At 64.6% G+C, this 56,245-nt stretch carries 55 protein-coding genes and 1 pseudogene (1 of these 56 cut by a window edge); 34 read left to right on the forward strand and 22 right to left on the reverse strand.

Annotated features, from left to right (window positions below; genetic code table 11):
• Window positions 1–198, forward strand: a 198-nt coding sequence (locus tag QJT78_RS09510) for a transposase (protein WP_281460221.1), incomplete at its 5' end; no start/stop codon positions are given.
• Window positions 199–324: 126 nt separating this feature from the next.
• Here QJT78_RS09510 and QJT78_RS09515 read toward each other — a convergent pair.
• The 6 genes from QJT78_RS09515 to QJT78_RS09540 form a co-directional block, all read right to left on the reverse strand.
• Window positions 325–1,098 (reverse strand): SDR family oxidoreductase, encoded by a 774-nt coding sequence (locus QJT78_RS09515; protein ID WP_028151931.1) that lies wholly within the window; start codon window positions 1,096–1,098, stop codon window positions 325–327.
• 155 nt (window positions 1,099–1,253) lie between these two features.
• Window positions 1,254–2,396 (reverse strand): pimeloyl-CoA dehydrogenase small subunit, encoded by a 1,143-nt coding sequence (pimD, locus tag QJT78_RS09520; protein WP_028151932.1) that lies wholly within the window; start codon window positions 2,394–2,396, stop codon window positions 1,254–1,256.
• A 132-nt stretch (window positions 2,397–2,528) separates the two neighbouring features.
• On the reverse strand, window positions 2,529–3,719 hold the full coding sequence (pimC, locus tag QJT78_RS09525; protein ID WP_028151933.1) for a pimeloyl-CoA dehydrogenase large subunit: 1,191 nt from the start codon (window positions 3,717–3,719) through the stop codon (window positions 2,529–2,531).
• Between the two features lie 52 nt (window positions 3,720–3,771).
• Window positions 3,772–4,959: an acetyl-CoA C-acyltransferase gene (locus tag QJT78_RS09530; RefSeq protein WP_028151934.1), complete on the reverse strand. Its 1,188-nt coding sequence runs from the start codon at window positions 4,957–4,959 to the stop codon at window positions 3,772–3,774.
• Complete coding sequence (pimA, locus tag QJT78_RS09535) at window positions 4,956–6,638, reverse strand: dicarboxylate--CoA ligase PimA (RefSeq protein ID WP_028151935.1); 1,683 nt, start codon at window positions 6,636–6,638, stop codon at window positions 4,956–4,958. Before pimA ends, QJT78_RS09530 begins: the two co-directional genes overlap by 4 nt.
• Window positions 6,639–6,797: 159 nt before the next feature.
• Window positions 6,798–8,894, reverse strand: coding sequence for a 3-hydroxyacyl-CoA dehydrogenase NAD-binding domain-containing protein (locus tag QJT78_RS09540; protein WP_028151936.1), 2,097 nt, complete (start codon window positions 8,892–8,894; stop codon window positions 6,798–6,800).
• 130 nt (window positions 8,895–9,024) lie between these two features.
• On the opposite strand from QJT78_RS09540, the gene QJT78_RS09545 reads away from it, so the two are divergent.
• From QJT78_RS09545 to QJT78_RS09585, 9 genes are all read left to right on the forward strand, one after another.
• Complete coding sequence (locus tag QJT78_RS09545) at window positions 9,025–9,891, forward strand: IclR family transcriptional regulator (protein ID WP_028151937.1); 867 nt, start codon at window positions 9,025–9,027, stop codon at window positions 9,889–9,891.
• A gap of 66 nt (window positions 9,892–9,957) precedes the next feature.
• Window positions 9,958–10,755, forward strand: a complete 798-nt coding sequence (locus QJT78_RS09550) for an ABC transporter ATP-binding protein (RefSeq protein WP_028151938.1) — start codon at window positions 9,958–9,960, stop codon at window positions 10,753–10,755.
• On the forward strand, window positions 10,752–11,465 hold the full coding sequence (locus QJT78_RS09555) for an ABC transporter ATP-binding protein (protein WP_014498266.1): 714 nt from the start codon (window positions 10,752–10,754) through the stop codon (window positions 11,463–11,465). Before QJT78_RS09550 ends, QJT78_RS09555 begins: the two co-directional genes overlap by 4 nt.
• A 12-nt stretch (window positions 11,466–11,477) precedes the next feature.
• Window positions 11,478–12,356: a branched-chain amino acid ABC transporter permease gene (locus QJT78_RS09560; protein ID WP_014498267.1), complete on the forward strand. Its 879-nt coding sequence runs from the start codon at window positions 11,478–11,480 to the stop codon at window positions 12,354–12,356.
• Window positions 12,357–12,358: 2 nt separating this feature from the next.
• On the forward strand, window positions 12,359–13,378 hold the full coding sequence (locus QJT78_RS09565; RefSeq protein ID WP_038942467.1) for a branched-chain amino acid ABC transporter permease: 1,020 nt from the start codon (window positions 12,359–12,361) through the stop codon (window positions 13,376–13,378).
• Window positions 13,379–13,418: 40 nt separating this feature from the next.
• Complete coding sequence (locus tag QJT78_RS09570; protein WP_038942468.1) at window positions 13,419–14,648, forward strand: ABC transporter substrate-binding protein; 1,230 nt, start codon at window positions 13,419–13,421, stop codon at window positions 14,646–14,648.
• Window positions 14,649–14,790: 142 nt separating this feature from the next.
• On the forward strand, window positions 14,791–16,017 hold the full coding sequence (locus tag QJT78_RS09575) for an ABC transporter substrate-binding protein (protein ID WP_038942469.1): 1,227 nt from the start codon (window positions 14,791–14,793) through the stop codon (window positions 16,015–16,017).
• Window positions 16,018–16,257: 240 nt separating this feature from the next.
• Window positions 16,258–17,487, forward strand: a complete 1,230-nt coding sequence (locus tag QJT78_RS09580) for an ABC transporter substrate-binding protein (RefSeq protein ID WP_028151942.1) — start codon at window positions 16,258–16,260, stop codon at window positions 17,485–17,487.
• A gap of 183 nt (window positions 17,488–17,670) precedes the next feature.
• Window positions 17,671–18,954, forward strand: a complete 1,284-nt coding sequence (locus tag QJT78_RS09585) for a glycerate kinase (protein WP_028151943.1) — start codon at window positions 17,671–17,673, stop codon at window positions 18,952–18,954.
• Window positions 18,955–19,150: 196 nt separating this feature from the next.
• Here the strand turns inward: QJT78_RS09585 and QJT78_RS09590 are convergent, their stop codons facing one another.
• Window positions 19,151–19,672 (reverse strand): MarR family transcriptional regulator, encoded by a 522-nt coding sequence (locus tag QJT78_RS09590; protein WP_028151944.1) that lies wholly within the window; start codon window positions 19,670–19,672, stop codon window positions 19,151–19,153.
• 176 nt (window positions 19,673–19,848) lie between these two features.
• Between QJT78_RS09590 and QJT78_RS09595 the strand changes: the two genes are divergently transcribed.
• Genes QJT78_RS09595 through QJT78_RS09605 form a run of 3 tightly spaced genes read left to right on the forward strand, consistent with a single transcriptional unit; the run spans window position 19,849 to window position 23,392 of the window.
• Window positions 19,849–20,889, forward strand: a complete 1,041-nt coding sequence (locus tag QJT78_RS09595) for a branched-chain amino acid ABC transporter permease (RefSeq protein ID WP_028151945.1) — start codon at window positions 19,849–19,851, stop codon at window positions 20,887–20,889.
• A 5-nt stretch (window positions 20,890–20,894) separates the two neighbouring features.
• Window positions 20,895–22,664 (forward strand): branched-chain amino acid ABC transporter ATP-binding protein/permease, encoded by a 1,770-nt coding sequence (locus QJT78_RS09600; protein WP_049807489.1) that lies wholly within the window; start codon window positions 20,895–20,897, stop codon window positions 22,662–22,664.
• Window positions 22,661–23,392, forward strand: coding sequence for an ABC transporter ATP-binding protein (locus QJT78_RS09605; RefSeq protein ID WP_028151946.1), 732 nt, complete (start codon window positions 22,661–22,663; stop codon window positions 23,390–23,392). Before QJT78_RS09600 ends, QJT78_RS09605 begins: the two co-directional genes overlap by 4 nt.
• Window positions 23,393–23,628: 236 nt before the next feature.
• On the opposite strand, the gene QJT78_RS09610 is transcribed toward QJT78_RS09605, so the two are convergent.
• Window positions 23,629–24,264, reverse strand: a complete 636-nt coding sequence (locus tag QJT78_RS09610) for a pyridoxamine 5'-phosphate oxidase family protein (RefSeq protein WP_028151947.1) — start codon at window positions 24,262–24,264, stop codon at window positions 23,629–23,631.
• Window positions 24,265–24,385: 121 nt separating this feature from the next.
• Between QJT78_RS09610 and QJT78_RS09615 the strand changes: the two genes are divergently transcribed.
• A complete protein-coding gene (locus tag QJT78_RS09615; RefSeq protein ID WP_038942471.1) occupies window positions 24,386–25,270 on the forward strand; it encodes a LysR family transcriptional regulator in 885 nt (294 codons plus the stop codon).
• A 145-nt stretch (window positions 25,271–25,415) separates the two neighbouring features.
• On the opposite strand, the gene QJT78_RS09620 is transcribed toward QJT78_RS09615, so the two are convergent.
• Window positions 25,416–25,835 carry a PaaI family thioesterase gene (locus tag QJT78_RS09620; protein ID WP_028151949.1) on the reverse strand — a complete coding sequence of 140 codons (420 nt, stop codon included), beginning with the start codon at window positions 25,833–25,835 and terminating at the stop codon, window positions 25,416–25,418.
• Between the two features lie 235 nt (window positions 25,836–26,070).
• Window positions 26,071–27,240 (reverse strand): 4-hydroxybenzoate 3-monooxygenase, encoded by a 1,170-nt coding sequence (pobA, locus tag QJT78_RS09625; RefSeq protein WP_028151950.1) that lies wholly within the window; start codon window positions 27,238–27,240, stop codon window positions 26,071–26,073.
• Between the two features lie 260 nt (window positions 27,241–27,500).
• Here pobA and QJT78_RS09630 point away from each other — a divergent pair, with 260 nt between their 5' ends.
• The 10 genes from QJT78_RS09630 to QJT78_RS09675 all read left to right on the forward strand — a co-directional run bounded on the left by QJT78_RS09630 (window position 27,501) and on the right by QJT78_RS09675 (window position 37,307).
• Window positions 27,501–28,517 carry a TRAP transporter substrate-binding protein gene (locus QJT78_RS09630; protein WP_038942472.1) on the forward strand — a complete coding sequence of 339 codons (1,017 nt, stop codon included), beginning with the start codon at window positions 27,501–27,503 and terminating at the stop codon, window positions 28,515–28,517.
• A 233-nt stretch (window positions 28,518–28,750) separates the two neighbouring features.
• Complete coding sequence (locus QJT78_RS09635; RefSeq protein WP_281460222.1) at window positions 28,751–29,260, forward strand: TRAP transporter small permease; 510 nt, start codon at window positions 28,751–28,753, stop codon at window positions 29,258–29,260.
• A gap of 2 nt (window positions 29,261–29,262) precedes the next feature.
• On the forward strand, window positions 29,263–30,582 hold the full coding sequence (locus QJT78_RS09640) for a TRAP transporter permease (RefSeq protein ID WP_028151951.1): 1,320 nt from the start codon (window positions 29,263–29,265) through the stop codon (window positions 30,580–30,582).
• A gap of 211 nt (window positions 30,583–30,793) precedes the next feature.
• Entirely contained in the window at window positions 30,794–31,255 is a 462-nt protein-coding gene (locus QJT78_RS09645) for a DUF3237 domain-containing protein (RefSeq protein ID WP_028151952.1), read from the forward strand.
• 79 nt (window positions 31,256–31,334) lie between these two features.
• Window positions 31,335–32,015, forward strand: a complete 681-nt coding sequence (locus tag QJT78_RS09650) for a DUF2270 domain-containing protein (RefSeq protein WP_028151953.1) — start codon at window positions 31,335–31,337, stop codon at window positions 32,013–32,015.
• Window positions 32,016–32,143: 128 nt separating this feature from the next.
• Complete coding sequence (locus QJT78_RS09655; protein ID WP_028151954.1) at window positions 32,144–32,953, forward strand: crotonase/enoyl-CoA hydratase family protein; 810 nt, start codon at window positions 32,144–32,146, stop codon at window positions 32,951–32,953.
• Window positions 32,950–34,833 (forward strand): feruloyl-CoA synthase, encoded by a 1,884-nt coding sequence (locus tag QJT78_RS09660; protein WP_028151955.1) that lies wholly within the window; start codon window positions 32,950–32,952, stop codon window positions 34,831–34,833. Before QJT78_RS09655 ends, QJT78_RS09660 begins: the two co-directional genes overlap by 4 nt.
• Before the next feature lie 25 nt (window positions 34,834–34,858).
• A complete protein-coding gene (locus QJT78_RS09665; protein ID WP_028151956.1) occupies window positions 34,859–35,620 on the forward strand; it encodes an SDR family NAD(P)-dependent oxidoreductase in 762 nt (253 codons plus the stop codon).
• A 25-nt stretch (window positions 35,621–35,645) separates the two neighbouring features.
• A complete protein-coding gene (locus QJT78_RS09670; RefSeq protein WP_028151957.1) occupies window positions 35,646–36,065 on the forward strand; it encodes a thioesterase family protein in 420 nt (139 codons plus the stop codon).
• Window positions 36,066–36,155: 90 nt separating this feature from the next.
• On the forward strand, window positions 36,156–37,307 hold the full coding sequence (locus QJT78_RS09675) for an ABC transporter substrate-binding protein (protein WP_028151958.1): 1,152 nt from the start codon (window positions 36,156–36,158) through the stop codon (window positions 37,305–37,307).
• Between the two features lie 255 nt (window positions 37,308–37,562).
• Here QJT78_RS09675 and QJT78_RS09680 read toward each other — a convergent pair whose 3' ends face one another.
• The gene (locus QJT78_RS09680) at window positions 37,563–38,291 is read right to left on the reverse strand and encodes a glutathione S-transferase family protein (protein WP_028151959.1); all 729 of its coding nucleotides are present in this window, start codon (window positions 38,289–38,291) and stop codon (window positions 37,563–37,565) included.
• 68 nt (window positions 38,292–38,359) lie between these two features.
• Window positions 38,360–38,620, reverse strand: a complete 261-nt coding sequence (locus tag QJT78_RS09685) for a hypothetical protein (RefSeq protein ID WP_038933544.1) — start codon at window positions 38,618–38,620, stop codon at window positions 38,360–38,362.
• A gap of 113 nt (window positions 38,621–38,733) precedes the next feature.
• Here QJT78_RS09685 and QJT78_RS09690 point away from each other — a divergent pair, with 113 nt between their 5' ends.
• Window positions 38,734–39,432 carry a YafY family protein gene (locus QJT78_RS09690; RefSeq protein ID WP_014498294.1) on the forward strand — a complete coding sequence of 233 codons (699 nt, stop codon included), beginning with the start codon at window positions 38,734–38,736 and terminating at the stop codon, window positions 39,430–39,432.
• Window positions 39,433–39,437: 5 nt separating this feature from the next.
• On the forward strand, window positions 39,438–39,761 hold the full coding sequence (locus QJT78_RS09695) for a YkgJ family cysteine cluster protein (protein ID WP_028148856.1): 324 nt from the start codon (window positions 39,438–39,440) through the stop codon (window positions 39,759–39,761).
• Here QJT78_RS09695 and QJT78_RS09700 read toward each other — a convergent pair.
• Both QJT78_RS09700 and QJT78_RS09705 read right to left on the reverse strand, forming a co-directional pair.
• On the reverse strand, window positions 39,758–40,171 hold the full coding sequence (locus tag QJT78_RS09700) for a hypothetical protein (protein WP_028148857.1): 414 nt from the start codon (window positions 40,169–40,171) through the stop codon (window positions 39,758–39,760). The two genes, QJT78_RS09695 and QJT78_RS09700, sit on opposite strands and share 4 nt — an antisense overlap.
• Before the next feature lie 299 nt (window positions 40,172–40,470).
• Complete coding sequence (locus QJT78_RS09705) at window positions 40,471–40,818, reverse strand: DUF3307 domain-containing protein (protein WP_038942474.1); 348 nt, start codon at window positions 40,816–40,818, stop codon at window positions 40,471–40,473.
• Between the two features lie 401 nt (window positions 40,819–41,219).
• On the opposite strand from QJT78_RS09705, the gene QJT78_RS09710 reads away from it, so the two are divergent.
• The 4 genes from QJT78_RS09710 to QJT78_RS09725 all read left to right on the forward strand — a co-directional run bounded on the left by QJT78_RS09710 (window position 41,220) and on the right by QJT78_RS09725 (window position 45,074).
• A complete protein-coding gene (locus tag QJT78_RS09710) occupies window positions 41,220–42,665 on the forward strand; it encodes a TAXI family TRAP transporter solute-binding subunit (RefSeq protein ID WP_038942475.1) in 1,446 nt (481 codons plus the stop codon).
• Window positions 42,666–42,788: 123 nt separating this feature from the next.
• Window positions 42,789–43,007, forward strand: coding sequence for a hypothetical protein (locus tag QJT78_RS09715; protein WP_038942476.1), 219 nt, complete (start codon window positions 42,789–42,791; stop codon window positions 43,005–43,007).
• 159 nt (window positions 43,008–43,166) lie between these two features.
• Complete coding sequence (locus tag QJT78_RS09720; protein WP_028148861.1) at window positions 43,167–44,276, forward strand: cyclic nucleotide-gated ion channel; 1,110 nt, start codon at window positions 43,167–43,169, stop codon at window positions 44,274–44,276.
• Between the two features lie 12 nt (window positions 44,277–44,288).
• Window positions 44,289–45,074 (forward strand): enoyl-CoA hydratase/isomerase family protein, encoded by a 786-nt coding sequence (locus QJT78_RS09725; protein ID WP_028148862.1) that lies wholly within the window; start codon window positions 44,289–44,291, stop codon window positions 45,072–45,074.
• On the opposite strand, the gene QJT78_RS09730 is transcribed toward QJT78_RS09725, so the two are convergent.
• Both QJT78_RS09730 and QJT78_RS09735 read right to left on the reverse strand, forming a co-directional pair.
• Complete coding sequence (locus QJT78_RS09730; RefSeq protein WP_244433168.1) at window positions 45,075–45,497, reverse strand: DUF6157 family protein; 423 nt, start codon at window positions 45,495–45,497, stop codon at window positions 45,075–45,077. It lies immediately after the preceding gene.
• Between the two features lie 29 nt (window positions 45,498–45,526).
• Window positions 45,527–46,171 (reverse strand): glutathione S-transferase family protein, encoded by a 645-nt coding sequence (locus QJT78_RS09735; RefSeq protein WP_028148863.1) that lies wholly within the window; start codon window positions 46,169–46,171, stop codon window positions 45,527–45,529.
• Between the two features lie 84 nt (window positions 46,172–46,255).
• On the opposite strand from QJT78_RS09735, the gene QJT78_RS09740 reads away from it, so the two are divergent.
• A complete protein-coding gene (locus QJT78_RS09740; RefSeq protein ID WP_028148864.1) occupies window positions 46,256–47,239 on the forward strand; it encodes a YafY family protein in 984 nt (327 codons plus the stop codon).
• Window positions 47,240–47,377: 138 nt separating this feature from the next.
• A pseudogene (locus QJT78_RS09745) lies at window positions 47,378–47,610 on the forward strand (hypothetical protein).
• A 56-nt stretch (window positions 47,611–47,666) separates the two neighbouring features.
• Here QJT78_RS09745 and QJT78_RS09750 read toward each other — a convergent pair.
• The 3 genes from QJT78_RS09750 to QJT78_RS09760 all read right to left on the reverse strand — a co-directional run bounded on the left by QJT78_RS09750 (window position 47,667) and on the right by QJT78_RS09760 (window position 50,610).
• Window positions 47,667–48,614 (reverse strand): fatty acid desaturase, encoded by a 948-nt coding sequence (locus QJT78_RS09750; RefSeq protein ID WP_028148865.1) that lies wholly within the window; start codon window positions 48,612–48,614, stop codon window positions 47,667–47,669.
• A gap of 15 nt (window positions 48,615–48,629) precedes the next feature.
• On the reverse strand, window positions 48,630–49,649 hold the full coding sequence (locus tag QJT78_RS09755) for an alpha/beta fold hydrolase (RefSeq protein ID WP_028148866.1): 1,020 nt from the start codon (window positions 49,647–49,649) through the stop codon (window positions 48,630–48,632).
• Window positions 49,650–49,806: 157 nt separating this feature from the next.
• A complete protein-coding gene (locus tag QJT78_RS09760) occupies window positions 49,807–50,610 on the reverse strand; it encodes an MBL fold metallo-hydrolase (protein ID WP_028148867.1) in 804 nt (267 codons plus the stop codon).
• Between the two features lie 130 nt (window positions 50,611–50,740).
• Between QJT78_RS09760 and QJT78_RS09765 the strand changes: the two genes are divergently transcribed.
• Window positions 50,741–52,165 (forward strand): AraC family transcriptional regulator, encoded by a 1,425-nt coding sequence (locus tag QJT78_RS09765; RefSeq protein WP_240537515.1) that lies wholly within the window; start codon window positions 50,741–50,743, stop codon window positions 52,163–52,165.
• Here the strand turns inward: QJT78_RS09765 and QJT78_RS09770 are convergent.
• The 3 genes from QJT78_RS09770 to QJT78_RS09780 form a co-directional block, all read right to left on the reverse strand.
• Window positions 52,162–53,169, reverse strand: a complete 1,008-nt coding sequence (locus QJT78_RS09770; RefSeq protein WP_038942478.1) for an NAD(P)-dependent alcohol dehydrogenase — start codon at window positions 53,167–53,169, stop codon at window positions 52,162–52,164. The genes QJT78_RS09765 and QJT78_RS09770 overlap by 4 nt on opposite strands.
• Before the next feature lie 16 nt (window positions 53,170–53,185).
• Complete coding sequence (locus QJT78_RS09775; protein WP_028148870.1) at window positions 53,186–54,799, reverse strand: acyl-CoA synthetase; 1,614 nt, start codon at window positions 54,797–54,799, stop codon at window positions 53,186–53,188.
• 67 nt (window positions 54,800–54,866) lie between these two features.
• Window positions 54,867–55,634: an FCD domain-containing protein gene (locus QJT78_RS09780; protein ID WP_049807490.1), complete on the reverse strand. Its 768-nt coding sequence runs from the start codon at window positions 55,632–55,634 to the stop codon at window positions 54,867–54,869.
• Between the two features lie 165 nt (window positions 55,635–55,799).
• Here QJT78_RS09780 and QJT78_RS09785 point away from each other — a divergent pair, with 165 nt between their 5' ends.
• Window positions 55,800–56,245, forward strand: partial view of an ABC transporter substrate-binding protein gene (locus QJT78_RS09785; RefSeq protein ID WP_038942479.1) — the 5' portion only. The gene runs 760 nt beyond the window's last position; only the first 446 of its 1,206 coding nucleotides appear in the window; its start codon is at window positions 55,800–55,802; the stop codon falls past the right edge of the window.

Below are 56,245 nucleotides of genomic sequence, written 5' to 3' on the forward strand. Positions count from 1 at the left end.
GAGCTGCCGGCCCGGCTCAAACGCTACAACCTCCTCATCGCGCGCCGCCGAGCCCAGGTCGAGACCACCTTCGCTACTCTCAAACGCCGCATGCGGCTGACCTGCATCCGCTACGTCGGTCTGATCAAGGCGACCGGGCAAGTCCTGCTCGCCTCGATCGCCTTCAACATGAGGCGGTGGGCCACGATCGCCGCGTGAGCCGCCCTCCGAGGGCAACCACTACAGATCTTCGCAGGCATTGCCGGGACCAGGGCATTCGCTCCTGACGTCTTCAGCCTCAAGAGCCGATAACGCAACAGGCCCAAAGGGGGAGAGAGAAGAAGCCTACACCGCAGCCGTCGTCACGCCGCCGTCGATCACGATGGTCTGGCCGGTCATGAAGCTGGACGCGTCGGAGGCGAGGTAGGCGACGGCGCCGGCGATTTCGTCGGGTTCGCCGATGCGGCGAAGGGGCGTGGTGGCGGTGCGGCGCTTGAGGTTGGCTTCGTCTTCCCACAGCGCGCGGGCGAAATCGGTCTTGACGAGGCCGGGCGCGATGCAGTTAACGCGGACGCCTTTCGGGCCCCATTCGCCGGCGAGCGAGCGGCATAGCGCGAAGTCGGCGGCCTTGGAGATGCCGTAGGCGCCGATCACGGTCGAGCCGCGCAGCCCCCCGATCGAGGAGATGATGACGACGGAGCCGCTGCCGCGCTCGGCCATTTGCGGGATCGCCAGCGCGGAGAGCCAGATGTTGCTCTTGACGTTGCTGCCCATGATCTTGTCGAAGGCCTCGTCGGTGATGTCGAGCAGCGGGCCGTAATACGGATTCACCGCGGCGTTGCAGACCAGGATGTCGATCTTGCCGTAGTGCTTGATCGTGCCCGAGATCAGCGCCTCGACCTCGGCCTTGCGCGCGATGTTGCAGGGAATGACGGTGGCATCGCCGCCGGCCGCGATGATGCCGTCGGCGACTTCCTTGCAGGCGTCCGCTTTCCGCGATGACACCACGACCTTGGCGCCGAGTTTTGCCAGCAACTCCGCCGAAGAGCGGCCGATGCCGCGGCTGGAGCCGGTGATGATTGCGACCTTGCCGGTGAGATCGAACGGGGTGTTTTTCATTTTAGTGGCTCCCTCTTCTTTGCATCGTCAAACTCGCCGTCATGGCCGGGCTTGTCCCGGCCATCCACGTTCTTCCCTTGCCGCCAAGACGTGGATGCCCGGGACAAGCCCGGGCATGACGATCTCTGTGCGGCTACCGCCTCGCGATACGGTGACTAGATCAACCCGCTCCCATCCGCCACGCGGCGCTGGTGGTAATCGGTATCACCAAAGCTGTTCTCGATCATGGTGAGGCGCTTGAAGTAGTGGCCGATCTTCGCCTCCATGGTCATGCCGATGCCGCCGTGGAGCTGGATCGCCTGCTGTCCCACGAACTTCAGCGACTTGCCGATCTGCACCTTGGCCGCGGCGATGGCGTTGGAACGCTCCTTGGCATCCTCGAAATCGCCGGCCATGGTCGCGAACATCGACATCGATCGCGCCTGCTCGGCGGCGACAAACATGTCGGAGGCGCGGTGCTGGAGCGACTGGAACGAGCCGATCGCGACGCCGAATTGCTTGCGCGTCTTGATGTACTCGACGGTGGTCTTGAGCGACTCGTCCATCAGCCCGACGGCCTCGGCGCAGAGCGCGATGCGGGCTTCGTCGACGACGCGCTCGATCAGCGCGAGCGAGTCGTCGGGATTGCCGAGCACCGCATCGGCGCCGACCTCGACACCGGTGAAGGTGATGTCGGCGGCGTGCAGGCCGTCCTGGGTCGGGTACGACTTCTTCGTCACGCCCTTGGCGTTCGCCGGCACCAGGAACACGCCGATGCCGGTCTTGTCGCGACGGTCGCCCTTGGTGCGGGCGGTGACGATCAGGGTCTCGGCGTTCTCGCCGTTCAGCACGACGAACTTCTCGCCGTCGATCACCCAGCCGTCGCCCTTCTTCTTCGCGGTCGTCGAGACGTCGAAGAGATCGTAGCGCGAGTTTTTCTCTAGCTGGGCAAAGGCGAGCGTCTTGCTGCCGTCGATGATCCCGGGCACGAGCGCGGCCTTCTGCGCATCGGAGCCGGCGTGGCGCAGGAAGCCGCCGCCGATCACGACCGTGGCCAGATACGGCTCGAGCACCAGCGCCTTGCCGAGCGCTTCCATCACGATCATGGTCTCGACACCGCCGCCGCCGAAGCCGCCATCGGCCTCCGCGAAGGGCAAGCCGAGCAGGCCCTGCTCGGCAAGCTTGCCCCAGACGGCCTGGCTCCAGCCGCCCTTCTCCTTCATGTATTTCTTGCGGCTCTCGAAATCATAGGAATCGGTCAGCAGGCCGTCGATGCTGTCCTTGAGAAGCCGCTGCTCCTCGTTCAGATCAAAATCCATTTCTTTGCTTCCTCGTACCCGAAATTATCTGGCTTCGTCATCCCGGGGCGCGCGCAGCGCGAGCCCGGGATCCATACTCCCGATCGTGGCTATGGATTCCGGGCTCGCGCTGCGCGCGCCCCGGAATGACGCCTAGAGCCCCAGCACCGCCTTGGCGATGATGTTGCGCTGGATCTCGTTGGAGCCGCCGTAGATCGAGACCTTGCGGTTGTTGAAGTAGCTCGGCGCGATCTGGGCGGTCCACTCCATGGCTTCGTTCGAGCCGTCGTCGCCGTGCACGTCGTAGGGTGCCGCGAACGGACCGATCACTTCCATCAAGAGCTCAGTGGTGGTCTGCTGGATCTCGGAGCCCTTGATCTTCAGCACCGAGGACGCCGGATTGGGCTTGCCCTTGCCGTGCTTGCCTTCGTCGGCGACGACACGGAGCTGCGTCAGCTCGAGCGCCTTCAGCTCGATCTCGCAGGCAGCAAGCTTCTCGCGGAACGCCGCATCCTGGATGATCGGCTTGCCGCCGGATTCGACCTTGGAGGCCAAGTCGCGGATGCGGCGCAGCCGCTCCTTGGAAACGCCGACCCGCGCGATGCCGGTGCGCTCATTGCCGAGCAGGAATTTGGCGTAATCCCAGCCCTTGTTCTCCTCGCCGATCAGGTTCTCGATGGGCACCTCGACGTCGTCGAAGAACACCTCGTTGACCTCGACGCCGCCGTCGATGGTCTGGATCGGACGCACGGTGACGCCTTTCGACTTCATGCTGAAGACGATGAAGGAGATGCCCATCTGCTTCTTGGCGGAGGGGTCGGTGCGGCAGAGGCAGAAGATCATGTCGGCGTGCTGGGCGAGCGTGGTCCAGGTCTTCTGGCCGTTGATGATCCACTTGTCGCCCTTGCGCTCGGCCTTGGTCTTGAGCGAGGCGAGGTCGGAGCCGGAGCCGGGCTCGGAGAAGCCCTGGCACCACCAGTCGTCGACATTGGCGATGCGCGGCAGATACTGCTTCTTCTGCTCTTCGTTGCCGAAGGTGTAGATCACCGGGCCGACCATGCTGACGCCGAAGGCGAGCGGCTGCGGCGCCGGATAGGACTGCAGCTCCTCGTTGAAGATGTAGTGCTGCACGGAGGTCCACCCGGTGCCGCCATACTGCTTCGGCCAGTGGCTGACGCCCCAGCCCTTCTTGTTGAGGATGCGCCACCACGTCACCATCTCGTCCTTCGAGAGGTGACGGCCCTCGACCAGCTTGCGCCGCGTATCCGGCGGCACGTTGTCGCGGAAGAATGATCGCACTTCCTCGCGAAACGCCTGCTCTTCCTTAGTGAATGCGAGATCCATCGGATCCTCCTGTGAGCTTCTTTGTTTCGTCGCCGTCAGGACGACGGTGAAATTACTGCAACACCTCGAACAGCCCGGCCGCGCCCATGCCGCCGCCGACGCACATGGTGACGACCGCGTACTTGGCCTTGCGGCGGCGGCCTTCGATCAGGGCGTGGCCGGTCAGGCGCGCACCCGACATGCCGTAGGGATGGCCGACCGAGATCGCGCCGCCGTCGACGTTGATCTTCTCGGGGTCGATGCCGAGCTTGTCGCGGCAATAGAGCACCTGCACCGCGAAGGCTTCGTTCAGCTCCCAGAGGCCGATGTCGTCGACGGTGAGGCCGTGGCGCTTGAGCAGGCGCGGCACGGCGAAGACCGGGCCAATGCCCATCTCGTCCGGCTCGCAGCCGGCGGAGACGAAGCCGCGGAAGATGCCGAGCGGCTTGAGGCCGCGCTTCGAGGCTTCCTTGTCGCTCATGATGACGGAGGCGCTGGCGCCGTCGGAGAGCTGGCTGGCATTGCCGGCGGTGATCGAAAAGCCTTCGCCGCGCACGGGCTTCAGGCCGGCAAGGCCTTCAGCGGTGGTCTCGGGGCGCGGGCCCTCGTCCTGCGACAAGGTCACCTCCTTCATCGACACGGCGCCGGTCGCCTTGTCGGTGACCGCCATCTGCGTCGTGATCGGCGCCAGCTCATCCCTAAACTTGCCGCCCTGCTGGGCCGCGGCGGTGCGGCGCTGGCTCTCCAGCGAATATTCATCCTGCTTCTCGCGCGAGATGCCGTAGCGCTTGGCGACGACTTCGGCGGTGTCGATCATGGGCATGTAGACCTCGCCCTTGATCTTGAGCAGCGCGGGATCTTGCGCGTGGAAGCCGTTCATCTTGTCGTTCTGCACGAGGCTGATCGACTCGCCGCCGCCGCCGACCGCGATCTCGACGCCGTCGAAGATCACCGAGCGCGCGGCAAGCGCGATGGCCTGGAGGCCCGAGGCGCATTGCCGGTCGATGGTGGTGCCCGCGACGGTCACGGGGAGACCCGCGCGGAGCAGCGCCTTGCGCGCGATGTTGCCGCCGGTCGCGCCCTGCTGCAGCGCCGCGCCCATCACGACGTCCTCGACCTCCTTCGGATCGACCTTGGCGCGGGCGACCGCCTCGCCGATGGCGTGGCCGAGCAAGGTTGCGCCCTCGGTGGCGTTGAGCATGCCGCGATAGGCCTTGCCGATCGGGGTGCGGGCGGTGGAAACGATGACGGCGTCGGTCAAGAGCGACCTCCTGATGCGTGTTGGCTGGATTGTGATGGTTTCTGCTGCTGGCGCAATTCGTGGCGCGACAATTTTCCGACCGGCGTGCGCGGCAGATCGTCGACGAACTCGACCGCTGCCGGCAGCTCGTGCTTGCCGACCTTGCCGGCAAGCTGCGCGCGCAGCTCGTCGAGCGAGAACGGCTTGGCGTCCGGCTTGAGCTTGATGAAAGCCTTGGCGGCCTCGCCGCGATACTGGTCGGGAATGCCGAGCACGATCACCTCGTGCACGCCTGGAATGGTGTAGATCGCCTGCTCGATCATCTGCGGATAGACGTTGAAGCCGCCGGAGATGATCATGTCCTTCTTGCGGTCGACCAGGAAGAAATAACCGTCGGTGTCAACATAGCCGATGTCGCCGGTGAGGAAGCGGCCGTCCGAAAAGGACTCCGCGGACTCCTTCGGCTTGTTCCAGTAGCCCTTGGTGACGTTCGGGCCCTTGATGCGGATTTCGCCGACTTCGCCCGGCGGCAGAACCTTTGTGGGGTCCTCCAGCGAGACCACGTCCATCTCGATGCCGGGCAGCATCAGGCCGATCGACCCCGGCTTGTCCGGTCCCGTCGGCGGGTGGCCGGTGCCGGGCGAGCAGGTCTCGGTCATGCCCCAGCCGCTCCGCAGCTTCTTGCCGACCTTGCGCTCGAAGAAGTTCGCGATCTCCACCGGCAGCGGCGCGCCGCCGGAGCCGATGACGGCGAGCGAGGAGAAGTCGCGCTTGTCGAGATCAGGGAGTGCCGCGATCGCGATCCACATTGTCGGCACGCCCGGGAAGTACGTCGCGCGCTTGATTTCGATGTCGCGCATCACCGCCTCGACATCGAAGCGCTGGTGGAGCGAGATCAGATTGCCGCGGCTGAGCGAGGACAGCAGCACGACGGTGAGCGCATAGATGTGGAACAGCGGCAGCACGCAGATCACGCGCTCGCCGACGTCGCCGCGCGCCGCACGCGACGGCTTGCCCCAGACATCGTAGATCGACACCGCGGAGGTGAGATTGCCGTGGGTGAGCATCGCGCCCTTGGGCAGGCCGGTGGTGCCGCCGGTATATTGCAGCAGCGCGACGTCGTCCGCCGTCACGGACGGCCACTCCACCGGCGCGGTGGCGCCCTCGACGAAGCTCTTGAAGGTGACGATGCGGGGATCGTCGGGGATCGGCGCCTGCGGCGTGCCGACCTTGCCCCAATCGTTGTCCTCGCAGACGACGAGGCGATCGATCAGGCCCTTCTCCAGGAACTTAAGCGCGGTCGGCAGCAGCGCCGCGAGGTTGGAGGTGACGAGCAGGCGCGAGCCGGAATCCGAGACCTTGTGCGTCAGCGCGATCTCGCCGTCGAGCGGGGAGAGATGCGCGACGCGGGCCCCGGCCTTGAGCGCGCCGAAGAAATTGACGGGGTGATCGGGTGTGTTGCCGAGGAACAGCGCGACAGAGCTGTTCTTGCCGCAGCCGGCGCGCAGGAACGCCGCTGCCGCGCGCTCGGCCATGGCGGTGAGCTCGGTATAGCTGATCGGACGATCGCGGAATTCCAGCGCGGTGCGCGGGCCGAAATCGGCGGCGGCGTTCGACAAGAGGTCAGGCAGCGAGCCTTGGACGATGGTGTCGTCCCAACGCACGCCCTCGGGATAAAACTGTTCGCCGGGATGGGTCATTATTCTTGATTGGTTGAGCGAGCAACTAACAGAGACCGTCATTCCGGGGCGCGACAAAGTCGCGAGCCCTGAATCCATAACCACCAGCTGGGGTTATGGATTCCGGGCCTGCGCCTTGCGGCGCATCCCGGAATGACGAGGGTTGAGATGAAGCGGCCATCACGCCGCTTTCGACGCCGCCGCCAGCGACGCGAACGTCTTGCCTTCGGCCGCGAGCTTCTTCAGCAGCGGCGCAGGCTCGAGGCTCGGATCGTTGGTCTCCTTGGCGTAGAAGGAGAGACGATCGGCGATGTGCTTGAGGCCGACGGTGTCGGCCCAGAACATCGGGCCGCCGCGGTAGATCGGCCAGCCGTAGCCGTAGAGCCAGACCACGTCGATGTCGGAAGGACGCGCCGCGATGCCCTCTTCGAGGATCTTCGCGCCCTCGTTGATCATCGGGTACATCATGCGCTCGAGGATCTCCTCGTCGCTGACGACGCGCTTCTTGCGGCCGAGACGGAGTAGCGTCTCGTCGATCAGCTTTTCGACCTCCGGATCGGGCAGCGCGGAGCGACTTCCCGCTTCATACTTGTAGTAGCCCTTGCCGGTCTTCTGGCCGAAGCGGCCGGCTTCGCAGAGCGCATCCGCGATCTCCGACTTGATGCCGCGGTCCTTGCGCGAGCGCCAGCCGATGTCGAGGCCGGCGAGGTCGCCCATCGCGAACGGCCCCATCGGCATGCCGAATTTGGTGACCACGGCATCGACCTGCTGCGGCAAGGCACCTTCGAACAGCAGCTTTTCCGACTGCTTGCCACGCTGCGCCAGCATGCGGTTGCCGACGAAGCCGTCGCAGACGCCGACCACGGCCGGCACCTTCGCGATCTTGCGCGCGATGGTCACGGCGGTGACCAGCGCATCCGGCGCGGTCTTGTCGGCGCGCACGATCTCGCACAGCTTCATGACGTTGGCGGGCGAGAAGAAGTGCATGCCGAGCACGTCCTGCGGCCGCTTGGTCGACTTCGCGATCTCGTCGATGTTGAGGTAGGAGGTGTTGGAGGCGAGTACGGCACCGGGCTTGACGTATTGGTCGAGCTTGCCGAACACTTCCTTCTTCACCGCCATGGTCTCGAACACGGCCTCGATCACCAGGTCAGCATCGCCGACGTTCTCGATGCCGACGACGCCGTTGATCAGCGCCATGCGCTTGGCGGGCGCGTCGGCCGGGATGCCGCCGCGCGCGGCGGTCGCTTCCCAGTTCTTCTGCATGATGCCCATGCCGCGCTTGAGCTGTTCCTCGCCGGTCTCGATCAGGGTGACGGGCACGCCGGCATTGGCAAAGGACATCGCGATGCCGCCGCCCATGGTGCCGGCACCGAGGATAGCGACGCGGTTCACGGGCCGCGATTTGGTGCCCTCAGGGACGCCGGCGATCTTGCTGGCCTCGCGCTCGGCGAAGAAGGCATAACGCTGTGCCTTGGACTGGTCGCTGGAGACGAGCTTGAGGAAGCCCTCGCGCTCCTTCTTCAGCCCCTCGTCGAACGGCAAGTCGATGGCGTAGCCGACGGCGTCGGCGGCGGCGAACGGCGCCTCCAGGCCGCGCGCCTTCTTGGTCATGGCGGCGACCGCATTGGTGAAGATCGAGCGGTCGGCCTTGGCCGCCGCGAGCTTCGAATCGTCGTCGCGCAGGCGCCGCAGCGGACGCTTCTCGGCGAGCAGCTTGCGCACGAAGGCTTCGCCGCCGGAGGCCGGACCTTCGACGATCTCCTCGATCAGGCCATTCTTGAGCGCTTCGGCAGCACCGATCGGATCACCGCCGACGATCATCTTGACCGCGAGTTCCGGCCCGACCGCGCGCGGCAGGCGCTGGGTGCCGCCGGCACCCGGCAGCAGGCCGAGCTTCACCTCGGGCAGGCCGAGCTTGGCTTCCTTCACGGCCACGCGGAAATGACAGGCCAGCGCGACCTCGAGGCCGCCGCCGAGCGCGGTGCCATGGATCGCGGCGACGACCGGCTTGGGCGAGTTCTCGATCTCGGCGAGGACGTCGTTGAGGCCGGGCGGCTTCGGCGGCTTGCCGAACTCGGTGATGTCGGCACCGGCGATAAAGGTGCGGCCGGCGCAGGTCAGCACGATGCCCTTGATCGCGGGATCGGCGATCGCGGCCTTGATGCATTCGAGAATACCACCGCGCACTGCGGCACTCAGCGCATTGACCGGAGGACTGTTGACCGTGACGATCCCGACTTCGTCATGACGCTCAAGCTTGACCACTTCGCTCACGGCTTCCCTCCTTGGTGGGGATTTACTTTTGTTCGATTTCGCGGTGCGGAATTTAATTCCGCATCTTGACGGCAGGGTTATTTTGAAGCACGGACGTTGTCAACGACTCCGCGCAAGAAGCAGATCAGGGATGAAGCGTACAGGCAAGAAGACTGCGACCGATCGGAATTTCGTCGTCGCGCTTTCCCGCGGACTAGATGTTTTGCGCGCATTCCAACCCAGCGATGGACTTCTCGGCAACCAGGAGATCGCCGCGCGGACGAACCTGCCCAAGCCGACCGTTTCGCGCCTGACCTACACGTTGACGAAGCTCGGTTATCTGACACCGGTTCCCCGTTTCGAGAAGTACCAGCTCGCGCCCGCCGCGATGGCGCTCGGTTATGCGGCGTTGTCCAATCTCGGCGTTCGGCATTTGTCCGAGCCATTTCGCGAGGAACTGATGCGCGCGACCGGCGGCGCCGTCGCGATCGGCGGCCGCGACCGTCACAGCATGATCTATTTCGGGCAAAGTCGCGGCAGCGAGACGGTCGGCGTTCAACTTGACGTCGGCTCCCGCGTGCCGATTGCAACCAGCGCGATGGGCCGCGCCTATTTCTGGGCGCTCGACGAAGAAGGCCGCGCCGAGGTGTCCCGCATCCTGCGCGAACATTACGGCAGCCGCTGGCCGAAGATGCGCGACGGACTGGAACGTTCTGGCGAGACCGTCGCGAAATACGGTTTCGCGATGTCCGTCGGCGACTGGCACGACGACATCGGCGCCGCCGGCGTCGCACTCAAGCTCAACGACGGAACCGGACCTTACGCGTTCAATTGCGGCGCGCCCGCATTCCGCTTCACGGAAGAGCGTTTGATCAACGACATTGGACCGCGTCTGCTGGCGATGGTAAGGAACATTGAAGCGGCACTCGGGGGACTGATGCCGCAATCCAAAAAAGAAGTCAGCAAAAAGCTGAAATCAGGAGGAAAAGTTGCGCGTGTGGCCGAGGGGTTCAGATAGCCTTTGTCATCACCGGGAGCGGTTCGCATCGCCCCTTCGCCCACTGACGTGTGTGGGCGAGACGAGATGACGCAGGCACAGCTCGCGCGGGGGACATCGCCCCTGCTCGCGGTTCGCGACGTCAGCGTCGTGTTCGGCGGCATCATTGCGCTCAACGGCGTGTCCTTTGACATGCACAAGGGCCAGATCCTCGGATTGATCGGCCCCAACGGCGCCGGCAAGACCACGCTCTTCAATTGCCTTTCGCGGCTCTATCAGCCGTCGTCGGGCGACATCCTGATGGAAGGCGTGAGCATCCTGTCGCGGCCTCCGCACCGGATCGCCGAGATCGGCATCGGCCGCACCTTCCAGAACGTGGCGCTGTTTCCGAACCTCTCGGTGATGGACAACGTCCGCGTCGGCGCCCATTCGAAGACCTCCAGCGACATCATCAGCGACTCGCTTCGGCTCGCCTGGGTCCGGCGCAGCGAGACCGACGTCAACAAGAAGGTCCAGGAGATCCTCGCCTATCTCAAGCTCGAGGACGTCGCCCACACCATCGTGTCCGGCCTGCCCTTCGGCACGCAGAAACGCGTCGAGCTGGCGCGTGCGCTCGCGGCCGACCCGAAGATCCTGCTGCTCGACGAGCCCGCCGGCGGCCTCAACCACGAGGAAGTCTACGTGCTCGGCGACCTCATCCGCCGCATCCGCGACGACCGCCACATGACCGTGCTGCTGGTCGAGCACCACATGGGCCTCGTGATGTCGATCGCCGACCACGTCGTCGCGCTGAATTTCGGCAAGAAGCTCGCGGAAGGCACGCCGGCCCAGGTGCAGGCGGACCCCGACGTCATCAAGGCCTATCTCGGGAGCAAGGACCAATGACGACGCTGCTCAACGTCAAGGACCTGCGCGCCTATTACGGCCAGGTCCAGGCGCTCCATGGCCTGTCCTTCTCGCTCAACGAAGGATCGTTGACGACGCTGCTCGGCGCCAATGGCGCCGGCAAGACCACCACCCTGCGCGCGATCTGCAACATGGTGCGTTCCACCGGTGCGATCGAGTTCGAAGGCAAGCCGCTCAGCAACCGCTCCACCGAGAGCATCGTGCGGTTCGGCATCGCCCACGTGCCGCAGGGCCGCGGCACCTTCACGACCATGACGGTCGAGGAGAACCTCCAGCTCGGGGCCATCACCCGCAAGGACAGCGCCGGCATCGTTTCCGACATCGAGCGCATGTACGCGCATTTCCCGGTGCTGAAGCAGCGCCACACCCAGCAGGCCGGCACGCTCTCGGGCGGCGAGCAGCAGATGCTCGCGGTCGCCCGCGCGCTGATGCTGCGGCCGCGCCTGATGCTGCTTGACGAGCCGTCCTTCGGACTGGCGCCGCTGGTGGTGCGCGACCTGTTCGGCATCCTCGGCAAGATCAACCGCGAGGACAAGGTGTCGATCCTGGTGGTCGAGCAGAACGCCCAGCTCGCGCTCGAGCTCGCCGACCAGGCCTATGTGATCGAGACCGGACGCATCGTGATGTCGGGCAATGCCAAGGACATCGCGAACAACGAAGAAATCCGCAAATCCTATCTGGGTTACTGAGGAGCCGGCACGATGGAGCTGTTCACCAACCAAGTGCTGGCCGGCATCGCCACGGGCGCGATCTACGCCTGCATGGCGCTCGCCGTGGTCATGATCTACCAGGCGATCGACCATCTCAACTTCGCGCAGGGCGAGATGGCGATGTTCTCGACCTTCATCTCGTGGCAGCTGATGCAGTGGGGCGTGCCCTACTGGGCCGCCTTCGTCATCACGCTGGCGCTCTCCTTCGTCGCCGGCATCGCGATCGAGCGCATCCTGTTCAAGCCGCTGGCGAAAGCACCGGTGCTGACCAACGTCGCCGGCTTCATCGCGCTGTTTGCGATCATCAACTCCTCGGCCGGCCTGATCTGGGACTTCACCATCAAGCAGTACCCGACCCCGTTCGGCTCCGCGCCGTTCCTGGGCAGCCAGCTGATCTCGACCCACCAGGCCGGCATGATCGGCGTCACGGTGCTGCTGCTGCTCGGCCTCTACTTCTTCTTCCAGTACACGCGCATCGGCCTGGCCATGCGTGCGGCCGCCTCGGTGCCCGAATCGGCCCGTCTCGTCGGCATCAACACGTCCTGGATGATCGCGCTCGGCTGGGGCATGGCGACTGCGATCGGCGCGATCGCCGGCATGCTGATCGCCCCTGTCGTGTTCCTCGAGCCCAACATGATGGGCGGCGTGCTGATCTACGGGTTTGCCGCCGCGGTGCTCGGCGGTCTCACCAGCCCGTTCGGCGCCGTGGTCGGCGGCTTCCTGGTCGGCATCTTCGAGAACCTCGCGGGCACCTACATTCCCGGCGTCGGCAATGAGCTGAAACTCCCGATCGCGCTCGCGCTGATCATCTCCGTCCTGGTCGTCAAACCCGCTGGCCTGTTCGGCCGGCACATCGTCAAGCGAGTTTGATCATGAGCGCTGCAGAAGAAGTCGTTGCAGAAGGCCACGAGGCGGTCGAGGCCGTTCCGAAGCGGGCCATGACGCTGGGCACCGGCACCTCGCTGGTGGTGCTCGCGGCACTGCTGATCGCACCCGTTTTCGTCAAGAACTTCATCATCTTCCAGATGACGATGCTCCTGATCTACGGGCTCGCGGTGCTGGCGCTGAACATCTTGACCGGCGGAAGCGGCCAGTTCTCGCTCGGCCAGAGCGCGTTCTACGCGGTCGGCGCCTATACGACGGCGGTGCTGATGGAGCACTTCAACGTCAATTACGCGCTGACGCTGCCGATCGCCGGCGTCGTCTGTTTCGGCTTCGGCTTCCTGTTCGGGCAGCCGGCGCTGCGGCTCTCCGGCGTCTACCTCGCGCTCGCGACCTTCGCGCTCGCCACCGCCATGCCGCAGCTCCTCAAGCTGAACTTCCTCGAGCACTGGACCGGCGGCGTGCAGGGCCTCGTCGTCACCAAGCCGGACGCGCCGTTCGGGCTGCCGATGTCGCAGGACATGTGGCTGTACTACTTCACGCTCGTGGTCGTGATTGCGATCTATATCTTCTCGGTGAACCTGCTGCGTTCCCGCTCGGGCCGCGCCTTCATGGCGATCCGCGACAACGAGATCGCGGCCTCCGCGATGGGCGTCGACGTCGCGCTGTACAAGACGCTGGCCTTCGGCGTCTCCGCCGCCATCACCGGCGTCGCCGGCTCGCTCGGCGCCATCGCGGTGCAGTTCGTTGCACCCGACAGCTACACCATCACGCTCGCGATCTCGCTGTTCCTCGGCATGGTCGTCGGCGGCGTCGGCTGGCTGCCCGGCTCGATCGTCGGCGCCGCCTTCATCATCTTCGTGCCGAACATCGCGGAGGGCATCTCCAAGGGGCTCTCCGGCGCGGTGTTCGGCGTGCTCCTGTTCCTCGTCATCTACCTCGTGCCGCATGGCGCAAGGCAAGTCGCGATCCTGGGCCAGCAGCTCGCCGGTCGGCTCAGGAAGAACTGAAACGTCCATCCAGACTGTTGTTTTAACCAAGGAGACCCAATTGCCTTTCGGAAGAATACTGCGAACCACCGCACTCGTAACGGCGGTCGCGACCCTCACCTCCGGCGCAGCACTTGCTCAGAAGAAGTACGACACCGGCGCGTCCGATACCGAGATCAAGATCGGCAACATCATGCCGTACAGCGGTCCGGCGTCGGCCTATGGCATCATCGGCAAGACCGAAGAAGCCTATTTCAAGATGATCAACGACAAGGGCGGCATCAACGGCCGCAAGATCAACTTCGTCACCTATGACGACGCCTATTCGCCGCCGAAGGCCGTCGAGCAGGTCCGCAAACTGGTCGAAAGCGACGAAGTGCTGGCCGTGTACAATCCGCTCGGCACGCCCTCGAACACCGCGATCCAGAAGTACCTGAACGCCAAGAAGATCCCGCAGCTGTTCGTCGCCACCGGCGCCACCAAGTGGAACGACCCGAAGAACTTCCCCTGGACCATCGGCTGGCAGCCGTCCTACCAGAGCGAAGCGCAGATCTACGCGAAATGGCTGATGAAGGAAAAGCCGAACGCCAAGGTCGCGATCCTCTACCAGAACGATGATTTCGGCAAAGACTACCTCAAGGGCACCAAGGACGGTCTCGGCGCCAAGGGCGCGTCCATGATCATCATGGAAGAGAGCTACGAGATCTCCGAGCCGTCGATCGACGGCCACATCGTCACGATCAAGGCCGCCAATCCCGACGTGCTGCTGATCTACGCGACGCCGAAGTTCGCGGCCCAGACCATCAAGAAGACCGCCGAGCTCAGCTGGAAGCCGCTGCAGATCCTCACCAACGTGTCGATCTCGGTTGGCAGCGTGATGAAGCCGGCCGGCTTCGAGGCCTCGCAGGACGTTCTGTCGGCGGCCTATGCCAAGGATTCCACCGACCCGCAGTGGAACAACGACCCCGGCATGAAGAAGTGGAACGAGTTCGTCGACAAGTACATGCCCGGCGCCGACAAGACCGACACCGGCATGGTCTACGGCTACGGCGCGGCGTCGACCCTGGTCAAGACGCTGGAGATGTGCGGTGACGACCTCACCCGCGCCAACCTGATGAAGCAGGCCGCTTCCTTGAAGGATTTTGCACCGGACACGTTGCTGCCCGGCGTCAAGATCAACACCAGCGCCACCGACTTCGCTCCGATCTCGCAGCTCCAGATGCAGCGTTTCAAGGGCGAGAAGTGGGAACTGTTCGGCGAGATCATCAGCGGCGACGTCGCTTCCGAGTGACGCTGACGCAATAGTCCAAGTCTGGTCAGTTCAAGTCTAGTCAAATCTGACAAAGCCCCCGCGGGCGACCGCGGGGGCTTTTTGTTGACGTCAGACGCCAATCTTGTTCAATGCGGCGCCGATCCATTCCGGGTGGAGAAAGATGACTGTCGTTCGATTTCAGGTTGCGGCCGTTTCGGCCGCGCTCGCGTTGTGCACTGCGGTGAGCAGCCCGGCACTGGCGCAAAAGAAATACGACAGCGGCGCTTCCGATACCGAGATCAAGATCGGCAACATCATGCCCTATAGCGGGCCGGCCTCCGCCTATGCCGCGATCGGCAAGGCCGAGGAAGCCTATTTCAACAAGATCAATGCCGAGGGCGGCATCAACGGCCGCAAGATCAAGTTCATCTCCTACGACGACGGCTATTCGCCGCCGAAGACGGTGGAGCAGGCGCGCAAGCTGGTCGAGAGCGACGGCGTGCTGCTGATCTTCGGCTCGCTCGGCACCTCCACCAACGGCGCCATCCGCAAATACATGAACGAGAAGAAGGTGCCGCAGCTGTTCGTGGCGAGCGGCGCCTCCAAGTGGAACGATCCCAAGCAATATCCGTGGACCATGGGCTGGCAGCCGAGCTACGCCAGCGAGGCGCGCATCTACGCCAAATACATCATGAAGGAGAAGCCGGACGCGAAGATCGGCGTGCTCTACCAGAACGACGATTTCGGCAAGGACTATCTGAAAGGGCTGAAGGACGGCTTAGGGGCCAAGGCGTCGATGATCGTGCTCGAAGACAGCTACGACACCTCGGAGCCCGCGATCGATGAGCATGTCGTGAAGCTGAAGGCCTCGGGCGCCGACGTCTTCCTCAGCATCACCACGCCGAAATTCGCCGCGCAGGCGATCAAGAAGGCGGCCGAAATCAACTGGCATCCGGTCCACATCATCTCCAACGTCTCGGCGTCGGTCGGCGGCGTGCTCGAGCCCGCGGGCCTGGAGATCTCGCAAGGTATCCTGTCGGCGAGCTACACCAAGGACGGCTCCGACCCGCAATGGAATGCTGATGACGGCATGAAGAAGTTCTATAGCTTCCTCGCGCAGTACGACCCCAAGGCCAACAAGCTCGATGCCGGCGTGGTGTTCGGCTATGCCGCGGCCCAGACCATGGTGAAGGTGCTGCAGATGTGCGGCGACGAGCTCACCCATGAGAACGTCATGAAGCAGGCCGCTTCCTTGAAGGATTTCGAGCCCGACACGCTGCTGCCCGGCATCAAGATCAACACCTCCGCCGATAATTTCGCCCCGATCGAGCAGCTCCAGATGATGCGGTTCAAGGGCAGGAAATGGGAGCTGTTCGGCGACATCATCTCGAGCGAACTCGGCCATTGAAGCCGCGCAACTCAAAATCGCCTCCGATCGGTTAATCAACTCAAGACAGCGGCGACTTCTCGCAGTCGCACACGAGCGCGCGCCGGTCATTGACTACTAAAGGAGCAGCCCCTGCGACACAGCCGCGGGGGCTTTCTGTTGAAGGCTCCCGGTAAATCGTATTGAATTGCGGCCGCGCCGCCAAAAATCATCAAGCCAAGAAAAGGGACGCACACACACCAAGAAAATAGGGAGATAGGAATGCCCGCTGTCACCGGCAAACTTGCGGCCGCGTCACTGGCGCTTGCGCTCATTGCGGCCTCGGCCTCCACTGCATCGGCCCAGAAGAAATACGATACCGGCGCGACCGACACCGAAATCAAGATCGGCAACATCATGCCCTACAGCGGACCGGCCTCCGCCTACGGCATCATCGGGCGGACCGAAGCCGCCTATTTCAAGAAGATCAACGACGAGGGCGGCATCAACGGCCGCAAGATCAATTACATCTCCTATGACGACGCCTACTCGCCGCCGAAGACGGTGGAGCAGGCTCGCAAGCTGGTCGAGAGCGACGAGGTGCTGTTCATCTTCAACTCGCTCGGCACGCCGCCGAACTCGGCGATCCACAAATACATGAACTCGAAGAAGGTGCCGCAGCTGTTCGTCGCGACCGGCGCCACCAAGTGGAACGATCCGCAGAACTTTCCATGGACGATGGGCTGGCAGCCCAATTACCAGAGCGAGACGCAGATCTATGCGAAGTGGCTGCTCAAGAACAAGCCGGACGCCAAGATCGCGGTGCTTTACCAGAACGACGATTACGGCAAGGACTATCTCAAGGGCCTCAAGGACGGCCTGGGCTCGAAAGCTGCATCGATGATCGTCATCGAAGAGAGCTACGAGACCTCCGAGCCGACCATCGACAACCACATCGTCAAGCTGAAGTCGACCGGCGCCGACGTCTTCATGAACATCACGACGCCGAAATTCGCCGCGCAAGCGATCAAGAAGAATGCCGAGATCGGCTGGAAGCCGCTGCACTTCCTCAACAACGTCTCGGCCTCGGTCGGCAGCGTGATGAAGCCGGCCGGCTTCGAGAACGGTCAGGACATCATCTCGGCCGACTATCTCAAGGACGTGTCGGATCCCGCGTGGAACAACGATCCCGGCATGAAGGAATTTCTGGCGTTCATGACCAAATACTTCCCCGAGGGCGACAAGCTCGATAAGGGCACGATCGTCGGCTATGCCGTGGCGCAGACACTGGTCCAGGTCTTGAAGCAGTGCGGTGACAATCTCACGCGCGAGAACGTCATGAAGCAGGCGGCGAACGTGAAGGACTTCCGCACCGAGGCGCTGCTGCCGGGCGTGAAGATCAACACCTCGCCGACCGATTTCGCGCCGATCAGCCAGCTTCAACTCGAGAAGTTCAAGGGCGAGAAGTGGGAGCTGTTCGGAGACGTGATCAGCGCCGACGTCGGCGGCTAACCCCAAACGACAGAGAGCCCCCTGCGCGGCCATCGCAGGGGGCTTTTGCTTGCGCGCGGATTATGATTACGCGATTGCACAATCGAATGATGGTAAAGCCCGCTTACGCTTTGGCGCCTGATGCGGTAGGCAGGGAGCCGGCGATTTTGTCGCCATCATTTCAGTTCGCTGAAGGCCTTCGCCATGACCGACCGACGTCCCCTCCTCCGCGCGCTCTACGACGCCGCCGTTGCCGCCGCCCATCCCAGCACGATTCTGGCGCCGCATCTGCGGCCCGCGCCGAAAGGGCGCGTGATCTGCCTCGCCGCCGGCAAGGGCGCGGGCGCGATGGCCGCGGCCGCCGAGCGGCATTATCTCGACACGCTCAAGCTCGCGCCGGAGCGCCTCGTCGGCATCGCCACCACGCGCCACGGCTACGGCGTGCCGACCCGCCGCATCCGCGTGGTCGAGGCCGGTCACCCCGTGCCGGATGAGGCCGGCCTGAAGGGCGCCGCCGATACGCTTGCGCTCGCAAGCGAGGCTGGGCATGACGATCTGCTGCTGGTGCTGCTCACCGGCGGCGGCTCGGCAAATTGGATCGCGCCGGTGGACGGCATCAGCTTCGCGCAGAAGCAGGCAGTCAACAAGGCGCTGCTCCGCTCGGGCGCGCCGATCGGCGAGATGAACACGGTCAGGAAACATTTGTCGCGGATCAAGGGCGGCCGGCTGGCGCGCGCCGGCAAGAATGCCGCCGAGATCGTGACGCTCGCGATCTCCGACGTGCCGCACGACGATCCGTCCGCCATCGCCTCCGGCCCCACGGTGCCGGACCCGACCACGCTGGCGGATGCGCGCGCGATCGTCGCGAAGTACAAACTCGCCATCGACGACGCCGTCCGCCGCGCGCTCGACGATCCCGCCAACGAAAGCGCCAAGCCTGATGATGCCGCCTTCGCGCGCGCGCATTTCGAGCTGATCGCGCGGCCCAAGCAGTCGCTCGACGCCGCGGTGAAGCTCGCCAGGGAAGCCGGCTACGAGACCATCGATCTCGGCGCCGATCTCGAAGGCGAGGCCCGCGAGGTCGCCGCCGATCACGCCAGGCTCGCGCTTCAGGCACGCGCGCAGGGCAAGCGCCTTGCGATCCTCTCCGGCGGCGAACTCACCGTCACCGTGCGCGGCCATGGGCGCGGCGGCCCCAACCAGGAATACGCGCTGGCGTTAGCCTCCCTGTTGAAGGACACGCCTGACATTTCCGCTCTCGCCGGCGACACCGACGGCGCCGATGGCGGCGCCGGCCATCCCACCGATCCCGCCGGCGCGCTGATCGATGCTGCGACGTTCGCGAAGATGAAGGCGCTGGCGCTTCAGCCGCAGGCGTACCTGGACAACAACGACGCGACGACGTTCTTCGAGGCGACCGGCGATCTGCTGATGCCGGGACCGACGCTGACGAACGTGAACGATATCAGGGTGATTTTGGTGGATTGAGGCGCCTGCCCAGGTCTCGCCGTCATTCCCCGCGACCCGGCTACGCCAAGGCTTCGCCGGGGTTGAGGTCCAGGGGCGCCGAAGCTTTAGCGTAGGCGGCAGGCGGGGAATCCAGTACGCCGCGGCCTATCGGTTCGATCACAAACGTCTCGGAGTACTGGATCGCCCGGTCAAGCCGGGCGATGACAGCCGGGCCTCAAAACTCGTTCGCGATCTTCGAGAGCATCCCGATCAGGGCTTCGCGGTTGGACTGCCCGAGCAGCTCGTTCAGCCGGGACTCGTGCTTGGTGGCGACGAGCTTTTTCGCCCGGGTCAGCACGGCCTTGCCCTTGTCGGTCAGCACCAGGATGTGCGAGCGGCGGTCGTTGGTGGAGCGGATCCGCGCGCAAAGGTCGCGGCTCTCCAGATTGTCGAGCATCGCCACGAAGTTCGGGCGCAGGATGCCCAGCGTCGAGGCGATCTCGGTCTGGTTACGGCCCGGATTCTTCTCGACCAGCAGCAGCACGGAAAACTGCGCGGGCGTGAGCTGGAGCGAGGCCATGCAGCGCAAAAAGTTCTCGAACACCTTGAGCTGCGCCCGCTTCAGCACGTAGCCGAGCTGCTCGGAGAGCTCGCCAAGCTGGAGGGCTTCGGGCTGGGCCTCGGCCGCGTCCTTGCGGCCCTTGGCCGCGTCGCCGGGCTTTTCAGAAGACTTTTCAGCGGCTTTGGAAACGGTCATCGCCTCGTGCTCGTGATCCCGCTAAATTCGGGGCGGGTCGTCCGCCCACCCTTGAAGTTATATTTGATAATTGTTATGGACCATATCAAATATCGTCAGCGTTTCAATGGCTGTGAGCGGACCGTCCACCGCAATTGCGGAAGCCGGTCCCGATCTTTGAGGGGGAGCGTCCGGTCTTGAATACCACCATCATGCTGTTCCTGGTACAGGACGGCATCACCAATGGCGCGATCTACGCGCTGCTCGGCCTGGCGCTGGTGCTGGTGTTCGCCGTCACGCGCGTCATCCTCATTCCCCAGGGCGAATTCGTCACCTACGGCGCGCTGACCTATGCCTCGCTGGCCGCGGGCCAGATGCCGGGCACGGCAAAGCTCGCGCTGGCGCTGGGCATCGGCGCCTTCGTGTTCGACCTGTTCGTGGCGCGCAAGGCGCTGCACGGCCGCGTGATCGTGCGCAGCCTCGTCACCAACGTCGTGCTGCCGGCCATCGTGCTGGCGCTGACCATCTACTTCGCCGCCCAGAAGCCGCCGGTGGCGGTCTGCATCGCGCTGTCGCTGGTGATCGTGGCGATGATCGGCCTCTACCTCTACCGTATCGCATTCCAGCCGCTGGCGCACACTTCCGTGCTGGTGCTGCTGATCGCATCGGTGGGCGTCCACCTCGCGCTTCAGGGCCTCGGCCTCTTGTTCTTCGGCGCCGAAGGCCAGCGCGGACCTGCCGTGCTATCAGGCGCCTTCACCGCCGGTGCACTGCGCTTCACCGGCCAGAGCATCACCGTCTACGCCATCACCGTCGCCTTCATCGTCGGGCTCTGGCTGTTCTTCGGGCTGACGCTCTACGGCAAGGCGCTGCGCGCGACCGCCGTGAACCGGCTCGGCGCCCGCCTTGCCGGCATCCGCACCACGCTGTCCGGCCAGATCGCCTTCCTGCTGGCCTCCGTCATCGGCGCGCTGTCGGGCATCATGATCGTGCCGATCACGACGCTCTATTACGACTCCGGCTTCCTGATCGGCCTCAAGGGCTTCGTCGCCGCGATCATCGGCGGCCTCGTCAGCTATCCGCTCACCGCCGTCGCGGCGCTGGTCGTCGGCATCGTCGAGGCGTTCTCGTCCTTCTACGCCTCCAACTACAAGGAAGTGATCGTCTTCATGCTGCTGATCCCCGTGCTGCTGCTGCGCTCGCTCGCCGCGCCGGCGGTCGAGGAAGAGAAGGACTGACGCGCATGCAGGGCCGGCTTCCCATCCTCGTCTTCGCGCTTCTGATGGCGGCGATCCCGTTCGTCCCGGGCATGCCGCCGTTCTGGATCGTGCTGCTCGACAATATCGGCCTTGCCGCCCTCGTCGCGATGGGCCTCGTGCTGCTCACCGGCGTCGGCGGCCTGACCTCGTTCGGCCAGGCGGCTTTCGTCGGCTTCGGTGCCTACACCACCGCGGTGCTGTCGACGGCCTATGGCCTGTCGCCATGGCTGACCTTGCCGCTGTCGCTGCTGGTCAGCGGATCGTTGGCGGTGCTGCTCGGGCTGGTGACCGTCCGTCTCTCCGGGCACTATCTGCCGCTCGGCACGCTCGCCTGGGGGCTCGGCCTGTTCTATCTCTTCAGCAAGCTGGAATTTTTGGGAAGAAACGACGGCATCTCGGCGATCCCGCCGCTGTCGATCGGCTCATTCAAGATGCTTTCGCCCGGCTCGATCTATTACGCGATCTGGGTTGCCGTGATCCTCTCGGCCCTGCTCACGATGAACCTGCTGGATTCCCGCACCGGCCGCGCCATCCGCGCGCTGCGGCGCGGACACGTCGCGGCCGAAGCGTTCGGCGTGCACACGCCGCGCGCGAAGCTCCTGGTGTTCATCCACGCCGCGGTGCTCGCCGGCCTCTCCGGCTGGCTCTACGCGCATCTCCAGCGTGCAGTGAACCCGACGCCGTTCGGCGCGCAGGCCGGCATCGAATATCTCTTCATCGCGGTGGTCGGCGGCGCCGGCTATGTCTGGGGCGGCGTGCTGGGCGCGGCGATCGTCGTGGTCCTGAAGGAGGTGCTGCAAAGCTATCTGCCGCTGATCCTGCCGGGCTCCGGACAGGTCGAGACCATCGTGTTCGGCATCATGCTGGTGGCGCTGCTCCAGCTTGCGCCCGGCGGCGTCTGGCCCTGGCTGATGTCGTTCCTGCCCGAGCGAACCAGCGGCAAGAAGCCGGACACCTCGCTGAAACTGGAGCAGCGCACCCGCGCGGCCGGCCAGTCCGGCGTCCTGCTCCAGGTCGAGAAGGCGCGAAAGCAGTTCGGTGGCGTGATCGCGGTCAACAACGTCTCCTTCGACGTGCAGGCGAAGGAGATCGTCGCGCTGATCGGACCGAACGGCGCCGGCAAGAGCACGACGTTCAACCTGATCACCGGCGTCCTGTCGGCGACCTCAGGCTCGATCTCGGTGCTTGGCAAGAAGGTCGACAGGGCGCCTCCGCAGGAGATCGTCAAGCTCGGCATCTCCCGCACCTTCCAGCATGTGAAGCTCGTCCCCGATATGACCGTGCTGGAGAATGTCGCGATCGGCGCGCATCTGCGCGGCCATTCGGGACCGATCTCTTCGATGCTGCGGCTCGACCGCGCCGATGAAGCGAGGCTGCTCGCGGAGGCCGCCCGCCAGATCGAGCGCGTGGGCCTCGCCGAGCAGATGCATCAGCTCGCGGGCTCGCTCTCGCTCGGCCAGCAGCGTATCGTCGAGATCGCAAGGGCACTGTGCGTCGATCCGATGCTGCTGCTGCTCGACGAGCCGGCCGCCGGCCTGCGCCACATGGAGAAGCAGCGCCTTGCCGCGCTGCTCCGCGAATTGCGCGACGGCGGCATGAGCGTGCTTCTTGTCGAGCACGACATGGGCTTCGTGATGAACCTCGCCGACCGCATCGTGGTGCTCGATTTCGGCACCAAGATCGCGGAAGGCACGCCCGCCACGATCAAGACCAATCCCGAAGTGATCAAGGCCTATCTCGGAGTGGCGGCATGAGCGCGCTGTTGTCCGTCGCCGACGCACATGTCGCCTATGGCAAGGTGGAGGCCGTGCGTTCGGCCTCGCTCGAGGTCGGCGCCAACCAGATCGTCACCATCGTCGGGGCCAATGGCGCCGGCAAGACCACGCTGCTCTCCGCCATCATGGGCATTTTGCCGCTGAAGGGCCGCGTCGCCTTCGCCGGGCAGGATTTGTCACGGCTCGACATCGAGGACCGCGTCGCGATGGGGCTCGGCCTCGTTCCTGAGCACCGCGAGCTGTTCGTGACCATGAATGTCGAGGACAATCTCGAGCTGGGGGCCTTCCGCACCGAGCGCAGCAAGGCGAAAACCTCGATGGAGCGCGTCTACACGCTGTTTCCGCGGCTGAAGGAGCGGCGCAAGCAGCTCGCGGGCACCCTCTCCGGCGGCGAGCAGCAGATGCTCGCGATGGGCCGTGCGCTGATGGGCGAGCCGAAGCTGTTGATGCTGGACGAGCCGAGCCTCGGCCTCGCCCCGATCATCGTCGCCGACATCTTCCGCATCGTCACTGAGCTGCGCGCCAGCGGCGTCTCAGTGCTGCTGGTCGAGCAGAACGCGCAGGCCGCGCTGAAGATCGCGGACCAGGCCTATGTGATGGAGCTCGGTGAGTTCGTGCTCAGCGGCAAGGCCAGCGAGATCGCCGCGAACGAGAGGGTGGCGGCGAGCTATCTCGGCTTCCAGCACGAAGGCGCGAGTGTGATCTGAACTCTTCTGGCTCCTCTTCCTTCTCCCTCCGCGGGAGAAGGTGGCATAGGCGGTCTTCGGCCGCCGTTCTTCAGAACGCCGATGCTTCGCATCGGCTATGGCGCTTGATGAGGGGCTCTCTCCACGAATGACGACGTGGGACCATCGCCTGCGGAGAGAGACCCCTCACCCGTCTCGCGGCTACGCCGCGAGCCACCCTCTCCCACAGTGGGAGAGGGTGTACCGTGCGAGCCGTACTAGCTTTCGCTTGAAGGCAGACTCGCTTTTCCCTTCAACGCCGCGACCTCCGCTTCCAGCTCCGCGATCCGCTGATCCCTCGCCGCCAGCGCTGCCGCGACGTCCGGCGCATCGAACTTCTGCGGAATGTGCTGCGGGCAGTTGGTGTCCCACGCTGCGATCTTGAACAGGATCACCTGCTCAGGGCGCGCGCGGTAGCCCTTGGGCATCAGCGACGTCGTCATCGCCTCATCGTCCTCGACGACGCGAGCCTCGCCCCAGATCTTGACGCGGCGGCGATGGGCGTAGTCCATCACGAAGATATAGGCCTTGGGATTCTCGGACAGGTTTCCCTGCGTGATGTATTGCCGGTTGCCGGCGTAGTCCGTGAAAGCCAGCGTCTGCTTGTCCAGCACCTTCAAAAACCCCTTCGGGCCGCCGCGGTGCTGGATGTAGGGCTGGCCATCGGCCGAGGCGGTGGCGAAATAAAAGCTGTTGGCGTCGGCCAGGAACGCCGCGAGGTTCTCATCGACCTCGGTGCGCCAGCCGCGCTGCTCGGCATGAGCATAGCCCTCGCGTGATCCCTTTCGGGTCTGGATCGATTTCACCGCCGGCGTGAACGCCACGTCGCTGGCGTAGGTGTGAGTTGCCGTCATCGGAACATCTCCTGAAATCCCGGCGCATCCCTGCGTCTTTCGCTCTCTAAAATGGACCTTCCGGCGGGCAAAACAATCTGGCCACTTGACACTTCATCATTGCAGTATATGCAATAATTCCATGGACCGCCTCGAAGCCATGCACGTCTTCGTCACCGTCGCCGATCTGCGCGGCTTTGCGCCGGCGGCGCGCAAGCTGCAGCTGTCACCTTCGGCCGTGACGCGGCTGATCGCGGCGTTGGAGGAGCATCTCGGCGCGCGGCTGCTGCAGCGCACCACCCGGCAGGTGAGATTGACCGATGTCGGCACGCGCTATCTGGAGCGCGCGCGGCGCATCCTCGCCGATGTCGAGGAGGCCGACGGCTCCGCGCGCGAGGAGCGCAACCGGCCGAGCGGGCGTCTGGTGGTGTCGGCGCCCCTCGGCTTCGGGCGGCTGCATGTCGCGCCGGTCATGACCGATTATCTCAAGCGCTATCCGGAGGTCACGGCCGAGCTCAGGCTCTCCGACAACCTCGTCAATCTCGTCGAGGACGCGGTCGATGCCGCGGTGCGGATCGGCCATCTCGCCGATTCTTCGCTGGTCGCACGCCAGGTCGGCGAGATGCGGCGGATCACGGTGGCGACGCCGGGCTACCTGAAGCGCCACGGCGAGCCGAAGACGCCACAGGAATTGCTCGCGCACCAGACCATCGCGTTCGGCCCCTACGCCAATTGGCATTTCGTCCAGGACGGCCGCGATATCGAGTGGACGCCGACGCCACGTTTTGCCAGCAACAGCGTCGACGCCGCCCTGCAATATGCAGAAGCCGGCGGGGGCATCACGCGGGTGCTGGCCTATCAGGCCGCGGAGGGCCTGAAGCGCGGGCGGCTGAAAATCGTGCTGGCGAAATACGAGCAGCCGGCGCTGCCGATCCACATCGTCTATCCGACCTCGCGTTTGCTGTCGGCCAAGGTGCGGGCGTTCGTCGATCTCGTGGTGGAGACGGCGGAGTGGCGGTTTGGGTAGGGTCTCGTGTCCCGGACGCGCGGCAACGTGAAACGTTGCGGCGCAGAGCCGGGACCCAGAAGGCCAGAGCATGGGCTGCGGATGGATGGGTCCCGGCCCTGCGGAGCGGCACTTCGCGCCGCACCGCGTCCGGGACACGGAGAGACTATCCCTTCTTCGGCACCACGCGGAACATCCCGCTGGCGCGCGCAATCACGACGTCGTCGGCCTTTGCGAGACTCTGCGCGAAACAGATCGTCTTGCCGGTCCTGATCACGTCGCTCTCGATCGCGAGCCACTGGCCGATCTCGGCGGAGCCGACGAAATCGACCGTGAGCGAGATCGTGACGAACGAGGTGGTCCAGTTCGTCATCTGCGCGCAGCTATAGCCCATGGCGTTGTCCGCGAGTGCGGCGATGAGGCCGCCATGGATCAGGCCGCGGCCGTTGGTGTGCGGCCTGGCGAGACGCAGGCCGATGATCACGGCCTTGTCGGTCTTTTTCGCGTAGAGCGGCTCCCACGGCTCGGTGAGCGGACTCTTGCGGGAAAGCGGCTCGAAGCCGTCGGGGATGTCGGTGTCGGTCATGGCGTGTCTCGCGTTGCTGGCTGGCGCCATTGAACGCGATGGACGTGACGGACGCATCACCTACAAAGTTTTAAACGGAATTTGCGCGGGTGTTTGAAATGGGCGTCGTCGTTGCTCCACACCGGCTGTCATCGCCCGCGAAGGCGGGCGATCCAGTATTCCAGAGACGGCTGTCGTATTCGGAGAGGTCACGGCGTACTGGATGCCCCGCCTTCGCGGGGCATGACAGCTGTTGTCAAAACGGCAGCCCCACATAGTTCTCCGACAGCGACGTCATCGCGGCCTGTGACTGCGTGAAGTAGTCGAGCTCGGCGAGCTGGATGCGCCCGCCGATGGTGCCGGTGTCGGGGAATTTGTGCAGCATCGAGGTCATCCACCAGGAGAAGCGCACCGCTTTCCAGACCCGCGCCAGCGCCGTGGCGGAATAGGCGTCGATGCCGGCGTTCGATTTCTCGTCGTAGAATTCGCGGAGTGCGTTCGACAGATAATGCGCATCGCTGGCAGCGAGGTTCAGCCCCTTCGCGCCGGTCGGCGGCACGATGTGGGCGGCGTCGCCGCACAGGAACATCCTGCCGAACCGCATCGGCTCGGCGACGAAACTGCGCAGCGGCGCAATGCTCTTCTCGATCGAGGGGCCCGTGACCAGACTGTCGGCCGCCTCCTGGTCGAGCCGGCGCTTCAATTCGTCCCAGAAGCGGTCGTCCGGCCATTGGTCGACATGGTCGTCCAGCGCGCACTGCACATAGTAGCGGCTGCGCTTGGTCGAGCGCATGGTGCAGAGCGCGAAGCCGCGGGCATGGTTGGAATAGATCAGCTCGTGGCTGACCGGCGGCGTCTCCGAGAGGATGCCGAGCCAGCCGAACGGGTAGATCCGCTCGAACTCCTCGATCGCCGTGGCCGGGACGCTGGCGCGGCTGACGCCGTGAAAGCCATCGCAGCCGGCGATGAAGTCGCAATCGATCGTGTGGGTGACCCCGTCCTTGACATAGGTGACGCGCGGCCGACTGCCGTCGAAATCATGCGGCTGTACGTCCTTGGCCTCGTAGACCGAGGTGAGACCAGCGGCCTTGCGCGCGTTCATCAGGTCGAGCGTGACCTCGGTCTGGCCATAGATCATGACCGTCTTGCCGGTCGCGGCCTTCATATCGATGCGGTGACGGCGGCCGGAAAAGGCGAGCTCGATGCCTTCATGCACCAGGCCTTCGGCATGCGCCCGCGCGCTGGCGCCGATCTGGTCGAGCAGCGCGACGGTTCCCTCCTCCAGGAGGCCGGCACGGATGCGGCCGAGCACGTAGTCCGGGCTCTGCCGCTCCAGAATCACATTGTCGATGCCGTATTGGTGCAGCAGTTGCCCAAGCAACAATCCGGCCGGCCCGGCCCCGATGATTGCGACTTTTGTCCGCAATACTTGCTCCTCCCGATCCTGTAGGTTTTCGCCGCGGCTCGCTTGTCGCAGTCGTCCGCGCAAGATAATTATATCATATAATCGTTGGGCAAAAGGGGAGTGCGGCCGAGCAGCGACAAATCCATGCAACATGGCTGACGTAGATGACGCGGCGGCACGCCGCGCCAGTTCCGGCTTGAACGCGCCGGCAAATTAGATAACATGTTAATTAATGAGACCGGGCCATCGAAGCCCGCCGTCGAAACAGGGAGAGACGACCGATGAGGAAAGCCTGTCTGGCGTTGCTGCTGGCAGCAAGCGTGAGCCCCGCGTTCGCGCAGGACAAGACCTTCGACCTGAAGGTTTCGCACTGGGTGCCGGCCTCGCATCCGCTGCAGAAGTCCCTGGAAGAGTGGGTGGCCGCGGTGAATAAGGATTCCGGCGGCACCATCACGGGCAAGGTGTTTCCCGCCCAGCAACTCGGCAAGGCATTCGACCATTACGACATGGCGCGCGACGGCATCGCCGACGTCACCTACGTCAATCCCGGCTATCAGCCCGGCCGCTTCCCGATCGTCGGCGCCGGCGAATTGCCGTTCCTGATCTCGGACGCCAAGGGCGGCTCGATGGGCCTGGACGCCTGGTACCGCAAATATGCCGAGAAGGAGATGAAGGACGTCAAATACTGCCTCGCCTTCGTCCACTCGCCTTCGTCGTTCCATTCCAAGACGAAGAAGATCGTGATGCCGGAAGACGTGAAGGGCCTGAAGATCCGTCCCGCGCACGCCACCATGGCGAATTTCGTCACCTCGCTCGGCGGCACCAATGTGCAGTCCTCCGCGCCCGAAGTGCGCGACATCATCGAGCGCGGCGTCGCCGACGGCGTCACCTTCCCCTGGGGCTCCCTGGTGCTGTTCGGCATCGACAAGGTGACCAAGTACGACATGGAGGCGCCGCTCTACACCACGACCTTCGTGTTCGTGATCAACAAGGACAAGTACAACGCGATGTCCGACAAGCAGAAGGCCGCGATCGACAAGAACTGCTCGACCGAGATGGCCGGCGTGGTCGGCGAGCACTGGGGCAAGTTCGAGGATGCGGGCATCGACAAGGTCAAGGCCGAAGCCGGCCACGAGGTCTACAAGCTGACGCCGGAGCAGACCGCCGCCTGGAAGAAGGCCGCCGAACCGCTGGTCAAGACCTGGGGCGAAGGCGCCAAGAAGGCCGGCGCCGATCCCGATGCCGCGCTCGCGGACTTGAAGGCCTCGCTGAAGAAGTACAACGCGCTGGCGGAGTAGGCGCCAAGCTGCGGCCGCGGCCAGCTCTCTTCTTCCCCCTCTCCCCGTTCTTACGGGGAGAGGGTTGGGGTGAGGGGCTGCTTCCGCAAAGATGCTGACAAATGGACTCGCGGAGAGTCCCCCTCACCCGGAATCCGCGCTACGCGCGAATTCCGGCCTCTCCCCGCAAGCGGGGAGAGGCGAAGGACCGCGGCTGGATCGAGAGCGAGAATGACATCACACGGGAAACTCCCATGAAGCGCTCCTGGATGGACCGCATCATCGACACGATCGAATGGATCGCGGCCGGCATCGTCGGCATCGTCGCGCTCGACATCTTCCTGTCGGTGCTGCTGCGCAACACGCTGAACTACTCGATCCCCGATTCATTCGACATCGGCCGCATGCTGCTCGGCATTCTCATTTTCTGGGGCATCGCGGCGACGTCCTATCGCGGCACCCACATCACTGTCGACCTCGTCTGGGGCAATGTCGGGCCGCGCTATCAGCGCTGGATCGACGTGTTCGCAACGCTGGTGCTGCTGTTCGTCGTCACCGTGCAGACCTGGACGCTGTTCGACAAGGTGCGCGGCACCTACAACGACAACGTCCAGACCTTTGACATGCACATGCCGACCTGGCCGTTCTTCGCGGTCGCGTGGATCGGTGATGCCGCGGCCGTGCTGCTGATCGCGATCCGCACCTACCGCCTGATCTTCCATCCCGAAGACATGCACGATCCCAAATTGAAGGCGACGGAGTAATCATGAGCACCGATGCCGTCGCCTTAATCGGCTTCGTTTCCCTGTTCGTCCTGATGCTGCTGCGCGTGCCCGTCGGCATGGCCATGGGCCTCGTCGGCGTGTCCGGCTTCGCCTATCTCGTCAACGGGACGGCGGCGCTGAAGCTGGTCGGCCAGACCTCGATGCGCACGGTCACCGACTACACCTTCGGCGTCATCCCGATGTTCCTGCTGATGGGCTCCTTCGTCAGCAATTCCGGCATGAGCCGCGAGCTGTTCCGCGCCGCCAACGGTTTCGTCGGGCATCTGCGCGGCGGGCTCGGCATCGCCACCGTCGGCGCCTGCGGCGGCTTTGCCGCGATCTGCGGCTCCTCCGTCGCGACCGCCGCGACTTTCTCCGCCGTCGCCTATCCCGAGATGCGCCGCTTCGGCTATCCGCAGTCGTTCGCCACCGGCGTGATCGCCGCCGGCGGCACGCTGGGCGCGATGCTTCCGCCCTCCACCGTGCTCGCGGTCTACGGCATCATCACCGAGCAGGACATCGGAAAGCTCTTCATCGCCGGCATCATTCCGGGCCTGCTGGCGATGACCATGTACATGATCACGATCTTCCTGATCGGTCATTTCCGCCCGGACTTCCTGCCCAAGGGCAAGGTGCTGCCGTGGCGCGAGCGCTTTGCGGGCCTGAAGGACATCTGGGCGCCGGTCTTGCTGTTCGTGTTCGTGATCGGCGGCCTCTACGGCCTGCCCTTCCTGCCGCGCTTCACGCCGACGGAAGCCGGCGGCGTCGGCGCCGCGGGCGCCTTCATCATCGGCGTCGTCACCGGGCGGCTCGACCGCGAGAAGATTTTGGCCTCGCTGCTGCAGGCAACGCGCACCGCGGCCGCCGTGTTCACCGTGCTGATCGGCGCGCTGATCTTCGGCTACTTCCTCACGGTGACGCAGACGCCGCAGAAGGTCACCGAATTCCTCACCGGTCTCGGCCTCGGCCCCTACGGCGTTCTGGCGCTGATCATGGTGATGTATCTCGTGCTCGGCTGCCTGATGGACGCCATGGCGATGATCATCCTCACCGTGCCGATCATTTTTCCCGTGATTACGCATCTCGGGTTTGACCCGATCTGGTTCGGCGTCATCATCGTGATGACCGTCGAGCTCGGCCTGATCCATCCGCCGGTCGGGATGAACGTCTTTGTCATCAAGAGCGTGGTGAAGGACGTCTCCTTCTCCACGATCTTCAAGGGCGTGATCCCGTTCGTGGCGACGGATCTGGTGCGGCTGGTGATTTTGATCGCGTTCCCGCTGCTGGCGACATGGCTGCCGACACGGATGATGGCGCACTAGTGAGCGCTTACGACGCGACGCGCTGTTGTCCCCTCTCCCCTCGTGGGAGAGGGTGGCTCGCCGCGATAGCGGCGAGACGGGTGAGGGGTATCCCTCGGCCCGCACACCTGCGTTTGCGGAGACAACCCCTCATCCGGCGCTTCGCGCCACCTTCTCCCACAAGGGGAGAAGGAAGATCACTGCGCTTGGCGCAATAGATTGGAGAGAAGCGATGAGCACACCGGCGCTCGAGACCAAATACGTCTTCACCATCACCGCCCGCATCGGCGACGTCGTCACCGCTGGCGAGACCGGCATCGGCGTCCGCCGTATCATCCCGATTATCGGCGGCGAGGTGACGGGCTCGATCACCGGCAAGGTGCTGCCGTTCGGCGCCGACTTCCAGACCATCCGCCCCAACGAGCTGATCGATCTCGAAGCAAAATACGCCTTCGAGACCGATGACGGCGCCATCGTCTACGTCGAGAACAAGGGCATGCGGTTCGGCCCGGTCGAGCTGCTGCAAAAGCTCAAGCGCGGTGAGCCGGTCGATCCGAAGCTGATCTATTTCCGCACGGTCCCGAAGTTCGAGACGGGACACGAAAAATATCGCTGGCTGATGGAGCACATTTTTGTCGGCTCAGCCGCACGCCATGCGGATCGCGTGGTGATCGACGTGCATCAGGTGGTGTGAGGAATCGGTCTTTGACCCGGGGCGGACCTGGTTCAGAATGTGATCTGCGCTAAGTTGTGCAGACCACGGGAGTCCCACCATGTCTCTTATGGCTTCCAGCGAACCAGCCCCCCAGCACACCTTCGACACCGCCGAAATGGGCGCCATCGCCCATCTCTACCGCGGCGAGGTCTATCGCTCGACGATCTGGCGAACGCGGCTCGACAACACGACCAATTGGGCGATCGTCACGATGGGCATCGCGCTGTCGACAACCTTTTCGAGCCCGGAGGCTTCGCCTCTTCCACTCGTACTCGTCGGACTGCTCCTTGCCGTGTTCCTTGGTATGGAGGCGCGGCGTTATCGCTATTTCAATGTCTGGCGTGCCCGGGCTCGCTGGCTGGAGAGGAATTTCTATGCGCCAATCTTCACCGGTGAAACGCACGACGACAGCTGGAAGGCTATTCTGGCGCGCGACTACACGGCACCCCGCCACCACATTTCGTTTGTCCGAGCCGCGGGGCGGCGTTTGCGTCGCAACTACGTCTGGATTCTCGCCATCCAGGCCGCCGCCTATTACGGCAAGATCGCAATCCATCCGACGCCTGCATTGACCTTGATGGAATATATCGACCGCGCCGCCGTCGGACCGATTCCCGGCTGGGTCGTTCTGATCGTGGGCTTTGCCTACAATTTCGGATGGCTGGCGTTCGCGCTCGGCACAATGTGGCTCGACCAACGCGAGCACGGGACCAAGGGCGACCAGGTAGCGATGGGCTGATGACACCGGCGGTTACCCGTTCCTGGGGGAAGCCGAGGCGAGCGTAGCTGCCCCGCCGCTGGGGAGAGCCCCCTCCTTGACTCCCCCAGAATTCGTTATACAACATAACTATTCTGACAAGGACGCAAATGACACAGGGAAACGCCGAGACCGCTGACGCGGGCGCCTCCGGGCTTTTGAGGATCGAGCGGGCGGACCGGGTTTTGACCGTGGGCCTGAACCGGCCGGCCAAGCGCAATGCGCTCAATGACGGCATTATCCTCGAAATCGGCGAGTGCTTTGCCTCCCTGCCCGAGGATATCGGCGCGGTCGTCATCCACGGCATCGGCGATCATTTCTCCAGCGGTCTCGACCTCTCCGAGCTTCAGGATCACGACGCGACCGGCGGCCTCCTCCATTCCCAGATGTGGCACCGGGTATTCGACCGCATCCAGTACAGCCGCGTGCCCGTGATCGCTGCGCTCCGGGGCGCGGTGATCGGCGGCGGGCTCGAGCTTGCCTGCGCCGCCCATATCCGCGTCGCCGAGCCCTCGACCTATTTCGCCCTGCCGGAAGGCCAGCGCGGCATCTTCGTCGGTGGCGGCGGCTCAGTGCGGCTGCCGCGGCTGATCGGCGTTGCCAGGATGATGGACATGATGCTGACCGGCCGCGTCTACAGCGCGACCGAAGGCGCCTCCTACGGCTTTGCGCAATATGTGACGGAGGCCGGCAACGGGCTCGGCAAGGCGCTGGAGCTTGCGACCAAGGTCGCCGCCAACGCCCCGCTGACGAACTTCGCCGTGCTCCAGGCGCTGCCGATGATCGCGGAGGCCAATCCGCAGGCCGGCCTGTTGATGGAATCGCTGATGGCAACAGTTGCGCAGAGCGACAAAGAGGCAAAACGCAGGATCCGCGAATTCCTCGAACACAAGACCGCAAAGGTGAAGCCGAAGTCATGAGCGGACAGCCGTCCTCTTCCAGCATGGAGCGCGGCGCGAGCACTTCCCCGCTGCGGCCCATTTCGTTCGGCGATCCCGTCGTCAACATCGAGCGGCGCGACGACGGCACGATTTACCTGCGGCCCAAACAGCCGCTCGGCGACTATCCGGTCCGCCTCACCGACCGCCTGCATCACTGGGCGACGACGACGCCGGACCGCGTCTTCATGGCCGAGCGCGAAGGCGGCCGCGGTTGGCGCAAGATCACTTACGCCGAGCTGCTCGCCGCCGGCCGGCACGTTGCCTCCGGCCTGATTGCGCGCGGCCTGTCGGCGGAGCGGCCGGTCGTCATTCTCTCCGGCAATTCGATCGACCACGCGCTGCTGGCGTTCGGCGCGTTCTATGCCGGAATTCCGTTCTGCCCGGTGTCGCCGGCCTATTCGCTAGTGTCGAAGGATTACGGCAAGCTCTCTTACCTGATGAAGCTTTTGACGCCCGGCCTCGTCTTCGCCGAGGACGCCGGCAAGTTCGCGGACGCGCTCGCCGCCAATGTCTCTGATGGCACCGAGATCGCCGCGTCCTGGGGCAGCGTGCCGGGCCGCGACGTCACCCTGCTCGCCGACCTCATGGCGACGCCGCTCCACGGCGATCTCGACGCGATACACGACAAAATCGGCCCCGACACGATCGCAAAGTTCTTGCTGACGTCGGGCTCGACCGGCAACCCCAAGGCCGTCATCAACACCCAGCGCATGATCTGCGCCAACCAGGTGATGCTGCGCGAGACGCTCGCCTTCCTCAAGGACGAGCCGCCGGTCATCATCGACTGGCTGCCCTGGAATCATACCTTTGGCGGCAACCACAATATCGGGCTGACGCTCTACAATGGCGGCTCGATGTATCTCGACGCCGGCAAGCCGGTGCCTGGTGGCATCGAGGAGACCGTGCGCAATCTCCAGGAGATTTCGCCGACGGTCTATTTCAACGTTCCCAAGGGCTATGAATCGCTGCTGCCATATCTGCGCGACGACCAGGGCCTGCGCGCAAAGTTCTTCGACCGGCTGCACGCGATGTTCTTCTCGGGCGCAGCACTATCGCCGTTCGTCTGGAACAGCCTCGACGAGCTCGCGGTGAAGGAGAAGGGCTACCGCGTGCCGATGCTGACCGGCCTGGGCGCCACCGAGACCGCGCCGTTCTTCATGTCGGTCAATCCGCGCACCAGCCGCTCCGGCCATGTCGGCCTGCCCGTGTCGGGCAATGACGCCAAGCTGGTACCGAACAACGGCAAGATGGAAGTGCGCGCCAAGGGGCCGAACGTGATGCCCGGCTATTGGCGCCAGCCCGACATCACCGCAAAATCCTTCGACGAGGAAGGATTTTACAAGATGGGCGACGCGCTCAAGCCCGTCGATCCCGACGATCTCAATGCCGGCTTCGATTTCGACGGCCGCGTCAGCGAAGACTTCAAGCTCGGCAGCGGAACCTGGGTCAGCGTCGGCCCGCTGCGTGCGCGCTTCGTCGCGGCCTGCGCGCCGCTGGTGCGCGACGTCGTCATCGCCGGCATCAACCGCGACGAAATCTCCGCGCTGGTGCTGCTCGACCTCGATGGCTGCCGGCTGATCAACCCGACGCTGCCGGCCGACGATCTCACCGTCACCGCCCGCGACCGGCTGGTCCGTGAGGCCTTCCGCGAGCGCCTGACGCGCTTTCTGTCTTCGGCCACCGGTTCCTCGACGCGGATCACGCGCGCGATCCTGCTGGATACGCCGCTGTCGATCGACAAGGGCGAGGTCACCGACAAGGGCTCGATCAACCAGCGCGCGGTGCTCGAGCATCGCGGCGCGCTGATCGAGGAGCTCTACGCTGCCAATCCATCGGACCGTGTGATATCGGTCGGGTAAGAAACCATCGCTACAGGAGAACGCCATGTTGTTGAAGGATCAGGCAGTCATCGTTACCGGCGGTGCATCGGGACTGGGTGCTGCGACCGCGCGAAAGCTGGCGGCACAGGGCGCCAAGGTCGCGGTGTTCGACCTCAATGCCAAGCTTGCGGAGACCGTCGCCGCCGAGCTCAAGGGCGTCGCCGTGACCTGCGACGTCTCCGATGCCGCCTCGGCTGAGGCCGCGATCACACAGGCGACCAAGGCGCATGGACCCGCGCGCGTGCTGGTGAACTGCGCCGGCATCGGCGTCGCCAAGCGCGTGGTCGGCCGCGACGGGCCGATGGCGCTTGCCGATTTCGACAAGGTGATCAAGGTCAACCTCATCGGCACCTTCAACATGCTGCGCCTCGCCGCGACCGAGATGTCCAAGCTCGAGCCGCAGGCGACCGGCGAGCGCGGCGTCATCATCAATACGGCGTCCGTTGCCGCCTATGACGGCCAGATCGGCCAGTCGGCCTATTCGGCCTCCAAGGGCGGCATCGTCGGCATGACGCTGCCGATCGCGCGCGAGCTCGCGCAGTTCGGCGTCCGCGTGCTGACCATCGCGCCCGGCCTGTTCCTGACGCCACTGCTCGCCAACCTGCCGCAGGAAGCCCAGGACTCGCTCGCCGCCGCGATCCCGTTCCCGCGCCGGCTCGGCCACGCCGACGAGTTCGCCGCGCTCGCGCTGCACATGGTCGAGAATGCGTACCTGAACGGCGAAGTGGTGCGCCTCGACGGCTCGCTGCGCATGGCGCCGAAGTAAGGCGCAACGAAAGCAGGGCCATCGCATGTTCGTGAACCGGCGCGACGTCCAGATCCAGTGGGGCGACTGCGACCCCGCCAATATCGTCTATTACCCGCGCTATTTCGCGATGTTCGACGATTCGACGTCGACCCTGTTCGAGGTCGCCGGATTCTCCAAGCAGGATCTGGTCCGCAAATACGGCCTGGTGGGCATCCCCATGGTCGACACGCGGTCCAAGTTCTACATCCCCTCGACCTATGGCGACTGGATCACGATCGAGACGAAGATCGAGAGCATCAAGCGCTCGAGCTTCGAGGTGAAGCACAACGTCTACAAGGGCGAGGCGCTGGCGATCGAGGGTTTTGAGACCCGCGTCCTGGTCGGCCGCGATCCCATTAACCCCGACAAGCTGAAATCGGCACCGTTCCCTGCGGAAATGGTAGCCAAATTCACGGGAAGTTAGGTCTGGAGCTAAATCGCCGCATCACCAAAAGAGGGGGCTGAATTACCCCCCGATTTCTGCTTTCAAAGAAACACGTCAAGGGAGGAATAGATGAAACGCTTTTACCTGACCGCCGCCATCGCCGCGGCGACGCTTGCCCTGCCGGCTCTGCCTGCGCTGGCCCAGACCAGCGAAATCACCATCGGCATCACCACCACCACGACCGGCCCGGGCGCGGCGCTCGGCATTCCCGAGCGCAACGCGCTGGAATTCGTGCCGAAGGAGATCGGCGGCGTGCCGCTGAAGGTGATCGTGCTCGACGACGGCGGCGATCCCACCACGGCAACCACCAACGCCCGCCGCTTCGTGACCGAATCCAAGGCCGACATCATCATGGGCTCGGCGCTGACGCCGCCGACCATCGCGGTCTCCAACGTCGCTAACGAGGCCGGCATTCCGCATTTCGGCCTGGCGCCGTTCCCGATCACGCCTGAGCGCATGAAGTGGTCGGTGGCGATGCCGCAGCCGATCCCGATCGTGGGCAAGGTGCTGTACGACCACATGAAGTCGAAGGGCGTGAAGACCGTCGGCTATATCGGCTATTCCGACTCCTATGGCGACCTCTGGTTCAACGACCTGAAGGCGCAGGCGGTGCCGATGGGCATCACCATCGCCGATGAGGAGCGCTTCGCCCGCCCTGATACGTCGGTGACCGGACAGGTGCTGAAGCTCGTCGCCGCCAACCCCGACGCGATCCTGGTCGGCGCTTCCGGTACCGCGGCCGCGCTGCCGCAGACCGAGCTGCGCGAGCGCGGCTATCAGGGCCTGATCTACCAGACCCATGGCGCCGCCAGCATGGACTTCATCCGCATCGCCGGCAAAGCGGCGGAAGGCGTACTGATGGCCTCCGGTCCCGTCATGGACCCCGAGGACCAGCCGGACGAGGCCGCCACCAAGAAGCCGGGCCTCGCGCTCAACACCGCCTATGAGGCCAAGTACGGCCCGAACAGCCGCAGCCAGTTCGCCGGTCATTCCTATGATGCGTTCGAGATCCTCAAGCGCATCATTCCGACGGCGCTGAAGACGGCCAAACCCGGCACGCCGGAATTCCGCGAAGCGATCCGCCAGGCGCTGCTGTCGGAGAAGGAGCTGGCAGCAAGCCAGGGCGTCTACAACTTCACCGAAAAGGACCGCTACGGCCTCGACGAGCGCTCGCGCATCCTGCTCACGGTGAAGAACGGCAAGTACACGCTCGTGAGGTAAGGCGCGGCGAAAGTTTTGAGACGACGAGAGCCGGCCTGATGGGGCCGGCTCTTTATTTTTCTTCTGGGGCGAATTGCCTACCGAGGTCGTCATGCCCGGGCTTGTCCCGCCTGCGCGGCCGAAGCCGCTTCGGCGAGGCGAAGGCCCGGGCATCCACGTTCTTTGCACCGTACCGCAAGGCGTGGATGGCCGGGACAAGCCCGGCCATGACGGTGTGGAGAGTTCAGCGCCTCGAGAACTACGGTCTTGTGAGCGCTAAGCCGCCTGCCGCAGCGGGGTCCAGGCGAACTCCGGATAATAATCGTCCATCATGCGATCGACATAAGCGGTGAGGTTCGCAAATCCCTCGGCGCGCCGACGCAGGCCGGATTCGAAGAAGGGCGTCAGGATTCCGGCGAGCGCGCCGAAGGCGGTGGCATCGACACCGCAGGGCTTGTTGCCCATCAGATAGGCCTTGTCGCCGAGCTGGACCGAGAGCGCGAACAGCGAACGCACCGCGAGATCGACGTCGTCATCGGGCGCATGGCGGCCGAGGCCGGAGAGCAGATAGTTCTCGGCGACACGGAATTGCGCATCCTCGCGCAATTTTTCGCGATTGTGCTCCGGCGCGCCGTCGAAGAAATGCGAGGGCCCCTTGGCGAAGTTGACCGGATCGACCCAGCGCGCCCCGACCAGCGCCCAATAGACGTGATGCTCGATCATGCGCTCGAACGCCCAGGCCTGCGCCCGCTCGGCCAGCGACAGCCCGGCGTCGAAATCGAAGCCATAGCGGCGCTCGATATGGGCGCGAATGAAGGTGGAATCGGCCACCGCCTCGCCGCCATCGTCGATGAACGGCAGCTGCCCCTTGGGCGAGGCCGGCGGCATCGCCCGCTCCTTCCGGTAGGGCAGTCCCGCCATCTTGAGCTGCACCTCGGTCTTGGTGACGAAGGGGCTGATTTCCGGCAGGCCGAAGCCGGCGCCAAAGCCATAAAGCGTGATCATGCGAACTCTCTCCTGGACCTGCGAAATTTGGGCTTGCGAAATTTGGACTTGCGAAACTTTGAGGGAACCTAGTGACCGGCTGCTGCCACCATGGTGGCAGCAGCCGTGATATCTTCTGCGAAACGGGCCCCCCGCCAGGCGCGGGCCATGACATGGCGGGCCAGCGCGTCCGCAGCCTGGGTCAGCAAGCGTGCCATCACGCTTGCGAGAGCAAATCGGAGGTCGACGGCCATGAGATCGAGCGAAACGAGGCGGCCGAGCGCCCAGGCGGACCAGACCTGTGCCCGCAACATCGGAATCGCCGGGCCAAAATGGGTTGGAATGATCATGGACAAATCCTCTTCAGTCGATGTGTTGTCCCGGTATAGACACCCCCTGCTGCCAACATCCTGTCAGCAGCAGCGCGCCATTTTCTGATCCGTCCCCCGATAAGAGAATTGCCATGAGACGCGCCGACCGGCTGTTTCAGATCATCCAGGTGCTGAGGCGCACGCGTAAGCCGCTGACCGCGGACGCGATCGCGGCCGAGCTCGAGACCTCGAAGCGCACCATCTATCGCGACATCGCAACCTTGATCGGCCAGCGCGTGCCGATCCGCGGCGAAGCCGGCATGGGCTATATCCTCGAGAAGGGTTTTGACCTGCCGCCCCTGATGCTGACACCCGACGAGATCGAGGCGGCGGTGCTGGGCGCGCAATGGGTCGCGGGCCATGCCGATTCCGCGCTGGCACGCGCGGCCGAAGATTTGATGGCCAAGATCGCCGACACCGTGCCTGAGCGCTTGCGTCCCTTCGTGCTGGAGCCGGCAAGCCGCGCGCGGCCGAGCTGGAACAGGGAGCCGGATCGCCTCGACATGGCGCGCACGCGCACCCAGATCCACGAAGGCAAGAAGATCATGCTGCGCTATCGCGACGAGCAGGGCCGCCCCAGCGAGCGCATGATCTGGCCGATCTCGGTCGGCTATCTCGAAGCCGTGCGCCTGCTTGCAGCCTGGTGCGAGCTGCGCGGCGACTTCCGCAGCTTCCGCACCGACCGCGTCGTGGATGCGAGCTATCTCGACGACAAATATCCGGAGCGGCGCGACGTGCTGCGCGCAAGATGGCGGCAGAGCCTGGTCTGGGGCCCGCCAAAGGACACGTGAGCGCGATGGAAGAGACCTCCCCCGTCGACCTGTCGAGCTGGTGCCAGAGCTGCGGCGCCTGCTGTGGCTATTCGGAGAACTGGCCGCGCTTCTCGATCGAGAGCGACGAGGAGCTTGCCGCAATCCCCGAGACGCTCGTCAACGCGCGCCAATCCGGCATGCGCTGCGAGGGCGATCGCTGTTCGGCGTTGCGGGGAGAGATCGGAAAGCAGACGGCCTGCGGCATTTACGAGGTCCGGCCGGAGGTGTGCCGCACCTGCATGCCGGGAGACGCCGAATGCGCGATGGCGCGGCGGAAATTCGGACTGCCGGTAATCGAGGTCGCTTAGGCTGGAACGGCTACAGCTGGAACGGCTTCGCTGACCTCGTCGTCGAACCCGTCCTCAAGCGGTGCAAGCACCGAGAGCGGCTTGGTCGACAGCGTGATCGGCTTGCGGCCCCCCGACAGCGACGGCGACGATTTGACCGTGCTTTCGCGCGACAGCGCGTAGAGCGTCGAGCCGACGCGGCCGCCGTTGTCGATCAGGTCACGCTCGTTGCAGCTGGCTGCGATCGCGACCGCCAGCGAGTGCAGATGGCTGCGGCGATAGCAGAACAGCGCCAGCCTGGCGCGCGCGTCAGGGGAAACACTCTCAACCAGCCTCGGCAGGCCACTCTCGCTGGCGCGATACATCTCGCCAAGGAGCTCGTCGCGGACCGGGCAGAAATCGCTTTCATATGCGTCGCGGCTTGAAAACATTGCGGTTCTCCTCGTTGCCGAAGATGCAGCGCAATTCTCTAATGAAAGGTTAACCACGCCGCCCGGTAGTCACCCGGGGTCCTTGCGCCCTGGTCGCGAATCGGAGGCGCCGTCTGGGGCCGAAGCCATCGCATCTGAGCCGATAAGTCGGGCGCCAGTACCTCCACGGCGTCATGGCCGGGCTTGTCCCGGCCATCCACGGAAATCCAAGAGGCACGAAGAACGTGGATGCCCGGGACAGGCCCGGGCATGACGACCTCTTGTGGATGCCGATGGGCTACTACGCCGAGGCCCCGGCCTCAGTTCGCCGCCATGAAGATGGAAAGGCCGAAACCGGTCAAATGATGCAGGGCCTGGTCGACGCCGATCAGGGTCCAGAACCAGGGATGCGCCAGGTCGACACCGAAATTGGCGGAGACGAACCCCTTGGCGCGGTCGATGGTGATGTGGATCGCGAAGTCGATGAACGCGACGAACCAGAATCGCGGCGCCACTATCAGGATCAGCGGCAGCGCAACCGCGAGGTGAATCAGGCAATGCACCAGAAGCGGCAAAGCCCAGCCGTGCTTCTGGTCCTTGCCGTGCGCCATCCAGGCGGTCTGGAGCACGAAATCGGCGATGATGTGCTTGAAGGTGAGCAGCAACATCCAGCCAATGAGCGCTTCGACCGGAACCGCCGATGACATGGGTGGAAACGACAAGCTGACGCCCTCATTGACGTGACAAGAAAGATCGGAGCGTTAGCGCAACTTCTTTTTGGACCGGTCAAATCGCCGGGACGCGTGATTTATGACATCTCCCGCGACGGAATGCAGCCGGGGGGAACTGGAAAATCGCCAACTGTGGCTAACTGGTGATAGGATGACCAATCGCCGCGGCCAGATCGAGTAAGGTTACCTCCGGCTCGAATTTTGCTTTCCGGTATCGGCGCGCTATCATTGCCGGCAGAGAATATCCTTCTTTTTTCAGATGTTTAGGAATTGCAGGGCGCCCGCCGCGATCGCATCGCGAGCCGTCCGCCACTCAGGAATAAGGCCGGAGTGCTGCCATGAGTACTGAAGGCCCGACCTCGTCACCGACCGAACCGCCGCCGCGGCGCCCCAAGGTGATCAAGACCAATCAGCAGCAGGTCCTTCTCTACGTCGTGCTGACCCTGCTGCTGTCGCTCGCCACCGTCTGGGGCGGCCGCGCCATGCTGCACAATTCGGAGACGCTGACCTTTGCCGTCGGCACCCCCAACAGCGACGAAGCGCTGTTCGCCGCCAAGCTCGCCACTTTGCTGAAGAACAACGCCTCGCGCTTCCGGATCAAGATCGTCAACAACGCAGACAATGCCAAGGCGCTCGCACAGTTCGACCGCAGGCAGGCCGACCTCGCCGTCCTTCGCACCGACACCAAGGTGCCGCTGCGGGCGCGCACGCTCGCGATCCTCGAGCACGATCTGGTGCTGCTGCTCGGTCCCGGCAACAAGAAGATCAAATCGCTCGCCGAGTTGAAGAAGAAGAAGGTTGCGGTCGTCGCCGAGAACGAATCCTCGCTCGCCTTCGTCCGCAACATCCTCGACATCCCCGATGGCCCGGACGCCGCCAGGATCCAGATGGCGCCGCAGGGCGCAACGCTCGACAAGCTGTTTGCACCGGCGAACGGCTTTGGCGCGATGATCGCCATCGTCCATGCCTCCAGGGCGGTGCGGGACAAGGCCTATGAGCAGGTCGCCAAGCGCGGCGGCTTCACGCTGAACGCGATCGACGAGGCCAAGGCGCTGGCGCGCAAGATTCCCGGCATTTCCAGCGAGACGCTGACGGCGGGCACGCTGTCCGCATCGCCGGAAATTCCCGATGACGACCTCGAGACGATCGGGCTCGAATGGCTGCTGGTCGCGCAATCCAGGATGTCGGCGAGCACGGCGGGCGAGCTCGCGCGCGTCGTCTATGAGAACAAATCCGCGCTCGGGCTCGGCAACGGCTTCGCCAGCCGAATCGAGCCGGCCTCCGTCGAGAAGGATGCCTACGTGATGGCGCATCAGGGGGCAGCCGACTACATCAACGACGACACCAAGTCGTTCATGGATAAGTACAGCGACCTGATGTATCTGGGCGCCGCCGCGCTCAGCGTGATCGGCTCGATCTTCGCCGCGATCTACGCCAAGATCACCCGCATCGCGCCGGAGAAGGCTGGCGAGCTTTCCACCGCCGTCCTCGACATCGGCGAACGTATCGAGCACGCCCATTCGCTGGACCAGCTCGAATGTCTCCAGGATGAGCTGGAGGGCATTCTGCGCGGCGCCGTCATAGGTCTCAGGGACGGCACGATCAGTACCGACGGGCTCGATACGTTCAAGCTCGGCTACGAGTTCGTCCGCGACGAGATCGGCATGCGCCGTGACTATCTCAAACGCCACTGCGGCGAGGCCGACAAGGTCGCCCAGGATACCGCCCCTCCCCAGCAGGACGAGAGCAAGATCGTTGTGGTGAAGACAGCTCAGAGTGCCTGACCTATCGATTTGACGGGTTTCGCAGCGGCGCCTTGCCGGCATTTCCCGCGAATCCTCCGGCCGAATCCGGGAACCGCCCCTATCCACAACCGTTTGCTCCCGGATACAACCGGAGCACGCGCCGTGCGTACACTCCTCGTCATCATCCTTCTGGGCATGCTGGTGGCGGCTGGGTATCTCGCATATTCCGCAATGGCGATCGAGGGCGAGCCGATCCCGACGGAAGGCTATGTGGCGTTGGCGCTGGGAGCGGGTTTCGCCATCGTCGTCGGCATCGGCCTGATGATGTTGCTTTTTTTCAGCAACCGCCGCGGCTACGACGAGCCGCCGCATTTCAGGTAGCGCCCCGGATCCACCACGGCACCGGGCTTGCCGCACACCTCTCCGACGATGCTGCGGGCAGCCCCCTGCCCGTCGTTGACGGCTCCTGCCCGGGCGGGCACTTTGGCGGTGGCGTCCCAGCCGGGACCTTGACAGACACGACCGAGCCCGCCTTCCCGCATGTCCAAGCCGCTGATCCCCGCACTGGCCCAGTTCGTGGCCGCCACGGCCGGCCGCAACATGACCAAGGCGGCCTATGTGGCGGTCGGCCTCGGCGTGCTCAGCATGGTGCTGCTGACGGTCAACCCGGCCTATGAGACGGTGCACCGCTGGGTCGACGCCCTGCTATGGGCCTGCCTCGTCTATTTCGTGTTCGAATGGGTGGTCCGGCTGCGCCACATGGCACAAACGGGGCGCCTGTCGCTCTATATGACCTCCTCGGCCGGAGTGGTCGATGCTCTGGGCGCGCTGGCCGTGCCGGTCGCGCTCCTGATCGGCATCGAGCCGAAGACGGCGTGGCTGCTCAGCGTGCTCTGGGTGTTGAAGGTGGTGCCGGGCATTCCGGGCCTGCGGCAGCTGCGCCGGGTGCTGGTGCTGGAATCGGGGCCGCTGGTCAGCGTGCTCGTGATCTTCCTGATGGTGGTGTTCCTCGCTTCCGTCGCCGAATATTTCCTGGAGCGGGACGTGCAGCCGCAGACTTTCGGCAGCGTCCCCGCCGCGCTGTGGTGGGCTGTCGTCACGCTGACGACGACGGGCTATGGCGACGTCGTGCCGGTCACCCCGCTCGGGCGCATAGTGGCGGCGATGGTGATGATCTCCGGCCTCGGCGTGTTCGGGCTGTGGACCGGTATCCTGGCGACCGGCTTTGCCGCCGAGACAAGGCGCGACAATTTCCTCAAGACCTGGGAATCCGTCAGCAAGGTGCCGTTCTTCGCGGCGCTCGGGCCTGCCGCCATCGCCGACGTCACCCATATGCTGCGCACCATGGAGCTGCCCGCGCGGACCATGATCATCCGCAAGGGCACGCAGGGCGACTGCATGTATTTCATCGCCGCCGGCGAGGTCGAGGTCGACCTGCCCGGCAAGAAGGTCCAGCTCGGCGAGGGCGCGTTCTTCGGCGAGATGGCGCTGCTCGGCAACAACAAGCGCGGCGCCAGTGTCTCGACCACGAAGGTGTCGCGGCTGCTGGTGCTCGACCTCGTCGACTTCCGCGTGCTGATGGCGCGGCATCCCGATCTCGCCGAGACCATCGATGCGGAAGCCAAGCGCCGCACACTCGAAAACAAATAAATGGAGACAAGAATGTCGGACACAGCCGACGCAGCCTCAGGCCCCGTGCTCGAACGCGACGGCGCACGCGCCACCATCCGCCTCAACCGGCCCAAACATCTCAACCGGCTCCAGGCCGAGGATCTCGGCGAGTTGGTCAGACTTTTCGACCGGATCGAGGCCGATCCCGATATCCGCGTGCTGGTGCTGACCGGCACGGGGCGGGCCTTCTCGGCGGGCTATGACCTCAACTCGGTTGCCGAGCGCGCGGTCAGCGCCAACGAGCAGCAGAGCGCGGGCTCGGCGTTCGAGGTCGTCGTCAATCGGCTGGAGGATCTCGGCGTGCCGACAATCTGCCGACTCAATGGCGGCGTCTATGGCGGCTCGACCGACCTCGCGCTCGCCTGTGATTTCCGCATCGGCGTCGACACCGCCGAGATGTTCATGCCAGCGGCGCGGCTCGGGCTGCACTACTACAGAAGCGGCATCAAGCGTTACGTGACGCGGCTCGGCGTCGACAATGCGAAGAAGCTGTTCCTCACCGCGCAGAAGATCAGCGCGCCGGAGATGCTGCGGATCGGATACCTCACGGCCATGGTGCCGGAGGAAACGCTCGATGAAGAGGTTGACAAGCTCGCGAGCGTTCTCGCCGGCAACGCCCCGCAGGCGATGCGCGGCATGAAGCGCGCCATCAATGAATTTGCCCGCGGAGAGCTGGATGAAGCCGCTGCCGACCAGCGTCACCGCGACAGCATGCGCGGCGACGAGATCAAGGAAGGCATCAAGGCGTTTTCGGAGAAGCGATCGCCAAAATTCTGATCACGCCCGCTTCGACCGCATCGCGCGCACCTGCGTGAGCTTGGGATCCCGGACGAGCGCCTGGTAGCGTTTGCTGTCGATGGCGTAAATCGCGATCCGGCCCTCACTGTCGGCATGAACGCCCCAGCCGAAGCGCTTGCCCAGGCTCGACGCCCTCATGCACGCCTGCCCCCGGGAGAAGAACGCTTCACGGGCCGCACGCTTCTCCGTCTTCGTCGCCTTCACATCGAGCCCGCGTCCCGGCGCGGACGTCGCGAAGATCACGTCGTCGGACGTGTGCTTGTAGGGCGCCTTCGCGATCATCTCGTATTGCAGGCACGCCACCGTCGGCTTTCCCGCGCGCAGCGGCGGCTCCTCACCAGTATGCGCGGGACAGTCTTCAGCGACCCGGATGAAGGTGTTGAAGCAGTTGGTCGTGTGCATCGACTTTGTCATCTGCAACCCTGGATCATTCAACCACCTGCTGCCGCGGCATGCTGCGCCGCCATCTCATCGTCGGCGGCATTGATCCGCTGGAACGCGGGACGCGAAGTCATCCGTTCAGCATAACGAACGAATACGTCTTTCTTCGGCACGATGCCGAACATCATGGTCCAGCTGAACGCGACACCCCACAGGATATCGGCGGCCGTCATGCGCTCGCCGAGCAGATACGGCCCCTTCGACAATTGCGTCTCGAGGGCGCCCAGCATGGTGTCGTAATCGGCATAGGGCGACTGCATGATCGGCGCCGGCTCGCGCTGCATGAACTTGTCGATCAGGGCCGGCTCGAACGATGCGCCGTAATAGGCGATCCAGCGCAGGTAAGGACCGCGCAGCGGATCGCTCAGCGCGGGCGTCAGCCCCGCCTGCGGAAACAGATCGGCGAGATAGATGGTGATCGCGACCTGCTCGGTCACCAGCGCCTCGCCGTCGCGGACCGCCGGCACCTTGCCCAGCGGATTGATGGCGAGATAGGCGCCCTGGCGCTGCTCGCCGGCCTTCATGTTGAGGACGTGGAGATCGTAGGGCGCGCCCAGCTCCTCCAGCAGCACCCGCGTGCCGGTGGCGCGGCTTTGCGGCGAATAATACAGGGTGATGCGGTTCTGATCGGTCATAACAGGTCTCCATCTGGCCGGCTGGCGATGGCGCTTGTAGCGGACCATACCTGACATCTTGTGTCAGGTATGGTTTAAGGGATCATGCGCGCGAGCCGGATGCTGTCGATCCTCGCCACCCTCCAGGCCAGGGGGCAGGTCACTGCGCCCGAGCTTGCGGAAGCCTGCGAGGTCTCGGTGCGCACGATCTATCGCGACATCGACGCGCTCGCGGCGTCCGGCGTCCCTGTTTACGCCGACCGCGGCGCGGAGGGCGGCTATCGCCTGCTCGACGGTTATCGCGTGCGTTTGAACGGCCTGTCGCAGAACGAGGCAGAGGCTCTGTTCCTTGCGGGACTGCCGGGACCGGCCGCGGCGCTCGGGCTGGACGCGGCGATGATCGCCGCACAGAACAAGCTGATGGCGGCACTCCCTGCCAACCTTCGCGAAGACGCCGGGCGGATGCAGGAGCGTTTTCACCTGGACGCGCCCGGCTGGTTCGGCGAGACGGAAGAACCCAAACATCTGCGCACCATTGCCGGCGCGGCTCTGCGCGGGACGCTGATCAAGATCCGCTACCAGAGCTGGCGCGCGGAGAAGCAGCGCCGCGTCGCACCGCTCGGGCTCGTGCTGAAGGGCGGCAGCTGGTATCTCGCCGGCGAGGTCGACGGCAGCGTGCGCACCTATCGTGTCGCGCGCGTGCTGGACTGCACCGCGCTCGACGACCGCTTCGATCGTCCCGCCGCGTTCGATCTCGCCGCCTATTGGCAGGCAGCGACGCTTCGCCTCGAAGCCGAGATGCATCCCAATGTCGCGATCGTGCGGCTGTCGCCGTTCGGCGTCAAACTGCTCGACGCGCTGAGCCAGCCTTACGTCAAGGCACGCACGCAACTTGAAGAGACTGCCGACGCCGACGGCTGGCGCATCGCGCGCGTGCCGACCGGCAAGACGTCATGGCACGCGGCATCCGAATTGCTGCGGCTTGGGTCCGAGGCCGAAGTGCTGGAGCCCGCCGATCTCCGCGAGAAGATGGCAGAGATGACGCAGGCGATGGCTGCGCGCTATCGCGTAGCGGCGCGAAAAGCCTGACAGCGGCGCATTTCGCCGAAGCCCACGAAACATTCCTGAAACACGATTCCTGCCTCGCGCCCTGAACGCGTTCGCGTCTCGGCTCGACGGAGAAGCAGGGACACAACAACGGCCTTAGCGCCACACTGGAGAATGAAAATGTTTCGTAAGCTTGCTCTTGGTCTGATCGCTGCTGGTTCGCTCGGTGCTGCCGCTCTCGCGCCCACCGCGGCTTCGGCCCACGCTTCCATCATCACTGGGGTCCCGGCTGGGGTTTTGGCGGCGTCTACGTCAACACTGGCGTCAGCAACTGCTACCAGGAGCGCGTCGTCCGGACCCGCCATGGCCTGCGCGTCCGCGTCGTGAATGTCTGCGCCTACGGGATCTACTGATATCTGATGCCCTCGACAAAGCTCCGGTCGCGCTGCGGCCGGAGTTTTGCGTTGGGTTAACCAATCTGCCGATGCCGGCGAAACCAGGCCCAGGTCTCGCGCGTCGTCCTGATATAGCCGCGGCCGCGATGGACGATCTTGCCGTCGACGATCTCGTTCAGCTTCGGCAGCGCGTGAAACGGAATCGAGGGATAGGCGTGGTGCTCGACATGGTAGGGCATATTCCATGCGAACCATTTGACGATCGCGCTGGTGTAGGTGGTGCGCGTGTTCTGGAAGGCGCTGCGGGTGCGGTCGCAGCCCGTATGCTCGGCATAGAGATAGGGCCGCAGGAAGGACTGCCCGATCATCAGCGGGACAATCCAGACCCAGAGCAGCAACGCCGAGGAGAACCACAGCGAGAGCGCGAGCAGCAACGCATAGAGCCCGGCATAGGCGCGCGCCTCGCGCACGATGGTGGCGCGCTTGCTTTCGGGAATCCAGGGCACGGTGACCTTGCCGGTGACGGCGTGGCCGAGCATCAACTTGAGGCGGCCGGCGACCTGAAGCAGGCCGCTATAGGCGAGTGCGAGCTGCGTGTCGGATGTCGGCTTCACGCCGACGATCAGCTCCGGATCCTTGTCCGGATCCTGGGTGTAGCGGTGATGGTCCCAGTGAAACAGGCAGTAATATTCGTAAGGTTGTCCGATGATGAAGGCCGAGGGATAGCCGACCGCAAGGTTGAGGCCACGGCTCCTGAACGCGGTCTTGTGCGCGGTCTCATGCAGCGCCATGAACAGGAAGGCGACGAAATAGCCCTGCACCGCCATCAGCGGCAGCGCCCACAACACGCCCCAGGCTGAAGAGACCTTCCAGACCAGCGCGCCGAGCAGTACGATCAGGCCGTAATGGCTGAGACTTTTCGCGGCCCCCCTGAGATTGGAGCGCACCGACAATTCGCGCAGCATCGCCGGACTCAGCGGCTTCAGACGATGGCCGGGCTCTGAAACGGTCGCGTCAGTCATGATCCAGGACTCGCCCTATTTGCTGAGAAGCTCTGCGACCTCGGCCCTGAGGAAGGCCCGGTCGCGCGGATTGTTGACGGGGTTGCCGGCGCGATGGCCGTGCAGCGACGGGATCGGATGCAGCACCGCCGATTTTGCGTTGACCAGCCTGCCGAGTTCGTCCTCGTTGTCGCGGACGTCGAAATAGCGGTCGGTCGCACCCGGCATCAGCAGCATATGTGCCTTGATCGCGGCCAGCGCCCGATCGAGATCGCCGCCGAACGAAGCGCAACGACTGATGTCACCGCGCTGCCAGATTCCGGCCTGCGCGAGGAGATCATTGGCGTCACGCCGGGCAAAGGTCGCGTCCCAGTTCCGGACCAGATAATCCTCGAGCGAGGTGAAGCCCGCTTCGCGCCAGAGCTCGTCGCGATAGAAGCCGTGCGACATCGCCCAGCCGGCATAGACGCGGCCCATGGCGCGATAGCCGGCAACGGGCTTCTCGACGAAGCGGCCGTCGCGGAAGGCGGGATCACCGGTCAGCGCAGCCTTCACACTTTCGAGGAAGACGTAATTATAGGGCGCGCAGCGCGCACTGCCGCAGACCACCGCGGCCCGCGCGACCATGTCAGGATGCAGCGCCGCCCAGTGATAGGTCTGCATGCCGCCCATCGACCAGCCATAGACCAGCGCGAGTTTTGTGATGCCGAAGCGCTCGGTCAGCAGCCGGTGCTGGATCGCGATGGCGTCGTGATAGGTGATTTGCGGGAATGGCGCCTCGCCAGAATTCGACGGCGAGGACGACAGGCCGTTGCCGAACAGGTTCGGGATGATGATGAAGTAGCGCGTTGGGTCGAGCACGCCATCGGGCCCGATCAGCCATTCCGTGTCGTAGTGTTGGGCGCTGAACGAGGTCGGGTAGAGGATAACGTTGTCCCTGGCGGGGCTGAGGGTGCCGTAGGTCTTGTAGGCGAGCTTCATCCCGGGAAAGACGGCGCCGGACTGAAGCGTGACGTCGCCGGCCTCAAAGATCTCGTAGTCGCGCTGCCCGGTCATGCGTCCAACTCCCGCTCACGCGGCCGCAGCATGCGCCCGCCGAGACAACGATGCATCGTTCGTGCCGGACCGGCAAACGCATCGTTGCGTTGCGCTTAATATCTGTACCTATAGTACAGTTATTAGGTCAGGACAAGGGGGTTTTGGTCGTCGTGCGTCAGGCGATGGCCGCGATGTATCGCTGCACGGACGCCGCGAATGCGGCCTTGGCACCTAAAGCGATGTTGCGGCCCCACCAGGCGCCGTAGATGCGGTCAAAGGCGAGCGGCTCCACAGCGGCCGCGATCCGCCGCACCGCGGCGGCGTTGAGCGGCATGTAGTTCGGATAGGAGTACATGAAGCTGACGAAGCGGCGGTCCATCGTCACCTGCGCAATGTCGCCCGTGAGCAGCGCGCCCTTGCCATCCGCACCGCGCGCATGGTGCAGCATGGTGGCGCCCGCGAAATGACCGCCGGTGCGCAGCAGCAGCACATCGTCGGCGATGCGCTGCTGATCGCCGGTCCAGTCCACGATCGAGGGATGCGGACGCGTCACCCATTGGCGATCATCGGCATGCAGATAGACCGGCACACCGCCAAACGCCTCACTCCAGTTCGCGAGCGCGCCATAGTAATGCGGATGCGAGATCGCGATCGCCTTCAGTCCGCCGAGCGCGCGCACATGCGCGATCGCCTCCGCCGTTGCCAACGGCACGCAATCCCACATTACGCAGCCATCGCTGACAGGAACCAGCAGCGCACGCTGGCCAATGGCAAAGCCCGGCTCGAGCGCGATACCGGTGAGGCCGAGATCCTCGCGCCAGGCAAGGCGGTGCCGTTCCGCCAACGCTTCGCGTGTGAGGAAGGTTTGGCCCTTCCAGTTCACGAACTGCCGCTCGTCCTCGCAGATCGGACAGGATGCGGGCGGTTTTTCGCTTTCAGGAAATTGCGCGCCGCAGGTTTCGCAGGTCCAGAGAGGCATGGCCATGATCCAGAGGAAGGGAGAGGACACCCACGAGATGAGGCCGTAGCCCTCCCACCGCGAGGGCGGAGGAACCAACCCGGCTAGCACATGTTACTTTCCGGTCCGCCCCGGCGCCAGTTGGCCGGTCATGTCAGCCCGTCTTGTCAGCCCTGCTTGTGCAAGACCATTTCCGCCGGCAGTCGCTCAACGTCTCGGTGGCATCGCGCTCCCCTCCCCGCCTCTGTCGGGCCATCTCGGCTACAAGTTCGGCTATGTCGCCGTGTTCGTGCTGGCGGCGATGTTCGGCGCCATCGCGATCGCCTGCGTGCTGATGATCCCCGCAAAGGCGATCGACGATCGCGCCTCGCGCGGCTGCAAGGACGATGCCCCCGACAGCGCGCCGGATGCGTTCACCACGCTGCTCAAGCACCGGGCGCGTCTCGTGCTGGCGCTCGCGCTCGCGCTTCTTCATCTCGGCACACCGGGCTGCGGCACCAGGTCGCGGTCACAGCGCGTCATTGCGAGTGGCTTATCACGCAATCCAGCGCTTTTGCGGTTGCGGAGCACCGGCCTGACGATACAACCTGCCGTAACTCGCCAACTCATCTGCCCTTCCCGATCGATGATCCAGCCTCAACTCTCATTCGATGGCGACCCGAATGGCCAGGCCTATGAAAGATGGCGCGAGCAGTTTTGCCGCCAGGTCGCCGACGTCGATTTTGTTCCGATCGGGGAAGGACGTGTTCACCGGACCATTTCGCCGGCCATCCTTCCGCGTCTCCGACTCTCGGCCTCGTTCGGCACGCCGATGTCCTTCGTATCGCTGGGGACGAACGACGAATTGGTGATCACGATGTCGCCGAATTCGGCGCTGAGCGGGGCCATGGGACGACGTCCGCTGGAGGTCGCCGCCGGCGACGTCACGATCGGCGACCCCTCGATCAAGGGCGCCCATATCACCCAGACGACACACGGCAACTTCCAGACCGCGCTGCTGCCGCGCAAGGCGCTGCTGCGCGCGTGCCCGAATGCCGAGGACCTGATCGCGCAGTCGATCCCCGGCGCCAATCCGATCACGTCGATGTTCCTCCGATATTACGACCTCGCGCACACTTATGCCGACAAGCTCGCGCCCGCGGAGCTCGATGCGGTCGCGCAGCATTTGTTCGACCTCTCCGTGCTGATGATCGGAGCGCGCGGCGATGTCGCCGAGCAAGCTCGCATGCGCGGCCTTGCGGCGGCGCGTCTCGAAACCCTCAAATCCGGCATCCTGGCCCAGCTCGACAACCCCGCGCTGTCGCTCACCGTCCTTTCAGCCGCGCACCGGATCAGCCCGCGCACGATCCAGTTGATGTTCGAGCAGGCCGGCATCACCTATAGCGGCTTCGTGCTGGAGCAGCGGCTGCTGCGCGCCGAGCGGCTGCTTCGAAATCCAAACCTGCGCACGCGCAAGATCATCGAGATCGCGCACCTCGCCGGCTTTCACGACGTTTCCTACTTCCACCGCGCATTCCGCCGCCGCTTCGGACGGACGCCCGACGACGTCAGGAAGCTCTCCGGCGAGATGGGCTAAGGAAACTCAACCACGATCTTGCCGAAGTGACCGCCCTGCTGCATCAGCCGCAACGCGTCCGGCACGGCATCGAAGCCGAACGCACGGTCGATGACCGGCTTCATGCCGTTGCGGCCGATCGCGGCCGTCATCCCCTCGAACATGCGGCGGCTGCCGACCGACAGGCCGATGACGTGCAGGTTCTTGGCGAACAGGGTCGGGATCGCGATCTGCTGCGAGAAGCCGGTGAGCACGCCGATCACCAGAATATTGCCACCGACCCTGATCGCCTCGAGCGACTGCGCAAAGGTATCCTTGCCGCCGACCTCGACGACGTGATCGACGCCGCCGCCGGTCCAGTCGGCCGCGGCCTTGCCCCATTCCGGCACCGAACGATAATTGATGGTGTGGTCGGCGCCGAGCGCCCTGGCACGTTCGAGCTTCTCGTCGCTCGACGACGTTACGATCACGCTCGCGCCGGCGAGCTTTGCGAATTGCAGCGCGAAGATCGAGACACCGCCGGTGCCCTGCACCAGCACGGTGTCACCGGGTTTCACCCTGGCCTCCTCGAACAGCGCGCGCCACGCCGTGAGGCCGGCGCAGGGCAGCGTCGCCGCTTCCAGGAATGAAAGGTGCGATGGAATGCGGCTGACGCCCTCGGCATCGAGCAGCATCACCTCCTGCAACACGCCCGGCCGCGTGCCGCCGAGCGCATAGCGGCGGCTGGTCGCCGACACCTTCCCGTCGATCCAGGACTGGAAGAACATCGGGCAGACACGATCGCCAACCGCGACGCGGGTAACGCCGTCGCCGACCGCGATGACTTCGCCGGCACCATCCGAGAACGGGATCAGCGGCAATCTCGTGACGCCGCCTTTGCCTTGCACCGTGAGCAGATCACGGTAGTTGAGCGATGCCGCCTTCATCCGCACCGCGACCTGGCCGGGGCCAGGCGTCGGTTCGGGCAGATCGGCCAGCTCCATCCCCTCGATCGACCAGTCACGCGCGACCTGCCAGACCTTCATCGCGACCGCTCCGTGCTTACGTTCCAAAATTCTTCTGGATCGCCTTGTCGAGCGTCTCGCCGCCGACGAAGCGCTGGCGGAGCTCGCGCTTGAGCAGCTTGCCGCTCGGGTTCTTCGGCAGGCTGTCGACGAAGATGACGCGCTTGGGCACCTTGAAATGCGCCATCTGGCCGGCGCAGTGCTTGATGACGGCGTCCTCGTCCAGCGTCTCGCCGGTCTTGACCACGACGATCGCGGTGACCGCCTCGATCCAGCGCGGATCGGGCAGCCCGACCACGGCAACCTCGGAGACCGCAGGGATGCGGTAGACCATCTCCTCGACCTCGCGGCTGGCGACATTCTCGCCGCCGGTCTTGATCATGTCCTTGACGCGGTCGACCACCGTGATGTGGCCCTCGGCATCGACGGTGGCGAGATCGCCGGAGTGAAACCAGCCGCCGGTGAATGCCGCCGCGGTCTTCACGGGGTCATTGTAATAGCCGGAGAGAAGATGCGGCGAGCGGTGCACGATCTCCCCGACCTCGCCGACTTTCACGTCTTCCATCGCGGTGTTGACCACGCGCGTCTCGACGTTGAGCACGGGCTTGCCGGCCGAGCCGGCCTTGCGCAGCTGGTCCTCGGGCCGCAGCACGGTCGCGAGCGGTGCGATCTCGGTCTGGCCGTAGAAGTTCCAGAATTTTACGGCGGGCAGGCGACGCTGGAGTTCGAGCAAGACTTCCACCGGCATGATCGAGGCGCCGTAATAACCCTTCTGAAGCGTCGACAGATCGGTCTTGTCGAAATTCGGCGAGCGCAGCATCGCGATCCAGATCGTCGGCGGCGCGAAGAAGGACGTGATCTTGTGCGCCTGGATCAGCGCCAGGATATTGTCGGCGGTCGGCTTGCCCGTGATCACGCCGGAGGCGCCGAGATAGATCTGCGGCCCCAGGAAGACGTCGAGCTGGGCGCAATGATAGAGCGGCAGCGCGTGCAGGAACTTGTCGTCCGCGCTCATGCCGCCGTCGATGATGCAGCTGACGTACTGCCACATCACGGCTTCATGGGTCAGCATCGCGCCCTTGGGCAGCGATTCCGTGCCGCTGGTGTAGACGATCTGGGCGAGATCGCGGCTGTCGACCGAGGTCTCCAGGAACGAGCCGTCGGGGCTGAGGAGATCGTCGAAAGTGGTGAGACCCGCGGGCGCCGTGGCCGGATCCTCGCCCGGCAGCCAGATCATCTTTACGACCGCGCAATCCCTGGCGCTTGCGGCCTTCGCCGGCTCGACGAAATCGGGGCCGGTCGCAAGCAGCTTCGCGCCGGAGCTTTTCAGGATGAAATTGATCTCATCCGGGTTGAGCATGAAATTGATCGGCACCAGCACCGCACCGATCCGCGCCAGCGCGAAGCGCAACGCCGCAAACGCGTGCGAATTGCGCGAGAGCACGGCAACGCGATCGCCCTTGCTGACACCGAGCCCGAGCAGGCCGCGGCCGAGCCGGTTGCAGATCGCGTCCATCTCGGCAAAGGTCCAGCTCACATCGCCGCAGCTCACTGCAAGCTTGTTCGGCTCGCGCCCCGCCGAACGGCGCAAGAGGTCGCCGATGGAATGCTCGCGCGCTTTCGAGATGGTGGCCGCGATGTCGCCGGTCATATGTTCCTCCGTGTGATGTCTTTATTTGCTGGATTTCTTGTTTGAAATCTTGCGTCTTGTTCTTGCGTTACCTTCGCCGGGCCGCCTGGGCGTGCTCCATGTACATGTGCTCGACCGACCGATCGAGCGAGGCGATTTTCTCGAAACCGCGCCGCCAGTCCTGCAAGTGCCGGCGCGTCCAGAGCACGCCCGCCTCGCGGTCGCGGCGGCGGATCGCGTCGATCAGATGGCGGTGCGCGGCGACGAGGCGTGGGCCGCCTTCGGCAACGCCGGTCACGATCATCTCTGTGGTCGGATAGAACAGCTGCGCCGCCGGCTCGCGTGCGAGCTGGAGCACGCGGTTCTGCGAGGCCTTGGCGACCAGCACGTGGAATTCGGCATCGCATTCGGCAAGCGCGGCGGGATCGCCGACCACGGCCTCGCTGCGCACGAGATTGTTGGTGAGCTCGACGAGGTTCTCTTCGGTCGCGCGCTCCACCGCGCCTTCGATGCTCGCTACCTCTAGCGTCATCGAGGCCTCGTAGAGCTCGCGGAACGTCACCTCGTGCAGCACCAGTGCGCGGCTGAGGCGGCTTGCGAGCTTGGTGTAGCGCGGCAGGCAGGCGTGCAGACGGCGCGAGGAATCGCGGCTGATCAAGCCGCCTTCCTCCAGCACGCGGATGCCTTCGCGAATGGTCGAGCGGTTGACGCCAAACTGGCGCACCAGATCATGCTCGGTGCCGATGGGATCGCCGGGCTTGATGCGCCCATTGACGATCTCGCGCTCGATGGCGTCGGCGACTTTCTGATAGGCCGGCGCAACATCGATCGGACGGAAGAGCGGCGAAACCGGCACGGTAGCCCCCAATGGCGATTGTCCGACAAACTATAGGATCGCCCCGAAGACGCGTCAAACTGCGTCATTCATGCCGCAGATGCAGCAAATTGACTCCTGGGGGACCTCGCTCTAACTTTGTCGGACAAAGGGACAGAATAGTCCCGTACAAGAGGAAACGTATCCATGAGACCTATCGCAGCACTCGTGTCTGCGGCCGGCTTGCTGTCGGCTGCCCTGATCGTCCCCGCCTCCGCCCAGCAGACCCCGCTCAAGATCGGCGTGCTCTCGGACTTCTCCTCGGTCTATTCCGACATCGGCGGTCAGGGGAATGTCGAGGCCACCAAGATGGCGATCGAGGATTTTGGCGGGCAGATGTTCGGCAAGCCGATCGAGATGGTCGCAGCCGACGTGCTCAACAAGCCCGACGTCGCCTCCACCATCGCGCGAAAATGGTGGGAGACCGAGGGCGTCGACATGATCATCGACCTGCCCACTTCCGCCACCGCGCTCGCGGTGATGGAGCTGTCGAAGCAATATGAGAAGATCATGATCGTGACGGACGCGGCGAGCTCCGACATCACCGGAAAGTCCTGCTCGCCGTACACGGCGCACTGGACTTACGACACCTA

This window comes from Bradyrhizobium sp. Mp27, assembly GCF_029953005.1.
GTDB lineage: Bacteria > Pseudomonadota > Alphaproteobacteria > Rhizobiales > Xanthobacteraceae > Bradyrhizobium > Bradyrhizobium barranii.

Bases quoted from the DNA above. Each gene is read 5' to 3' on its own strand.
- pimA (WP_028151935.1), bottom strand. From the start codon at position 6,638: ATGACCCATCCCGGCGAACAGTTTTATCCCGAGGGCGTGCGTTGGGAC.
- QJT78_RS09550 (WP_028151938.1), top strand. From the start codon at position 9,958: ATGACGCAGGCACAGCTCGCGCGGGGGACATCGCCCCTGCTCGCGGTT.
- QJT78_RS09725 (WP_028148862.1), top strand. From the start codon at position 44,289: ATGTCGGACACAGCCGACGCAGCCTCAGGCCCCGTGCTCGAACGCGAC.
- QJT78_RS09765 (WP_240537515.1), top strand. From the start codon at position 50,741: ATGTCAGCCCGTCTTGTCAGCCCTGCTTGTGCAAGACCATTTCCGCCG.
- QJT78_RS09730 (WP_244433168.1), bottom strand. From the start codon at position 45,497: ATGCACACGACCAACTGCTTCAACACCTTCATCCGGGTCGCTGAAGAC.
- QJT78_RS09705 (WP_038942474.1), bottom strand. From the start codon at position 40,818: ATGTTGCTGCTCACCTTCAAGCACATCATCGCCGATTTCGTGCTCCAG.
- QJT78_RS09735 (WP_028148863.1), bottom strand. From the start codon at position 46,171: ATGACCGATCAGAACCGCATCACCCTGTATTATTCGCCGCAAAGCCGC.
- QJT78_RS09620 (WP_028151949.1), bottom strand. From the start codon at position 25,835: ATGACCGACACCGACATCCCCGACGGCTTCGAGCCGCTTTCCCGCAAG.
- QJT78_RS09605 (WP_028151946.1), top strand. From the start codon at position 22,661: ATGAGCGCGCTGTTGTCCGTCGCCGACGCACATGTCGCCTATGGCAAG.
- QJT78_RS09755 (WP_028148866.1), bottom strand. From the start codon at position 49,649: ATGACCGGGCAGCGCGACTACGAGATCTTTGAGGCCGGCGACGTCACG.
- QJT78_RS09750 (WP_028148865.1), bottom strand. From the start codon at position 48,614: ATGACTGACGCGACCGTTTCAGAGCCCGGCCATCGTCTGAAGCCGCTG.
- QJT78_RS09670 (WP_028151957.1), top strand. From the start codon at position 35,646: ATGTTCGTGAACCGGCGCGACGTCCAGATCCAGTGGGGCGACTGCGAC.
- QJT78_RS09640 (WP_028151951.1), top strand. From the start codon at position 29,263: ATGAGCACCGATGCCGTCGCCTTAATCGGCTTCGTTTCCCTGTTCGTC.
- QJT78_RS09650 (WP_028151953.1), top strand. From the start codon at position 31,335: ATGTCTCTTATGGCTTCCAGCGAACCAGCCCCCCAGCACACCTTCGAC.
- pimC (WP_028151933.1), bottom strand. From the start codon at position 3,719: ATGGATCTCGCATTCACTAAGGAAGAGCAGGCGTTTCGCGAGGAAGTG.
- QJT78_RS09610 (WP_028151947.1), bottom strand. From the start codon at position 24,264: ATGACGGCAACTCACACCTACGCCAGCGACGTGGCGTTCACGCCGGCG.
- QJT78_RS09580 (WP_028151942.1), top strand. From the start codon at position 16,258: ATGCCCGCTGTCACCGGCAAACTTGCGGCCGCGTCACTGGCGCTTGCG.
- QJT78_RS09770 (WP_038942478.1), bottom strand. From the start codon at position 53,169: ATGAAGGTCTGGCAGGTCGCGCGTGACTGGTCGATCGAGGGGATGGAG.
- pimD (WP_028151932.1), bottom strand. From the start codon at position 2,396: ATGGATTTTGATCTGAACGAGGAGCAGCGGCTTCTCAAGGACAGCATC.
- QJT78_RS09575 (WP_038942469.1), top strand. From the start codon at position 14,791: ATGACTGTCGTTCGATTTCAGGTTGCGGCCGTTTCGGCCGCGCTCGCG.
- QJT78_RS09585 (WP_028151943.1), top strand. From the start codon at position 17,671: ATGACCGACCGACGTCCCCTCCTCCGCGCGCTCTACGACGCCGCCGTT.
- QJT78_RS09710 (WP_038942475.1), top strand. From the start codon at position 41,220: ATGAGTACTGAAGGCCCGACCTCGTCACCGACCGAACCGCCGCCGCGG.
- QJT78_RS09690 (WP_014498294.1), top strand. From the start codon at position 38,734: ATGAGACGCGCCGACCGGCTGTTTCAGATCATCCAGGTGCTGAGGCGC.
- QJT78_RS09665 (WP_028151956.1), top strand. From the start codon at position 34,859: ATGTTGTTGAAGGATCAGGCAGTCATCGTTACCGGCGGTGCATCGGGA.
- QJT78_RS09600 (WP_049807489.1), top strand. From the start codon at position 20,895: ATGCAGGGCCGGCTTCCCATCCTCGTCTTCGCGCTTCTGATGGCGGCG.
- QJT78_RS09545 (WP_028151937.1), top strand. From the start codon at position 9,025: ATGAAGCGTACAGGCAAGAAGACTGCGACCGATCGGAATTTCGTCGTC.
- QJT78_RS09560 (WP_014498267.1), top strand. From the start codon at position 11,478: ATGGAGCTGTTCACCAACCAAGTGCTGGCCGGCATCGCCACGGGCGCG.
- QJT78_RS09685 (WP_038933544.1), bottom strand. From the start codon at position 38,620: ATGATCATTCCAACCCATTTTGGCCCGGCGATTCCGATGTTGCGGGCA.
- QJT78_RS09630 (WP_038942472.1), top strand. From the start codon at position 27,501: ATGAGGAAAGCCTGTCTGGCGTTGCTGCTGGCAGCAAGCGTGAGCCCC.
- QJT78_RS09695 (WP_028148856.1), top strand. From the start codon at position 39,438: ATGGAAGAGACCTCCCCCGTCGACCTGTCGAGCTGGTGCCAGAGCTGC.
- QJT78_RS09720 (WP_028148861.1), top strand. From the start codon at position 43,167: ATGTCCAAGCCGCTGATCCCCGCACTGGCCCAGTTCGTGGCCGCCACG.
- QJT78_RS09675 (WP_028151958.1), top strand. From the start codon at position 36,156: ATGAAACGCTTTTACCTGACCGCCGCCATCGCCGCGGCGACGCTTGCC.
- QJT78_RS09615 (WP_038942471.1), top strand. From the start codon at position 24,386: ATGGACCGCCTCGAAGCCATGCACGTCTTCGTCACCGTCGCCGATCTG.
- QJT78_RS09635 (WP_281460222.1), top strand. From the start codon at position 28,751: ATGAAGCGCTCCTGGATGGACCGCATCATCGACACGATCGAATGGATC.
- QJT78_RS09565 (WP_038942467.1), top strand. From the start codon at position 12,359: ATGAGCGCTGCAGAAGAAGTCGTTGCAGAAGGCCACGAGGCGGTCGAG.
- QJT78_RS09660 (WP_028151955.1), top strand. From the start codon at position 32,950: ATGAGCGGACAGCCGTCCTCTTCCAGCATGGAGCGCGGCGCGAGCACT.
- QJT78_RS09645 (WP_028151952.1), top strand. From the start codon at position 30,794: ATGAGCACACCGGCGCTCGAGACCAAATACGTCTTCACCATCACCGCC.
- QJT78_RS09700 (WP_028148857.1), bottom strand. From the start codon at position 40,171: ATGTTTTCAAGCCGCGACGCATATGAAAGCGATTTCTGCCCGGTCCGC.
- QJT78_RS09760 (WP_028148867.1), bottom strand. From the start codon at position 50,610: ATGCCTCTCTGGACCTGCGAAACCTGCGGCGCGCAATTTCCTGAAAGC.
- QJT78_RS09555 (WP_014498266.1), top strand. From the start codon at position 10,752: ATGACGACGCTGCTCAACGTCAAGGACCTGCGCGCCTATTACGGCCAG.
- QJT78_RS09515 (WP_028151931.1), bottom strand. From the start codon at position 1,098: ATGAAAAACACCCCGTTCGATCTCACCGGCAAGGTCGCAATCATCACC.
- QJT78_RS09740 (WP_028148864.1), top strand. From the start codon at position 46,256: ATGCGCGCGAGCCGGATGCTGTCGATCCTCGCCACCCTCCAGGCCAGG.
- QJT78_RS09655 (WP_028151954.1), top strand. From the start codon at position 32,144: ATGACACAGGGAAACGCCGAGACCGCTGACGCGGGCGCCTCCGGGCTT.
- QJT78_RS09680 (WP_028151959.1), bottom strand. From the start codon at position 38,291: ATGATCACGCTTTATGGCTTTGGCGCCGGCTTCGGCCTGCCGGAAATC.
- QJT78_RS09775 (WP_028148870.1), bottom strand. From the start codon at position 54,799: ATGACCGGCGACATCGCGGCCACCATCTCGAAAGCGCGCGAGCATTCC.
- QJT78_RS09590 (WP_028151944.1), bottom strand. From the start codon at position 19,672: ATGACCGTTTCCAAAGCCGCTGAAAAGTCTTCTGAAAAGCCCGGCGAC.